The organism is Fontimonas sp. FW305-C-3 (assembly GCF_058783185.1).
This window is the reverse complement of sequence record NZ_JBYSYK010000004.1, coordinates 343361-401031: the sequence shown is the minus strand read 5'-3', so window position 1 is coordinate 401031 and position 57671 is coordinate 343361. Positions and strand designations below refer to the sequence as shown.

The following is a 57671-nucleotide window of genomic DNA, read 5'->3' as shown; positions in this document are numbered from 1 at the left end:
GCTCGACACACCCTCAGGAGATTTCTCGCGCAGCACATAGACCTTGCCGCGCAAGGTCGTCGTCTCCGGATTGTCGGCTCGGCTGGCGATGAGTTCGATGTCTTGGATGCGCATGTTCTGCGGCACGTTGGCGTCGAGGCACTCCAGCACCGTCTTGGCGTTTTCGACCGCTTGCGCGGTGCCTGCCGATGCCAGCGCCAGGCCAGCACCCACAACCGCCAGCCACTTCTTGCTGTTGTTCACGCTTGCTCCCCTTTTTGTGCGCCGGCGCCCGGCCGATCGTCCCACGGTCTGCGGACAGTTTCCCGGGATGTCCGATGTGCTGCGTGCTCCGAATACAGTAGGTCGGGGCGGGCGGACTGCCAACTGGTTCCTGCTGTTCAGGGTCTCAGTACGGTGCGGAAGCCCAGGTGCGATGTCGGCAGATCGGCCTCCTGCCCCTGGCGCGACGATGCGCGGGCACGCTCGCAGTAATTCGCGGCGCACAGGTAGGAACCGCCCTTGATGACCTGCCGCCGCACAGCCGCTGGCGCCTCGCCGGCCGCGGGGACATAGGCGTCGCGCGTCCATTCCCAGACATTGCCGACCATGTCGTAAAGCCCATTGGGGTTGGCGGCGAAACAGCCGACCGGCGCGCGGCCCTTGTAGCCGTCCTCGACTTCGTCCTGATACGGAAACAACCCCTGCCAGAAGTTCGCCTGCGGCTTACGTTGCGCGTCGCGCAGCGCCGCATCGGCCGTCGCGTTGTCGCGGCCGGCCTTGGCGGCAAACTCCCACTCGACTTCGCTCGGCAGATCGCGGCCCAGCCATTGCGCATAGGCCAGCGCATCCGCGTAGCTGATGTCGACAACCGGCTCCTGCGCATGCTCGCTGCTGCCCGCGCCTTCCGGCTGGCGCCAGTTCGCATCGGTCGACAACTGCCACCAATCGGCGGGGCCGCTGACCGGCGCATCCGCCGGCGGCTCGCGGAACACCGCCGCGCCACCACCCCGCTCGGCGCTCGTCACATAACCGCTGGCCTGCACAAAGCTGGCGAACTGCACGTTGGTGACTTCAGTGCGATCGATCCAGAAGCCCTGCACCGCCGTCGGACGCAATGGCCGCTCGTCCATGTAGCCGCGCTCGCTGCCGAACTCGACCTCGCCCGCGGCGATCCACTGCATGCCGGCCTTTGCATCCTCGCGCCAGGCCGGCGGCAGACCGCTGTAATCGGTGCAGGCTTCGCGCGACCCGAGCACAGCGGCATTCGGCTTGCTGGACTGCACCCGTTCGCAGATCACGAACCAGGCCAGCGCGGCGAGACCGAGCACTGCCGCTGCGCTGGCGAACCAGGGAAGTATCCGCAGCTTCATGCCCACACCGCGATCGCGCGCTGCAGGCACCAATAGGCGGCGAGCGTGCCCATGACGTACGCCGGCACCACGCGCACCAGCGCCGGATTGTTGAACGCAGGACTTGCCGCCATCCGCCATAGCGCGGCCAAGACAAGCGCCAGCGCGATCAGCATCAACTGCCCGGCTTCGATGCCGAGATTGAAGGCCAGCAGCGCCAGGGGAATATCGCTCTGCGGCAAGCCGATGCCCGCCAGTGCGCCGGCGAAACCGAGTCCATGCAGCAGCCCGAAGCCAGCGGCGATCAACGCCGGCCAGCGCGACAGCAGCGTCGGCGATGCCTGCGGCGGCCGAACGACATTCAGCGCCAGCACGAGGATGCTGATGGCAATCGCCAGCTCGGTCAGCGCTGGGTTGACGCGCACCAGCCCCAGCGCGGCGAGTGCCAGCGTGAAGCTGTGCCCGACCGTGAAGGCCGTGATCGTCAGCAGCAGTGTCGAGGTCCGGCGCACAAGCAACAACAGGCCGAGCACGAACAGCACGTGATCGAATCCGAACACGAGATGCTCGATCCCCAGCGTCAAGTAATGCGCGAACACCGGCGGCTGCAGCTGCGCCTGCGGCACGCTGAACTCGACATCGCCGGCGCCGAGCAACGCCTGCGCACTGCTGCCGTCGGCGCGACGCAGCTGGAAGATCACGTTGATGCCGCCTTGATCCAGACCCTTGAAGCGCAGCGTGCGGCCAACCAGATCGCGGTCGCAGCGCAGCGACCAGCGCTGTTCGACCGCCGCCTCATCATTGAAGTACTGCGGCTCGCCCTGCTGCTGCGCGGCACAGTCCTGCGGCCAGACGGGCAGCAGCTCGCCACCGCGTACGCGGAGCAGCGAGGTGCGCCAGTGCACGTCGTAACTGGCGGCGCCGGTTTCGCGCAGATCGAGCAGCGCCGGCGCGAGCGGATGCGCCTGCGCCGGCAGCAGCTGCAGCAACAGCACGACCGCACACAGCCAACGCGGAAGCTTCATGCGTCACCGCCGGCGGCCAGCTGCGCGTATTCCGCAGGCAGCTGCACGCTGTAACGCGCGCGCAGGATCTGCAGCTGCGCGCGCAGTACCTGCGGCTGCTGGGTCGCGATCCAGGCGCGCAGTGCCTGCTGGCGCAATGGCTCGTTCGCCACGGCCTGCGCCGCGATGCGCTCGCGAATCTCGACCAGGTGCCAGCCGTAGCTCGAGCGCAGCGGACCGATCCAGCCTTGTCCGGCCTGCGCCTGCAGTGCCGACGCGAACTCCGCGCCAAAGCGCTGGGTGATCTCATCCGCCGTCAGTGGCGGAAATTCCTGGCCGTGCAGGAAAACATCGCCGAGAGCGGCAGTGTCTTCAGCGCTGCCGTCGCTCAGTTGCTTGCGCACCCGCTCGATCGCGGCGGCAGTCTCGCCGTCCGGCCGCTCGGCCGGTGTCGCGCTGGCGAAATAGATCTGCCGGAATGCCGTGCGCTCCGGCTGGCCGTAGCGCTGCGCGTGCTGTCGCAGATACTCACTGAAAGCCTGCTCGTCGTATGCCACGTTCGCAGCCAGACGGCGCTCCATCACCTGGATGAGACGCCGCCGCACGATCAGATCGCGCCGGCTCATGCCGAGCTCGCGCGCCTCGTGCAGCAGACTGGCATCGCTGGCGCGGCGCTGCGGAAAAGCGAAACGCAGGTTCTGCAGCAGACGAGAACGCGCGACCGGATCGGTCTGATCAAGATCGAGACGCAGCGCTTCGGCCATCAGCAGTTCGTCGTCGATATGACGCTCGATGCTGGCCTTGAGCTGCAGCGGATTCGGCGCGACGCCGGTTTCGCTCTGCCAGTCCTTGCCGAGCTGCGCGATGTCGCCAGCACCGATACCGATTGTCGCAGGCGCCTCGTCCACGTCGCCCATGAACCGCTGCTCGACAAACAGTAGCAGTCCGCCCAGCAGCATGAAATGCAGCAAAGGCAATCGCAGCAGGCGATTCATGTGCGGCGAAGTAGCCCGGATGCAATCCGGGAATCACGTCGAGCAGCAGGCTGCAGCCCCCGGATTGCATCCAGGCTACTTGTGAAATTGGCCTTAGTCATTGGGCCGGTACCAGATCGGCGACGTCCAGGCGCGTTCCTGGATGGTCTTCGGCACGTTCGCATCGCAACACGCAGCGAGCGCTTCCGGCACGTTGTCCGGATTGCTGCAATCGACCGCGGCGGCGAGGCACTGGCGTGTCGACCAGCGGCAGCTCGGATTGTCGATGACGCGCGCGTAATAGAACGCGGACTCCGCCGGATCGAAGTCGGGGTCCTGCCAGACCGCGCAGAGGCTGGCAAAACCCTGGCCCGAGGTTTCGCAGGTGTCGAGGTTCACGCTCGCGCCGTTGTCCGGATTGCCCGCGACTTCGTAGACCTGTTCGTGCGTGCTGCCGTCAACGCCAACCCAGCCCTTGATGATCTGGATGCGCTGCAGCGGCTCGGCCGGATCGCTGGCGACGCCGGGATCGCGCAGCGCCGACACCGCGAAGCGCGGCGCCGCCGATGCCGGCGGCGGCAGATCGCCACCCATCGCCACGCCCTGCGCATAGCCGGTGGCGGCGAAGTTGCCCTGCGCGCACTGGTTGGCCGGCAGATTCCAGCCGCCGAAGAAGCGCACGACCGGACGCGTGCCGCTGGTTGCATAGGCCTCGCGCCGGCGCATCGCGGCGAACAGCGAATCGCGCGTGTTCTCTTCGGCCCACAGCACGGCGAGACCGCCGGGGCTGTTCTCGACCAGATCGGTCAGCGCAGCCGCGCCTTCTTCCTGCGCGCCGCCACCCGCACCGCCGTGACCCGGATACTCGATTTCCGAAGTGCGTCCCGGCGTGCCGAGATGCGTATCGGAACTGCCGACGAAACCGTACTTGAACGGATTGGCACCCAGCGTCTGCTCCAGGCGCAGGCCTTCCTTCAGCGCCGAGCGCAGGTAGTCCTGCTCCAGTGGCGCGCCGCTGACCGCCGGACTGATCTGGCTGCCGAGGAAGTTGCGGTACGGCAGCAGCTCAAAGCCGCAGAGCTCGTCGTTGGCGCCGGCTCCGATCGAAGCCAGGCACTCGGACTGACCCTTGTGCTGGTAAATCTCGGCCAGCGGCTCGTTATCCTGGCGCTGCTGCGCAAACTCGCGCGTGTAGTCGTTGTTGAAGCGGTCCTTGGCCTCGAACATCAGACCGCCCGACAGGTTCGAGTTGTGCGGGATCGTCAGGTAATCGCAGCCTTCGACCTGCGCGCATTGCTCGTCGAGCGCCTGCCACAGCAGCTCGGGGCGCGGGTATTCCTGGAACGCCGGCGGGATCGCCGGCACGACGTCGCTGCGGAACAGCACGTTGCGATGCAGGTTGTTCGCCATCGGCGCGCCGGTCCATTCGTAACCGACGAAGGTCGTGAAGCGGCAGTTCTCGCTGCTGTCGTTGTAGGCGGCGGCCGCGGCCTGGATGTCCTGCCAGGGCGTTGCCGCGGCCTCGAGGCAAAGCTGGCCGTCGACGCCGCAGTACGGCAGGCGCGGGATCTTGCCGTTGGCACCGACGATCGGCAGATCCGACACCAGCGGGATGCCCGGCGGCACCGGGAACTGCGGCAGCTCCGGCAGGCCGACGGCGGCCAGATTGAAGATCAGGAAGGACTGCTCAGGGAAGCTGCGGTAGAGAATGCATTCCGGCGCGTAGTAGCCAATGTAATCCGGATTGGTGCAGATCTCGGTTTCACCGAACAGCTCAGCGTGATCGGTGACCGCCGCGAAATCCAGCGGCCGGCCGATCTGCGTCGTACGCAGCGGCTCGCCGTTCTCGTTGTAGGGCTGGATGCCGAGACGTTCGCCCATCGCAAATCGGTACGCCTCGTGCGGACCATTGACCGTGCCCTGCGTATTCGCGTCCAGCGAATACTTGGTGTGGACATGAAGATCGCCGAAGTAGGGATTGCGCAACGCGCTGTTGTTGAGGCACTGCGCATTCGCGCCCGGCCCGCCACCGTCGTTGCCGACCGGATCGCTGCTGCCGCAGGCGGCGAGCGCCAACGCGGCCGCTATCAGCGCCGCTCCCTGTATTCGAACTGACCCCATGCCACCTTCCTCCCACCGATGCTGCGCCAGCTTGCCCGACGGCGTCGGAATCTTCAGCTTTTGCCGCTTGTTGCGTTGACCGTGGCTGCGTCGAGGAATGCCGGACGCTCGCCGCCGCCGTGCACGACGAGGTTGGTCCCCGCGACATAGGCAGCCGCCGGCGATGCCAGCCAGACGCAGGCGTCGCCGATGTCCTCCGGCGAGGCCATGCGCCCGAGCGGCACGGTCTTCGACACCGCGGCAATGCCGGCCTCGTCGCCGTAATGCAGTTCGGACTGCTCGGTGCGCACCATGCCCGGGCTGACCGCGACGACGCGGACCTTCGGCGCCCATTCCACGGCGAGCGATTGCGTCAGGCTCAGCGTTGCCGCCTTGGCCGCGCCGTAGGCCGCCGTGCCCGGCGAGGGGCGCAGCGCGCTAACGCTGGCGACGAATACGATGACGCCGCCGCCGGCCTGCTGCTGCATCACTGCGTTGGCCTTCTGCGCCAGATGCAGCGGCGCCAGCAGGTTCAGCGCGATGATGGATTCGTGGAAGCGCGGCGAGGCCTTGTCGGCCATCGCGTACGGCGCACCGCCGGCGTTGTTGACCAGCACGTCGAGGCGGCCATGGCGCTGCTGGATCGCGGCGAACAGCGCGTCGCGCGCTGCGGCATCGCGCACGTCGGCGGCGATGAACTCGGCACTGCGCCCGTCAACGGATGGCAGTTCGGCCGGGGTCTCGCGGCCGCAGACCACGACGGTCGCGTCCTCCGCGAGAAAACGGCGGGCAATGCCCGCACCGACACCTTTCGCACCACCGGTCACCAGAACCACGCGAGACGCCACGTCAGAACTCCCCAGGTTTTTACCAGGCGCATGCTAGGGCATTGACCCTCTGGACCCGTAGTCCAAAAGGATGAAGCATCCGCAGGGCCATTTGACGACCATCGTCACCACGCATTCAAGCCCGTCTGCGCGGCATTTCCGCGCCTGCCAATCCCGCCCCCATGACCGCACGCCCCGTTCCCGAAGGACAGTACGCGACGCTCGCCAACGGCTATCGCATCCACTACCGCGACGAGAGCCTCGGCGGCGACGGCAACCGTCCGGTCGTCGTGTTCCTACACGGCTCCGGTAACGGCGCCTGCGGCTATTCGAACTTCAAGGGCAACATCCCGGCGCTGGTGCAGGCCGGCTACCGCGTCATCACGCCGGATCTGATCGGCTTCGGTTATTCCGACAAGCCCGGCGACGTCGAATACCACCTCGACCTGTTCATCGCCTGCGTCAAGCAGATGCTTGACGCGCTGAAGATTGCGCGCTGCACGCTGGTCGGCAATTCCCTGGGCGGTGCCGTAGCGCTGGGTTTCGCGCTCGCGCACCCGCAGGCGACCGAGCGGCTGGTGCTGATGGCGCCGGGCGGCCTCAACGACCTGCCGGACTATCTGGCGATGCCCGGCATGGCGAAGATGTTCGCGCTGTACGGCGCCGGCACGCCGGTCACCGAAGCGCAGCTCAAGGACTTCTTCATCAGCGCCTTCGTCGTCGATGCCAAGGCGGTCACCGACGAGCTGGTCCGCGAGCGTTTTGAGCTGGCGAAGACGCAGAGCCCGCAGGCGATCAAGACGCTCAAAGTGCCGAACATGGTCGAACGTCTCGGCGAGATCAGTTGCCCGGCGCTGACGCTGTGGGGTCTCAACGAACAGATGATGCCGGACAGCGGCATCCTGCGCCTCGGCAAGGGCCTGAAGAACGGCCGCATGGTGCTGGTACCGAACTGCGGCCACTGGGTGATGATCGAACACCGCGAGCTGTTCAACCGCACCGTGCTCGATTTCCTGGAGCACGGCTGATGGCGCTCGCCCCCGCCCGCATCGAGGCGCTCGGCGACGAGCTGTTCCAGGCGCTGCGCACGCAGACCACGCTGGCGCCGCTGACCTCGCGCGAGAGCGCGATCGACATCGAGGACGCCTACAAGATTTCGCTGCGCTTTCTTGCGCGGCGCACGAAGGAAGGCGAGACCATCGTCGGCAAGAAGATCGGCGTGACGAGCAAGCCGGTGCAGGACATGCTCGGCGTGCACCAGCCGGACTTCGGTTTTCTGACCGACCGGATGCACGTCAAGAACGGCGCGGTCGTCAGCATCCGCAAGGGTGGTTTGATCCAGCCGCGCGCCGAGGGCGAGATTGCCTTCGTGCTGAAGAAGGATCTGAAGGGACCGGGCGTGACCGAGGACCAGGTGCTGGATGCGACCGACTACGTCGCGCCGTGCTTCGAGATCGTCGATTCGCGCATCACCGACTGGAAGATCAAGATCCAAGATACGGTGGCGGACAACGCCTCCTGCGGCGTGTTCGTCATCGGCAACGATCGTGCGCGCGCCTATGACCTCGATCTCGCCGCGGTGAAGATGGACATCACGAAGAACGGCGCGCATGTCGCCTCGGGCCTCGGCGCCGCGGTGCAGGGCCATCCGGCGACCGCCGTCGCCTGGCTCGCCAATACGCTGGGCCGTTACGGCATTCCGTTCCTGAAGGGCGAGATGATCCTGTCCGGCTCATTGGCGCCGCTGCTGCCGGCGCTGGCCGGCGACCGCTTTCACATGACGCTTGCCGGCATCGGCGAAGCATCCATTGGTTTCGAGGCTTGAGTGGCAATGAAGAAAATCAAATGCGCGATCATCGGTCCCGGCAACATCGGCACCGATCTGCTCTACAAGCTCAAGCGCTCGTCGGTGCTGGAGCCCGTCTGGATGATCGGTGTCGATCCGACCTCTGAAGGCCTGGCGCGCGCGCGTGAGCATGGCCTGAAGACGACCGACAAGGGCGTCGACGGCATGCTGGAATTTGTGAAGGCTGACGGCGTGCAGATCGCCTTCGACGCGACCAGCGCCTACGTGCACAAGGACAACTCCGACAAGCTCAATAAGCTTGGCGTGATGATGATCGACCTGACGCCGGCCGCGATCGGGCCGTACTGCGTGCCGCCGATCAACCTGAAGGAACACGCGGGCAAGCGCGAGATGAACGTCAACATGGTCACCTGCGGCGGCCAGGCAACGATCCCGATGGTCTACGCGGTGTCGCGCGTGCAGAAGGTCAAGTACGCCGAGATCATCGCGACGGTCGCGTCGAAGTCGGTCGGCCCCGGCACGCGCAAGAACATCGACGAATTCACCCGCACGACGGCTGGCGCGGTCGCCAAGATCGGCGGCGCCGACGAGGGCAAGGCGATCATCGTCATCAATCCGGCCGAACCGCCGATGATCATGCGCGACACGATCCACTGCCTGACGGTCGATGCGCCGAAGCAGAAGGAAATCGAGCAATCCGTCCGCGACATGGTCGCCGAAGTGCAGAAGTACGTGCCGGGCTACAAGCTGGTCAACGGCCCGGTGTTCGACGGCAACCGCGTCACAAGCTTCATGCAGGTCGAAGGCCTTGGCGACTTCCTGCCGAAGTACGCCGGCAACCTCGACATCATGACCGCGTCGGCAACGCGCACCGCCGAGATGTTCGCCGAGGAAATCCTCGCCGGCCGTCTCAAGCTGGAAGCGGCCTGAAGCGCCCATGGCCAGCCTCGCCGAACGCAAGCAGCGCGCCGAAAAGCTCTGGAAGCAGGGCGATCTGGCGCTGGCCGCCGCCAATCGCGAGCGCGCCTACAAGCTCTACACCGAGGCGCACGACGCGATCGTCGATGAGCCGAAGATGCACTGCGAGGCGCACCGCAAGTTGCGCCAGGTCACACGCCACCACGCCGACAAGCGGGAGTTCATCACCGATACCCTGTTAGTCTGGCTGGCCCCTGTGGGCATCTTCCGGCTTATCGCCGCCGTTATCGCGACTCCCGAATAGGAATTTCCATGTCTATCAGTAAATCGCTGCTGAGCTTTGCCCTGCCCGCCGCTCTCGCGCTGGCGTCCGCTGCTCTGCAGGCCAAGGAAAGCCAGTGGTATTTCAACGTGGCCAACAAGAGCTCGTCGAAGATCACCGCGCTGGAAGTCTCCGAGGACGGCAAGACCTGGGGCGGCTTCGACATCGGCAAGGGCATCGCGCCGGGTGCGACGGTCAAGCTGATCTGGGACGCCAGCACCGACAACGAAGGCTGCGAGCAGTCGATCCGCGCCAAGTTCGCCGACGGCTCGGTCAGCGAGGCCAGCGAGCAGAACTTCTGCGAGAACCTCGACGACGCGATCGAGTTCACCGACTGAAGCGTCGGCTGATATTGCAAAGCATTGAGCCCCTGCTCCGACAAGGAGCAGGGGTCGTAGAGACCAGGAGTCCGTGATGAGCCTCAAGGGAATCAAGATCAAGGTGCATGACATGTCGCTGCGCGACGGCATGCATCCCAAGCGCCACCAGATCACGATCGAACAGATGCAGTCGATCTCGCGCGGGCTCGACGCGGCCGGCTGCCCGCTGATCGAAGTCACCCACGGTGACGGACTCGGCGGTGCGTCGGTGAACTACGGTTTTCCGGCGGCAACCGATGAAGAGTATCTGCGCGCGGTGATTCCGGGCCTCAAGCAGGCCAAGGTCTCGGCACTGCTGCTGCCGGGCATCGGCACCGTCGATCACCTGCGCATGGCGGCCGACTGTGGCGTGACGACGATCCGCGTCGCGACGCACTGCACCGAGGCGGACGTCTCCGAGCAGCACATCAATCTTGGCCGCAAGATGGGGCTCGACACCGTCGGCTTCCTGATGATGGCGCACATGATCGAGCCCAAGCAGCTCATCGAGCAGGCGCTGCTGATGGAAAGCTACGGCGCCAACTGCCTGTACATCACCGACTCGGCCGGCTACATGCTGCCGGACGATGTCACCGCGCGCGTCGCGCTGCTGCGCGAAAAGTGCAAGCCCGAAACCGAGATCGGTTTCCATGGCCACCACAATCTGGCGATGGGCGTTGCCAATTCGATCGCCGCGGTTGCCGCCGGCGCACGTCGCATCGACTGCGCCTGTGGCGGCATGGGCGCCGGCGCCGGCAATACGCCGATGGAAGTCTTCGTTGCCGTGTGCAATCGCATGGGCATCGAAACCGGCGTCGACGTGTTCAAGATTTCCGACGTTGCCGAGGATCTGGTCACGCCGATCCTCGATTTCCCGGTGCGCATCGATCGCAACTCGTTGACGCTGGGCTACGCCGGTGTCTATTCCAGCTTCCTGCTGTTCGCGCGCCGCGCCGAGGCCAAGTACGGCATCTCGGCCCGCGAGATTCTGCTCGAGCTGGGCCGCCAGAAGATGGTCGGCGGCCAGGAAGACATGATCGAAGACACTGCGATCACGATGGCGCGCGCGCGCGGCCTGCTCAAGGAATCCGCTTAAGCGAACCGCTGAAGCCGCCGTGCATCCGCAGGCCCGCGGGCCGATCAAGCAGATCGCCTGGGTCGTCGACGATCTCGACGCCAGTATCAAGCGCTGGATCAAGCTGCATGGCGTCGGACCCTGGACGGTGTTCCGCAACACGACGATGAGCGGACGCTGCCGCGGCGTCGAAACGACCGTGAAGATGCACGTCGGCCTGTCGTACCAGGACGACGTGCAGATCGAACTGATCCAGGTCCTCAGCAGGACACCGTCTCCGTACCAGAACGGCGACGGCCGCAGCCTGAGCGGCATGCATCACATCGCCTGGCATACCGCGCAGATCGATCAGGACGTGGCCGCCGCGATGGCGCGCGGCATGCGGCCGGTCTTTGAAGCGAGCAACGGCGCCGTGCGCGTGGCCTACCTCGAGTCGGGCGATGATGCCGGCGTGCTCTATGAGCTGATCGAAGCCGTGCCGCTGATTCTCGACAGCTTTGCGGCAGGCCAGCTTGCGGCGCGACACTGGGACGGCGTGAGCAGTCCGGTCACCGTCATCGATTTCGAGGCCTGAGTTGAACGCGCTGCGCAAACTCTTCGTTCGCGCGCCACGGGCGACGCCGGTCGATCTGCAGGGCAAGCGTGCAATCGTCACCGGCGTAGCGCCGGGCTCCATCGGCTACGAAAGCGCGCGGGCGCTGGCGAGCTGGGGCGCGGATGTCGTCGTTACTACGCGCGGCAATACGCAAGCGATCGCACGCCAGCTGGCCGGCTCCGGCAAGGTTCAGGGTCACACGCTGGATCTCTGCGACGCCTCCTCTGTCGAAGCCTTCGTCGCCTGGTATCGGGCCACGCAGGGCGAGCGCCTCGATCTGCTCATCAACAACGCCGGCATCCATCTCGACCTGCTGTCGCAGTGGAAGACCCCGCGCCTGACCGCCGACGGTCATGAGCTGCATTGGCGCACCAACTATCTCGGCACGATGCATCTGACGCTGCGTCTGCTGCCGCTGCTGCAGACCGGCGGCGGCGCGCGCATCGTCAACGTCGTGTCGATGCTGCACAACAAGGGCAGCAACGCCGCGCTGATGGGCGCGACGCAGCCTTACAATTCCTGGAATGCCTACGGCAACTCCAAGCTGGCGCTGATCCATGCGACAACGGAGCTGCAGCGCCGGCACGCGGCCTCACAGCAGGTGCAGGCCTACTGCCTGCATCCGGGCGCGGTCTACACCAACATCGCCGACAAGGGTCTTTCCGGCAATCCGGCGCTCGAGGCGATCCGCCGTTTGTTCGCGCCGCTGGAGAAGTTCTTCCTGCTGACGCCGATCGAAGGCGCACAGACGACCCTGCATTGCGCGACCGCCGCGAATGCGCCCGGTGGACGCTATTACCGCAGTTGCGCGCCCAGCCCGACCAGCGCCGATGGCGCGGACACCGCGGTGGCGGCAAAGGTCTGGCAGCAGACGACCGCGTGGCTCGACGCTCTGGACACGACAGCCGCCTGAAACGCCGTCCATGAAAAAGGCCGCCAGATTGCTCTGGCGGCCTTTTTTGCTGCCTGTTGCCGGTTACGGCGCGCGGTTCACCGTCAGGGTGTTGCTGTTGACGCCGCCGCGCGCAGCGCGGATGTTCGACGACGACGGCGGCGTGCCGCCCAGCAGACCACCGCCCGATGCAGCCTGGACCGTCGCGCTGCCGCGCGAACCGTCCGTGTTGCTGATGACCACCACGCTCTCCTGCGAGCTGGTCCAGGTCGCGCCTTCGGTGATGTTCACACCGGTAGCGGTCGTTCCATCCGGCGAGCGGATGCTGGCAACCGATTCGAACTGGATGTTGATGCCGGCCGGCTGCTGCGCGGTCAGATCGCGGCTGGCGGTGATCGTGATCACGGTGATCGTGCCGTCGACCAGCGTGATGGCCTCGGTATCCTTCATCGTGATGCCGTTCTCGGTGTAGGTCGCCTCGATGACGCCGCGTTCCTTCTCGCGGCCCGTCGTCGTCACGCGGCCGCGCAGTGCGCCCGAGGTGCCGACGGTGATGACGCCCGGCGCCTGAGTGGCCCAGGAAGCCTGGCTGGTGACATCGCCGATGAAGCCGTCGCGGAAGCGTGCGCAAGCCATGAAGCGGCGTCCGGCGCCGACCGCAACCAGCTCGGCCGACTCGGCGACCGTGAACGTGGTCGCCGTGCAGCCTTCGAAGGTGCGCGGAACGACGCGCAGCTGGACCAGCGCAACGCCATCGACATTCAACGTCGCGAGGCCGCGCAGCTCGCTGCCCGGACGGCTGGCGACGACCTGAACCGTGCCGCCCTGAGCCGTGCCGGTGAACGCGCCGTTGGGGCTGGCGTTGGCCGTCGCGACGTTGGTGTCGCTCGACGTCCAGACGACCTGACCGTAGTTGGTGACGTCCAGGGTGCTGCCGTCGCTGAACGAGGCAACCGCCATGAACGGCACCGGCGTCGTGGTGCTCTGCGGAATCGTCAGCACCTGCGGCTGGATGTTGATCGCCTGCAGGGTCGCGCCGGTGATGTTGATGGCGGCGGTCGCGTTGATGCCCGTGCCCGGGTAGCTGGCGGTGACCACCGTGTTGCCCGGATTGCCGCCGGTCACGACGCCGCGCAGGCCGGTGGTATTACCGACGACCGCGATGTTGGAGTCCTGCGACGTCCAGGTGACGTCCGAGCTGATGTCTTCCTGCGAGCTGTCGCTGAAGGTACCGACGACACGCAGCGGTGCCTTGAAGCTGCGCGGCACGGTCAGCGAGGAAGGCTCGACCACCATGCTGACGAGCTCGGCATTCGAGACGTTCAAGGTGATCGAACGCGTCACTTCAGCGACCGGCGTCGTTACGCCGCGCTTGATCGAAGCACTGATCTGCGAAGTGCCGACGCCCTGGGTCACCGACTTGCCGGTCGAGGACTCGGCGTTGCTGATCGTCGCGACGGTGACATCCGAAGTGCTCCAGGTCACCAGCTTCGTGACATCCATCGCCGGCGTGGCGGTACCGGAGAAGCGGCCGGTGGCAACGAACTGCAAGGTGCGGCCCAGGCCGGCCGTCAGGGTGGTCGCCGGTGCGAAGCGCTTGTTCGTCGCGTCGATTTCAAGCGACTGCAGATTCGCGTTGGTGACCGTGACATTCGCCGAGGCGGTCTTGCCTCCGGCCGTCGCGGTGACCTGCGTCGTTCCCGGCGTCGTCGTTTCGCTGCCCGTCACAAACAGGCCTTTCTCGCCCGCTGCATTGCTGATCGTTCCACGAACCGCAGGGCCCGACATGCTCCAGACGACCTGATCGGTGACATCGCCGGTGGTGCCGTCGCTGAAGACCGCGGTGGCGGTGAACTGCTTTTCGTAGCCGCCCCAGGCGATGCTCAAAGTGCCCGGGCTGACCTGGAGCGAGCTGATCGATGCCGCGCTGACACGCAGCGGCAGGCTGCCGGTCACGCCGCCGCTCGAGGCGGTGATCGTCGTCGCGGTGGAGTTGGCGCCGACCGCGGTGACCAGACCCTTGTTGCCGCTGGTGTTGCCGACCGTTGCCACCGAGGTGTCGGTGGAAACCCACGACGCCGTCGCGGTGACGTCCTGCGTGCGGTTGTCGGTGAAGATCGCCGTCGCCGTGAGCTGGCGATTCAGACCGCGCGGCAGCGCGCCGTCGTCCGGCGTCACCTGGATCTGCTTGATCGTCGCAGCGGTGACCGTAATGGCCGCGGTTGCGCTGGCTTCATCGAGCGTCGCAGTGATCGTCACCGCGCCGGTGCTCGGGCTGAGGCCGGAGGCAAGGCCGGTCGGCGAGACCGAGACTTTGGCGTCATCGGCCGAATCCCAGATCACCTGGTCCGACACATTGAAGGTGTTGCCGTCCGAATAGAGCGCGGTGGCCGTCAGCTGGACCGTCGTGCCGGAGGCAATGCTCTGAGTGGCGGGCGCGATCTCGATCGAGCGCAAACGCACCTCGTTGTCGTTGTTGCCACCGCAGGCGCCAAGAATGGCGACAAGGCCGCTGATGGCAAGCAAACGCCACCCATTGGAAAAGAGTCGCATACGAAATCTACTCCCCAAAGTCCCGCTATTAAATGTATCAAGGCGCACTAGCCTCAAAATATAGCTGCTATGGCAGCTTATTGCACCTGTGCGCCGCGCTTTTATCGACGCCTTAGACCTTGATGTCGAAACTATTTTGAGCGTCGCGACCGCGCGCCAAGCACTCGCTGCGGATCCTTGCATCAGTGCAATGCTGGTCCTTTGTGGTGCACCGCTCGATGCCATCCCGACGCGCTCCCGATCAGATCGGGCCGGATCGATCGCTGCTGCAGGGGGGTTGACGGCGAATACTATGTGATGCACAGTATCAACACTGTACGTCACACAGTATCTGAAATGGACTCCACCCGCTTCGACAAATTACGCATGGAGCTGCGCCGCGGCGTACTGGTCCTCGCCGTGCTCGGCTGCTTGCACGAGCCGCAGTACGGCTACTCCTTGCGCAAGTACCTGCAGCAGTTCGGCGTCGATATCGACGAAGGCACCTTGTATCCGCTGATTCGCCGTCTTGAGGAACAAGGCCTGCTCGACAGCGAATGGCGCAGCGACGGCGGTCGCGACAAGCGTTACTACCGGCTCTCGAAGGACGGCAGCGCGATGTTGCGGGCGCTGCGCGAGGACTGGCAGGCCACCGTGCATTCCCTCAACCAGCTTCTGGAGCATCGCCCATGACCGATATCGATCGTTACGTGGCCGCCATCAAGGAACACCTGCCCCGCAAACAGGCGGGTGATCTCGCCGCAGAAATCCGCAGCGCGCTGATCGACGAACTCGAAGCCCGCGAGCAGGATGCCGGGCGCACGCTCAGCGCCGAAGAGCGGCTGGAATTCCTGCGCCGACGCGGCCATCCGCTACGCGTCGCCGCGGGCTACCACACTCGCCGCACGCTGATCGACGAACCGGCGTTCCCGCTCTACAAGCTCTCGCTCAAGTACATGCTGCTGGGTTTACTGATCGCGCAGCTGACGCAGGCGGCGGCGTCGATGTCGGCAACGCGCTGGAATCCTGTGCAGCAGCTCTTTCAGCTGTACTGGGGCTTCGCCAACTCGGCGCTGATCGGCTTTGCGGTCACGACGCTGCTGTTCTGGCTGTTCCAGGATCGCTTGCTGCAACTGGCGGGCCTGGATCACTGGAATCCGAAACATCTGGCGCCCGTGCGCGAAAAGGACGGCCGCATCGGTCGCGGCAGTACCGCGTTCGAATTCGTCTTCAACCTGATCGCGCTGCGCTGGCTCAATCTGGACTGGCTGGCGCCGGCCTCGCTGGCCGCACTGGGCATCGCGGCCTGGAGTGACGAAGCGACGCTGATGCTGCGCATCACGAGTGTCTGCACCGTGGTTGCGCTGCTGCTCAATGTCGTCGACCTGTTCCAGCCCTACCGCACACGCGCGAAGCACTGGATCGCTGCGGCTGTATCCGCCGTCTCGTCGCTCGCGCTCGGAACGATCTACGGCCTCGGCGACCAGATGTTCACCGCGGCACCGACCAGCACATTCTGGGTTCACGTCAGCGAATGGCTGGCCCAGGGCTTCGGCTGGATCAGCCTGGTGCTGCTGATCGACGCCGGGTATCAGGTCTGGTGCGCGCTGCGAATACGCAACGACCCGAGAACCTGACACTCAATTCTTGCGCTGCGCCTTGCGCCGGGTTTCGCGCAGCCAGGTCGCGTAGTCGTCGAGATCGCCGTCGAACACCGCACAGGTGCCGTCGGCGACGCGCCACAGGGTGTCGCAGACGTTCTGCACCAGATGGCGGTCGTGGCTGACCAGCACGACCGCGCCCGGATAGTCGTTGATCGCCATTTCCAGGGCCTGGCGCATTTCCAGATCGAGGTGGTTGGTCGGCTCGTCGAGCAGCAGCAGGTTGGGCCGCTGATAGGCGACCAAGGCCAGCGCCAGGCGCGCCTTCTCGCCGCCCGAAAACGGTGCAATCGGCTCCATCTGGCGCTCACCGGCAAACGCGAAGCGGCCGAGGTAATCGCGCAGCGGCTGCTCGCGCGCGGTCGGGTCGATGCGGCGCAGATGCAGGAACGCGCTGGCTTCAGGGTCGAGCTGTTCGAGCTGATGCTGGGCGTAGTAGCCGACCTTCAGATCCGGCGAGCGCACGATGTCGCCGCCGACGAAAGGCTGCGCGCCGGCGAGGCTCTTCATCAGCGTCGACTTGCCGACGCCGTTGGCGCCGAGCAGCGCGACGCGCTCGCCCGGCTGCAGCGACAGCCGCAGGCCGGTCAGCAGCGCCTTGTTGGCATAGCCGACCTGGCCGTGGGTGATATGCACCAGCGGGCTCGGCACCTTCTCCGGCTTGCGAAAGCTGAAGTCGAACTCGTTCTCGGCCAGCACCGGCGCCACCAGTTCCATGCGCTCCAGCGCCTTGACGCGGCTCTGCGCCTGGCGCGCCTTGCTGGCGTGGGTCTTGAAGCGGCTGATGAAGGACTGCAGGTGCGCCACCTTCTCCTGCTGCTTGGCGTGGATCTGCGCCTGCTGCGACAGGCGCTCGGCGCGCTGGCGCTCGAACTGTGAGTAGTTGCCGACGTACAGCGTTGCGGTCTCGCGCTCCAGATGCAGCGTATGGGTGCAGACGGCGTCGAGAAACTCGCGGTCGTGCGAGATCAGCAGCAGCGTGCCGGGAAACGTCGCCAGCTCCTCCTGCAGCCACAGCGCCGCATCCATGTCGAGATGGTTGGTTGGCTCGTCAAGCAGCAGCAGATCGCAGCGGCGCAGCAGCGCGCGCGCCAGGTTCAGACGCATGCGCCAGCCGCCGGAGAAGCTGGCGACCGGGTTTTCCTGCTGGCTGGGAATGAAGCCGAGACCGTGCAACAGCTGCGCGGCACGCGCCTTGGCCGCGTAACCGTCGATCGTCGTCAGACGGTCATGCGCCGCGACCAGTGCGTTGACGTCGGCATCGGTCGGATGCAGTTCGATGCGCTGTTCGAGTTCACGCAGGCGCGCCTCGATCTCGCGCAGCTCGATATCGCCGTCCAGCGCGTACTCGATCGCGGCCTGGTCCAGCGCCGGGGTCTCCTGCGCGACGTTGGCGACAACCACGTTCTTCGACAGATCGATCTTGCCGCCGTCCGGCACCAGCTCGCCGCGGATCGCGGCGAACAGCGTCGACTTGCCGACGCCGTTCTTGCCGATGATGCCGACACGCTGCCCAGCGTGGATCGTCGCCGAGACGTTGTTCAACAGCGTGCGGGCATGGCGCCGCAGCGTCAGGTTCTGGAGCGAAAGCATGGTTCACGGGGCCGGAATCCGGCCGGGGCAGCTTGAGGGGCGCGGAGTTTACGCGTTGTTCAGGCGCCGCGTGATGTCGGCCGCGTGCTCCACCAGACCAGCCACAGCAATCCGGCCTGGATGAACAGCCGCAGTGTCAGCGCCCATTCCGGGATTTCCGGAAACAGTTCGGGGTTCATCGACATGTGGATGTTCGCCGTCGAAACGACGCAGATCAGCGCGATCAGCGCCCAGCCGGTCAGCGGCCGCAGCGACGGCTTGAGCAGGCAGAACGCCAGAATCAGCTCGATCGCCCCGCTCAGCAGCACCGCCTCGCGCGGAAACGGGATGTAAGGCGGCATGATCCTGATGAAGAACTCGGGCACCGCAAAATGCGCGATGCCGCCGATGAAGAAGAACAGGAAGACGACTGCGAGGCCAACGGTTTTAGCGTTCATGCGGGTTGCGCCTCCGGCGCCTTCCACTGTTTGAGCAACTTGAAGACACGGTCGGCGTGGCGACCTTGCATCGCCGCCGCGGTCATCACGCCGCCGAGCAGCGCGCCGCCGACCCCTGCGGTGACGACGTCCTGGCCGGTCATGTAGAGGTTCTTCACCGGCGTCACCGGATGCAGCCATTTCTGTTCGAAGCGCTGCAGATCGTGATCGAGACCGTAGATCTCGCCGCTCGGATACATGTTGAACCACTCGGTCGACAGCGGCGTCGACAGCTCGCAGTAGTCGAGTTTGCCTTCGAGCTGCGGCATCTGCTTGTAAAGTGCGGCCAGCAGGCGATCGGTGAAGGTCTTCTTCAGCGCCTCGTACTCGTCGCCGCGCTGGTTCCAGGTCTCGCCGGCCCACTTCGCGAACCACTCGTAGCGGCCGAGGGTGATGATCTCGACGGTGCTCTTGCCCGGATAGTTCTGCTCCCATTCCGGATCCTTCGCCGACGGGAACGAGATGTAGACCATCGGCAGCGTGTTCAGCGGATCGTCGAGGAAGCGCTGCATGTTGCCTTCGTGATCGGAGTCCGGGTAGACCCACAGGTTGGTGCGCGGAATGTTCAGCTCCGCCGCCGTGCCCTTGAAGCCGGCGTAAATGCACAGGTGCCCATGCGAAGGCTTCACCTCGCGCAGCTTGGTCGGATAGCCGTGGCGCTCACGTGCCGTCTGCGGCAACAGCTTTTCGAACGTAACGCGCGCGCCGGCGTTGCTGATGACGGTCTTCGCGAGCACGCGGCTGCCGTCCTCCATCTCAACGCCGCTCGCGCGATTGTTGTCGACGAGAATCTGCTTGACCTTCGCATAGGTGAAGACTTCACCGCCGCCGGCACGGATCACCGGGATGATCGTATCGGCCATCTTCCAGGAGCCGCCGACCGGATAGCAGCCGCCATCGAAGTAATGCTTGGCGACCGAGGCATGCATGATGAACGCGGCGTCGCGTGGCGGCAGGCCGTAGTCGCCCCACTGGCCGGTCAGCACCGCAATCAGTTCCTGGTTCTGCGTCAGGCCTTCGAGCACCTCGCGCGTCGACTGGAAGCATTCGCGCGGCACGCGCAGCGGGCGGATCTTCTCGTACATCCGCGCCATCAGCGGCGGCATCGCCTGGCCGGCGAAGTAGGTCTTCATGCTGCGCGCGACGCGCATCACCGTATCCATGTAGGCGTCGATCGCTGCGCCTTCCTGCGGGAAGTGCTTCTTCAACTCGGCAGCGAAGTTCGCCCGGCCGGCGACGAAGTCGTAGGTCCGGCCGCCGATGATGATGCGGTCGTAGACCTTGTCCATCTCCGCCCACTTGAGCTGGCCGTCGGAGATCACGTCGAAGATGCGCCGCAGCGCGGCGTGCTCTTTGTGGACTTCGCCGACGTAGTGCACGCCGACGTCCCACTCATAGCCTTCGCGCTCGTAGGAATGCGTGAAACCGCCGGCGGTGTAGTGCTGCTCGAGCACGCAGACCTTGCTGCCGAGGCGGGTCAGCAGCGCCGCGGCGCACAGCCCGCCGATGCCGGAACCGATGACGATGACGTCGTAGTCCGCCGCGGCCCGTCCCGGCCGGTAGCGCTTGCCTGTGCGTTTCATGGAATCCCCCAGATCTTTGCCGGCACGATAGCGCGAGACCGGGGCCGCGCGCTTGGGAAATCCGCCCCGCCATTGGCGCATGAAATGACCCGTCATTCCCGCGAAAGCGGGAATCCAGGGCGGAGAGAGCAGCAGCCTGTTCCCTGGATTCCCGCTTTCGCGGGAATGACGATTTCCTAGCGCGAATGGAAAAGCCGGCTGAACAGCGCCTCGTACCAGGACCATGGCAGTACGGCGCGCAGCCAGAGGCCGATGCGCTCGATCGGCGCGATCGCCAGGTACAGAAACGGACCATCGTTGTGCTCGACGATGCGCCGCACCTGCGCCGCGAAGCGCGCCGGCGGCAGGCCGTTGGCTTCGTCCTTCTCCATCCAGGACACCGAGGCTTCGCAACGCGCGGCGTACGGCGACGCGGCGGTCCAGCCCGGGACACGGCGGCGCTGCGCGGTGAAGCCGGTCGCGAAGTTGCCGGGCTCGATGCAGGCAACCCGGATGCCGAACGGCGCAACCTCGAAGCGCAACGCTTCGCTGTACGACTCCAGCGCCGCCTTGCTCGCGCAGTAATAGGCCTGGAACGGCACCGGCAGCTGCGTCACCAGCGAACCGACATTGAGAATCAGGCCGCCGCCCTGCGCGCGCAGTTTCGGCAGCAGCGCGCGGGTGACACGCACGGCGCCGAAGAAGTTGGTCTCGAACTGCGCCTTGGCTTCGTCGGTCGTGGTGTCTTCGATCGCACCGGCGATGCCGAAGCCGGCGCAATTGATCACGACATCGACGCGCGTTTCGGAGACCAGCAACAGCGTGATCGCCGCTTCGACCGATGCATCGGAGTCGACGTCCAGCGTCAGCGGCTGGCAGCCCGGCAGATCCTGCGGCGGCCGCCGGCTGGCCGCATAGACGCGATGCCCGGCACGCGCGAGTGTTTCGGCACAGGCACGGCCCAGACCGGACGAAGCGCCGGTGATCAGGATGACTTTGCTCATGGTGACTCGATAGGTCGCGCCGGTGATGGCGTGCATTCTGCGGTGCCGCGGCCTTGCTGGCGAGCACGGCGCGCTGGACAGCTCCGCCGCAGGCGGCTTCAATGAAGCATGAAGATTCGATCGTGGTTCATCGGACTCGGCACCCTCGGCGCGCTGGTGCTTTGCTGGCAAACCCCCGCCGCTGCGGCACCCAAGCTGGGCGAGCTGATCAGCGTCTCGCAAGATCTGCAGATCCGTCAGATCGACGCGGACGTCTGGGTGCACACGACCTGGCATGTGATGGCGGACCAGCGGCGGCTGTCGTCGAACGGCCTGATCGTTCGCGACGGCGATCGGCTGACCTTGATCGATACCGGTTGGGGTGTCGCGCCGACTCAGGAACTGGTCGACTGGATTTCGCGCGATCTGAAACTGCCGATCGCCCGGCTGATCCCGACCCATCATCACGACGATCGCATCGGCGGCTGGCCGGTGCTCGCCAGGCTCGGCGTGCCCTTGGCGGCGACGCCGCGGACCTTGAGCCTCAGCGCATCCGACAAGTTCACGCAGCCGCTCGATCCGGCGCTGAAGACGCTGTCGGAGAATCAGGCCATTGCGCTCGGGCCGGTCGAAGTCTTCGCGCCGGGCCCGGCGCACAGCCCGGACAATCTGATGATCTGGCTGCCGAAGCAGGCCATTCTGTTCGGCGGCTGCGCCGTCAAGGCCGGCGACGCGACGGCCCTCGGCAATATCGCCGAGGCCGATTTCAAGGGTTGGCCGCTGGCGATGCAACGCGCCCAGCAGCGCTATGCGCAGGCGCGCATGGTCGTGCCCGGCCACGGCGAGCTGGGCGACCGCAGCCTGCTGGCGCACACGCTGGATCTGCTCAAGGCGGAGACGCCCGCCGCGCAGTAGGCCCTTACAGGGAATCCGGGCCGATGCGCACCAGCAGCTTGCCCTGGTTGCCGCCGGTATACAGCATCCGGCAGGCCTCGACGGCGTTCTCGAGGCCGTCGATGACATGCAGATTGAAGTGCAGTCTGCCTTCGAGAATCCACTGTGCGAGCTTGGCCTGGTACTCCGGATATTTCTTCGTGTAGTCGAGGCACAGGAAGCCCTCGACGCGCAGGCGGCGGAAGATGATGTTGCTGAACATGTACGGGCCCGGCACCGGACCGCTGGCGCTGTAGCTGGAGATCAGGCCGCACAGCACGACGGTGCCGCCGATCTTCATGTGTGTCAGCGCGGCGTCGAGTTGCTCGCCGCCGACATTCTCGAACTGGACATCGATGCCGTCGGGCGCGAGCTCGCGCAGACGCTCGAGCACGTTCTCCGATTTGTAGTCGATCGCGTGGTCGTAACCGTATTGCTCGGTCAATAGCTTGCACTTGTCGCGACCGCCGGCAACGCCGATGGTCCTGCAGCCGTGAATCTTCGCCAGCTGGCCGACGACCATGCCGACCGCACCGGCCGCCGCGGTCACGACGACCGTGTCGCCCGGCTTGGCCCGGCCGATCTCATGTAGGCCGATGTAGGCCGTCGGTCCGGCAATCGCGAGCACGCCGAAAGCCTCCGCGAGCTTCAGGCCGGGCAACGGCGCCATCGGCGTCAGGCCGCTGCCGTCGGTGACGACGTAGTCGGACCAGGTATCGAGTCCCGACGCGAGACAGCCCTTGGGGAAGTCCGGATGCCGCGACTCCATCACTTCGCCGACCACGACGCCGCGCATGCCCGCGCCGAGTTCGACCGGTGGCAGATAGGAATCCCGGTCGCTCATCCAGATGCGGTTGCTCGCGTCGAGCGACAGCAGAATCGTGCGCATCAGGAACTCGCCGTCCTTCAGCGCAGGCAGGCTGTGCTCGCGCAGGACCAGCGTGTCGTCCTCGATATCGGTGACCGGACGCTTCTGCAGAAACCAGCTGCGGGCCTGCGCCATGCGAATCTCCTCGTTCGTTGTTGTCGGCACAGCCTAGGGAGCGCAGGCCGGTGCGTCTCCCACCCGAACGAGTAGCCCGCTACCAGGTCGTCGGCTTCGGATTGCGCTCGTCGAAATCGCGCTGGTGCCAGTACGGATAGACCGGCGTGCGCTGACTCGCGGCGTCGAGCCGGGCAATCTGCTCCTTGCTCAGGGACCAGCCGAGCGCGTCGAGGTTCTGCCGCAGCTGGGTCTCGTTGCGCGCACCGATGACGATGTTGCTGACGCTCGGCCGCCGCAGCAGCCAGTTGAGCGCGATCTGCGGCACCGACTTGCCGGTTTCGGCAGCGACGGCATCGAGCGCATCGACGACCTGATACAGATATTCGTCGTCGACGATCGGCCCGCCCTCGGCGCCGCCCTGGGCGATACGTCCGTCCACAAGCTTCTGGCCGCGACGGATCTTGCCGGTCAGGCGGCCCCAGCCGAGCGGGCTCCAGACCATCGTGCCGACGCCCTGGTCGAGCATCAGCGGCATCAGCTCCCACTCGTACTCGCGGCTGATCAGCGAGTAATAACCCTGGTAGCTGACGTAGCGCGCGAGGCCATAGCGTTCGGACGTCGCCAATGCCTTCATCAGATGCCAGCCGGAAAAGTTCGACGCGCCGATGTAGCCGATCTTGCCCTGACGGACCAGCTGATCGAGCGCGCCGAGCACTTCCTCGGGCGGCGTCAGCGCGTCGTAGCCGTGCATGAAATAGACGTCGATGTAGTCGGTGCCGAGGCGCTTGAGGCTCGCCTCGCAGGCGCGCACCAGATGATGGCGCGACGAACCCTTGTCGTTCGGCCCGCTGCCGGTCGTGAACGTCGCCTTGGTCGAGATCAGCACATTGCTGCGCCGGCCTTTGATGGCCTGACCCAGCACTTCCTCGGAAACGCCGTCGGAATAGATGTCGGCGGTGTCGAAGAAATTCAGGCCGTGCTCAAGGCAGATGTCGATCAGCCGCGTCGCTTCGCTGACATCGGAATTGCCCCATTTCTGGAACATCTCGCCCTTGCCGCCGAAGGTGCCGGTGCCGAGACTGAGAACGGGGACTTTGAGGCCGGAGCGGCCGAGCTGACGGTGTTCCATGAGCGTTCGCCTTGCAGGCAGGGCACATAGCTCACCATACAAATCCCCTGCCGGCTATCCGGCAGGGGATCGCGAGGCTAAATGCGCGACAGCCAGCGTCGGCGCAGCACCGCCATCAGCAGCAGCGGCAGCAGCATGGCGCCGCCCATTGCGCTGGCGCCGAAGCGGCCGGCATCCGGCGTGCCGCCCGAACCGCCGCCACCCGACCCGCCTTCGAGCCGCGCGTTGGGCGCCGTCGAGAACACCTGGATCTCGGTCGCGCGCGCGCCATCGCCCGGCTTGACCGGCGTGATCAGCGCGCCGCCGAGCGCGACATTGAGCGCCGTGATCAGGAAGGTGTCCGTACTCATGCAGTCCGTGTTGTTGAGCGGATCGTTGTCGAGCTCGCCCTGGAAATCCGGGCCGCCGCTGCATTGCGTATTGAGCACGCGCAGCTGCAGGTGACTGGCCTTGACCGGATCGAAGCTGAAACTGCGGATGATCAGGTCCGGCTGCAGCGGCCGCGGGCGCACACCGGGGAAGGCGTCTTCCGCGCTGGTGTAGATCACCTGCTGGAAGTCGGCTTCCGGATCGCCGCACTCGCCGCTGCAGGCGCGCAGCTCGAACTGCCGCAGCGCCGTCCAGCGCCCCGCGTTGGTCGGTCCGGCCGCGGCGCTGATGTTGACGGCCGAAACCGTCTGTTCGCCGCCGGCCAGGGCGATCGTCGCCCAGGCACCGACCGCAAGGCCTTCGTCGCCGAGAATCGCGCCGGTGTCTTCGGAATCGTCGATCAGCAGATCCTTGTTGGCGACGTTCGCCTCCAGAGACGCGCTGGTGACGATCGCGGCGCCCTTGGCGACCGATGCGTGATTGGTCGGCAGCGTGAACGTCAAGGTCGACTCGCCGGCCGGCAGCGCCTGCTCGAAATGATGAATGCCGTAGCCCGGCGCGACGACCATGAACTCGTAGGTCGCCGGCACCAGGCGCGCGTGATCGACATTGTTCTGCGTGGTCGCCTGGGTCGTTTCGTCGGTCTCGTCGACGACCGTTGCCGGATCGGTATCGGCGATATGCCGGCTGCGCGTCGTGAAGCGGCCGACGAGGATGCGCGCGGCGACCGGCGCATTGCTCTCGTCGCCGGCGACGACCTTGAACGTGACGTCCGCCTGCTCGTCTTCTAGCGGCGAGTCGAAGTTCGGCACCGGCATGACGTCATCGCCGCCCGCGGTGTAGGCGTCCTTGCCCATACCGCGCTTGGCGAACACGCGCCACATCAGCTGCTGGTTGGCCCCACCGAAGCGCGCCATGTCGGAGGCGAGCATCGCGTCGCGTGCGTCGAGCATGCTGACGTCGCTCTGCATCAGCAGCCAGGCGTCGAAGATCAACTGCACCCAGCGACGGTTGCCCGGGCAGTGCGCGGCATCGACGAGTCCGTTGGCGCAATCGCGCTGCAGATCGGCGTCCTCGTAGGGATAGTCGTCCTGGTAGGCATCGATGAAGGCCTGGCGCAACTCCCACTGCGTGGCATTCCAGATCTCGCCGTCGGCATGCACTTCCGGCCCCGGCGTGTCCGCCCCGTAATTGCTGTAGTTGGTCGGGTTGTCTTCAAGCGGATAGTTGCGGATGCCGCGCACCGGATTGCCGGTCGTGTACGCACCGAGCGCGGTCGGGCTGAAGCCGCCGGGCTGCTCGTAGCCGAAGGCCATCTGGAACTCCGTCGCGACCAGATCGCTCCAGCTCTCGCCCATCGCGCCGCCCTGCTCGCTGACGAGGTTGCCGTCCGGACCGGCGACCATGCGATTGGAGATCGCGTGCGTGTACTCATGTCCGGCGATGCCCATGTCGAGCGCGCCATCGGTGCAGGGCCCGTAGATGATGCCGCCGACCGGCTGGAACAGGTATTGGTTGGTGATGCCGGGCACGCCGTCCATCAGCGCGATCTGGTTCGCGTTGTTGCGGCCGCCCGCGGTGCCGTAGGTCGGAATCCACGGCGCGCCGCCCAGAGAACCGGCCTGCGAGGTGCCGATTTCCGGATCGTTCTGCTGGGTCACCGGTGTCAGGCCGTAGTTGAACAGCTGCAGGTTGTAGTTGCGCTCGGTGAAGCCGAGGAAGTACGCGAAGTCATGCATGCGGTTGTGCATGGTGAACAGGTTCACCGTGACCGCGCTCAGATCGTTGCCATTCGAGTTCGGGATCTGGCTGGCGATGATCTCCAGCGGACTGCAGCCCGATTCGTACCAGGCATTGTTGAACGGAAAGTCGTACTTGCGATCGAGCGCGATCGGCGGATTCAGCAGCGACGGCGTCAGCGGGCTGATCGCACCGCCGGCGGTGATCGCGTTGTTGCCGATCGTCGTGAAGGTCGGCACCGTGCCGAGCAGCAGGTCCCATGGCCCGCGCGAGGCGGTCGTCGTCACGTCGATGTCGCAGCCGGACAGGCCGCCTTCGGGCAAGGGCGCGAAGCACGCAACCTTGCGCACATCCTCGCCGTCATAGAGCTGGTCCGGATTGGTCGGGAACCACTTCCACTGCGGCGCGTTGGCGTCGGCGCCGAGCAGCGCCGAGGTCACCGACGTATCGATCGGGCTGACGATCAGCGCACCGAGAAAATCCGGCAACGGCGGGAACGAGCCGAGCGAGAGGAAAGAGTCGTCAGGGCAGACTTCGACCTGGTAAGTGGCGGCCGGCACGCCGCCCGACGGCGCGTACGTGAGAATCTGCGCCGGACCGGTCATGGCGCCGCGCTCGGCAACCAGCGTCGAAGCGCCGCTTTCCTCGACCCGATACAGGCTGGCGCTGACCGAGTTGGCGGGCACTGCGGCGGTCGCGATCACGGCAATCGCCGCATTGCCGGCGGATACCGTGTGTTCGGTCCGCGCCGCGCAGGTCTGCGCATCCGGGAACGTGCCGCGGAACGGCGACGGAATCAGCGGGATCGTGCTGGCGTTGTAGACGCGGTTCTCGCGCTTCCAGACCTTGCCGGTCTCGGCATCGATGTAATGGACATACGCCATCGGCATGCCGTTGCGCACGTCGAGCACAACGGTTTCGAAGACCTGGCGCACGCCGCCTTCGGGCATCGGCAGCATCATCAGGCGGGCGCGCTGCGGCTGCGAGAATCCGCGCACGTTGAGCAGCGTCCAGCCGGTGTTGAGCGTTTCGTCGACGATGGAGAGCACATCGTCCAGCGGCGTCGCGCGCAGCACGTCGGCGGCGGCGCGCAACCAGGCCTGCAGCGGCGACAGCAGCACCGAACCGACCGGCGGTTGCTCGCCGGCGGAAGACGAAGACGCGTAATAGACCTTGCCGTCGACGACGCCGACGGTGATCAGGCCGGCGACCGCCGAAGGCATGCCGGCGAACCGCTGGCGGAACAGCACCGCGCGCGCCGGGTTGTGCGGCGTCTCGGCGGCGTTGACGAGTTCCAGCTCCTCGACGCCGAGCGGCGATAGCTTGAACAGGGCGCGATTCTGGTTGATCCACTGGCGCGCCGCGGCGACCGCATCGTCGCCCAGGCCGGTGGCCAGATAGCCGCCGGGTTTGATCAGCGTCGCGACGGTGCCGTAGCGGTTCCAGCTGGCGCGTGCGCCGAGCCGCGATACCGCTTCCAGCTGTGCCGCCTGCGGCAGGATGCGGCCCAGGCGCAGATCGAGATTCTTGGCGCGCTCATTGGCGGCCAGTTCGTCATGCAGCTCCAGTACGGCGAACGCAGGCGCTGTCACCAACAGGCCGGAAACACACAGCGCGGCCGCCAGCACCGGCCGGCAAGCCCTCGTCATAAAACCCATGAATCACCCCGATTGCCCGATGCCAAAAGCCATCGCAATGCATGTGCCAGCGTGGGCAACGCCCCACCAGCCACCGATGGCTTCCCCGTCTCGAACTTAGCACCGCCGGGCCAGCGGCGACACTGGGAAAGCAGACCCGAGGGGAATCCCCCAAGCGGCGGGCGGCTTCAGCCAGGCGGCTGCGCCTTGACCGCCCGGGTGTCCGGATCGCGTTCCACGCGATTGCGCCCCGAGGCCTTGCCGGCATACAGCGCGGCATCGGCCCGCGATATGGCTTTCTCCAGCGTGTCGGCGGCACGGAACAACGAGACGCCCATCGTCGCCGTCACCGACGGCGCACTCCCCGCGCTGCTGCCGAACTGCACCGCGATGCGGTTGCGCAGGCGTTCCGCGACCACATAGGCGCCTTCAAGATCGGTCTGCGGCAGCAACAGCAGGAACTCCTCACCGCCCCAACGACCGACGCAGTCGACGGCGCGCACGCCCTGACCGAGAACGCCGCCGACGCGGAGCAAGACCTCATCGCCCGCCTCATGGCCGTAGCGATCGTTGATCGACTTGAAGTGATCGAGATCGCACAGGACGATCGACAGCGGTTGCTTGTGCCGCTGGCACTCGGCGATGAGCTGGCGAGCCCGTTCGCCGATCTGGCGACGGTTGTAGAGCCCCGTGAGCGGATCGAGTGCCGCCAGCTTCAGCAGTGCCGCATGCTGCCGCGACGCGCGATGAAAGTAGTGCAGCACGAGCCTGGTCGTGCACAGGGCCGGAATCGCCAGGTTGACCGCGCGCATCATGCCCAGGGCGAGCGGCGACAGCGAGGCCAGCGCGGGAGAATCCGCCGCCACCGAATCGAGAACGACCAGATAGATCGTGAACAGCGTGACTGTCAGCCATTTGGCCGTGACGCTGATGCGGCCGCTGACCACGACGACTGGCAGCACTGCGATCAGTATCAGGTGGAAGCTTGCGCTGGGACCGATCGTCAGCGTTGCGTAACTGCACAATCCGACCAGCAGCGCGACCATCAGCGGCAACGCGAGGATGAAGACACCGAACGGCTGCCGGGTCGATAACATCCAGTTCAGCGGAACGCAGAGGGCGATCGGGATCAGCGCGTAAGGCCACTGCGGATTGCCCAGCATGAACTGCGCGATGGCATGGAGCAGCGCGACCGCGGCTGCCAGCACCGCGCCGCGTTGACACAGGCGCCGGAACGCCCTGCGCACAGAGTCGCTGTCTTCGTTGATCATCAAGCTTCCCTCCGGCGTCGTCGCGATCGTTGCGCGAGTGGCCAGTTCCCTCGGTTATGTGGGCCCGCTGCACGGGCGCCGGCCCTTTTCGGGCTGTATTTGTACCGCTTGTCGTCCGATTGTAGCGTCGACTGGCGCCGCGGGGGCAGGCCGATCGGGCAATCGTTTACGATGCCGGCGTGCAGGCGGGAGTGACGGGTGGCGACCGCGCCAGCTGCATATCGTTTACTAGGTAGTGGGGCATCCGCGGGTATCTGCCATCGGCACTCTATGACGACCTCTCCAAACGCAGCTTCCTCGCCGGGAATCACCCGCCGTCCGGTGGACGAGGACAGCGATGTCATTCGCTACACCTTTCGCCGCCTGTGCCAGCGCAGCGCCATCCTGCTGAGCGTGACGTCGCTGATCTACGGCGCGGTGATGTTCGCGCTGGGGGTCCATAACTGGTACCTGCAGGTGGGCCTGGCGATCGCCTGCATTCCGCTGTACTGGCTGCAATCGGTGCGCCGCAGCTATCCGGTGTTTCTCGCCGCGGTGATGGCGATGGTCGCAATGCTGTTCGGCATCTGCACGCACTCGACGCTGCAGTTCGGCCGCGATGCCGACTTCCAGCTGATCCTGGTCGCCGCCTTGCCGGTCGTCGTCGTCAGTGGCCGCATCAGTCTGCGCGTCAAATGGGGCCTAGTGACGCTGTTCACCGTCTTTCTGATCTGGCTCGATACCCACGCCCGCGTCGGAACCTACACCGAGGAACTGCCCGCCATCGCCCTGCCTTTGCTGCGGACGATGAACTACACGGTGCTGATCTTCGCGACCACCGGACTCGTCTATCAGTACTTCCGTCTCGCCGCGCGGCAGTACACGGCGCTGATGGAAATGGCGATGCTCGATCCGCTCACCGGCCTGTACAACCGCCGGCGCATGAACACGCAGGCGCAGCAGGCCATCGTCGACTGCCGCGAACTGGGCCAGCCGCTGACGGTGATTCTCTGCGACCTCGACCATTTCAAATCGATCAACGACACGCTCGGCCATGACGTCGGCGATGCGGTCCTGCGCAGCGTCAGCCGGCTGCTCAGCCGCGGCGTGCGCACCGTCGATAGCGTCGGCCGCTGGGGCGGCGAAGAGTTCCTGATGCTGTTGCCGCAAACCGATCTGGAAGGCGCGATGGTGCTCGCCAACCGCCTGCGGATCGCGATTGCCGATCCCGACCGTCCGCGCGATCCGTCCGAGCCGCCGGTGACGGCGACGATGGGCGTCGCCATGCTGCGCGCCGGCGACACGCTGGAGCAGGCCATCTCGCGCGCCGACGCCGCGCTGTATGCCGGCAAGGCCGGCGGCCGCAATCGCGTCGTCATCGAATCCGCCTGAGCCGATTCGGGGCCGCGCCGAGCCTCACCTTATTGGACGAAGCGCTGCGGCCGGCCCCGGCCTATCTTTGGTAAGTCCGACTCACCAAGGTGTACCGCCATGTCCGAACGTCCCTCCGTCATGCAGGCTTTCACCGGCCTGTCGAACGACGAAATGGAAATCCTCTCGCAGGCCGACCGCTTCGCGCAGGCCGAGATGTATCCGCTCGCGCAGCGCATGGACGACGAGGAATGGTGGCCGGCCGATATCTTCAAGAAGATTGGCGAAACCGGTTACTTCGGCGTCACCGCGCCGGAGCAGTACGGCGGCTCCGGCATGGACGTGTTCACCTCGGGCCTGATCCTGCAGGCCTTCGGCCGCTGGAACCATGCACTGGCGCTGGCCTGGGTCGCGCACGAGAACCTGTGCATGAACAACATCCTCGCCAACGCCAACGAGGCGCAGAAGCAGAAGTACCTGCCCGGCCTCAACAGCGGCAAGCTGATCGGCGCGCTCGGCCTGACCGAGCCGGGCGCCGGTTCGGATGCGATCGGCTCGATGCGTACGACGGCGCGCCGTGAAGGCGATTTCTATTACCTCAATGGCTCGAAGATCTTCATCACCAACGGCCCGGTCGCCGACGTGCTGCTGGTCTACGCCAAGACCGACAAGGAAAAGGGCAATCAGGGCGTCTCGGCGTTCATCGTCGAAAAGGACTTCCCGGGCTTCAAGGTCGCGCAGAAGCTGATCAAGATGGGCTTCCGCGGCTCGCAGACCGCCGAACTCGTCTTCGAGGAATGCAAGGTGCCGGCCGCCAATCTGGTCGGCGAGGAGAACAAGGGCGTGCGCGTCGTGATGTCCGGCCTCGATCTGGAACGCGCGATGATTTCTCCGATCAATCTGGGCATCGCCGAGCGCGCGCTGGCGCTGTCGCTCGACTACGCCAAGCAGCGCAAGCAGTTCGGCAAAGCCATCTCCGAGTTCCAGATGGTGCAGTCGATGCTCGCCGAGATGTACGTGTGGGTCGAATCGATGCGCCTCTACACCTACCAGGTGCTGCGCGCGGCGAACACGATCAACGAAGGCGAAGGCGGCCGCGGCGACATCCACAAGCTGACCGCCGCCGGCGTGATGTACACGGCCGAGACGCTGAACAAGGTGCTGAACCACGCCGTGCAGATCCACGGCGGCACCGGCTATATCTGGGAATCCGAGATCAATCGCCTGTACCGCAGCATCAAGCTGCTCGAGATCGGTGCCGGCACGACCGAAGTACGCAAGATGATCATCGCCAAGGAACTGTTGAGCGGATGAGCATCGCGGATGACGTTGCCCGCCTGAATGCGCCGGAGTTTCTCTGGAGCACCGAGACGGTGTATCGCGCCGACCTGTTCAAGGGCAAGGTCGTGCTCGTCTCCGGCGCCGGCAGCGGCATCGGCCGCGCCTGCGCGCTGCTGTTCGCGCGGCTCGGCGCGAAGCTCGTCATCTGCGGTCGCACGGTCGAGAAGCTGGAAGTCGTCGCAGACTTCATCCGCGGCAAAGGCGGCGAAGTGCTCGTCGTGCCGACCAATGTCCGCGAACCGGAACAGGTCGACGCGCTGTTCCTGAAAGCACACGCGCACTACGGCCGCGTCGACTGCACCGTCAACAACGCCGGCGGCCAGTTCCCGCAGTCCGCGATCGACTACGCGCCAAAGGGCTGGAACGCGGTCATCAACAACAATCTCAACGGCACCTGGCTGATGATGCAGCGCGCCGCGCAGTACTGGCGCGACCAGGGTGACGCTGCGCAATCGATGTTGCGCTCAATCTGCAACATCGTCGTCGTCATCGAGCGCGGCATGCCGGGCGTTGCGCACACCGTCGCCGCGCGCGCCGGCATCATCGGCGCGACGCGCACCGTGGCCGTCGAATGGGCGCCGCTGGGCATCCGCATCAACTGCGTCGCGCCGGGCCTGACCGCGACCGAAGGCCTGGAGGTCTATCCGCCGGAGGCGCAGAAAGAATTCCCGCTCGCCAATCCCCTGAAAAGACCTGGCACACCGATGGAGATTGCCGAGTCCTGCATCTACCTGTCGGCGTCGAGCGGCAGCTTCATCACCGGCGAAGTGCTGACCGTCGACGGCGGCGGCAAGCTGTGGGGCGAGCTGTGGACCGCCGGGCGGCCGGACTGGTATCGCAGCAGCTGAACTTCGGATGGGCGACACTGGTCGGACCCGTACTGCCCCGACCGAGATTCCACCATGCGCCCGAACACCCCTCGCCTGCTGATCGCCGCCGCGTTGCTGGCGCTCAGCGGCACCGCCGCCGCGGCCCTCGACAAGACCACCGCCACCGCGCTGGATGCCGCCATCGCTGGCGATCATCGCAGTGCCGAGAACCGCGCGCGCGACGTTTACCGCAAACCCCGCGAAGTCCTCGATTTTCTCGGCCTGCGCAGCGACATGACCGTCGTCGAACTGTCTCCCGGCACCGGCTGGTACACGCAGATCCTCGCGCCGACGCTCAAGGACAACGGCAAGTTCTACGCCGCGCAATACAGCCTCGCCGCCACCAGCGGCTATGCGCGCGGCAACTTCGGCAAGTTTCTCAGCATGCTCGGCGAGCGCAGCGATCTCTACGGCAAGGTCAACGTCACGCAGTTCCAGCTGCCTTACGAAACCAATGTCGCCCCGCGCGGTTCGGCCGACATGGTGCTGACCTTCCGCAATCTGCATAACTGGATCAGCGCCGACTACGCCAAGCTCGCATTCCGCGTGATGTTCGACACGCTCAAGCCGGGCGGCGTGCTCGGCGTCGTCGATCATCGCTGGCCGGACGCCAAGACCGAAGACCCGCTCGCCGACAACGGCTACATCTCCGAAGAACGCACGATCGCGCTCGCCGAAGCCGCCGGCTTCAAGCTCGCCGCGCGCTCCGACGTGCTGCGCAATCCGAAGGACACTCACGACCACCCGGAAGGTGTCTGGACACTGCCGCCGGTATTGCGCCTCGGCGACAAGGACCGCGAGAAGTATCTGGCGATCGGCGAGTCGGATCGCTTCCTGCTCAAGTTCGTCAAACCCTGATACCTCGGCTACGCTGCGCGCCGGAACGCCACCACAACAACACAGGAGCGCTACATGATCGGCTACGTCACCCTCGGCACCAATAACCTCGAACGCGCTGCGGCTTTCTACGACGCGCTGCTCGGCACCATCGGCGCGAAGCGCTCGTTCGCGACCGACAAGCTGATCATGTGGGGCACCGGCCCGACCGCGCCCGGCGTGTGCGTCACACTGCCCTTCGACGGCAAGACCGCGACGATCGGCAATGGCGTGATGGTGGCGCTGGCAATGAAGGACCGTGCGACCGTCGATGCGGTCTACAAGAAGGCGATCGAGCTGGGCGCCGTCGACGAAGGCGCGCTCGGCGAGCGCTTCCCGGGCTTCTATGCCGGCTACTTCCGCGATCTGGACGGCAACAAGCTCAACGCGTTCTTCATGGGTTGAGCGGACGCACCGGAGAACAACCGCATTGACACGACGTAGCCCGGGTGCACCCCGGGTTTCACCCGGGCTACGACTGTTTCACCGCGTCAGCCGCAGCACCCGTGCCAACGCGGGCCCCAGCAACACCGCGCCGAGCATGTTGGCGATGAACATGACGACCAGCAGCAGGCCCATGTCGCGCTGGAACTGCAGGCCGGAGAACAGCCAGGCGAACACGCCGCCGGCCAGACACAGTCCAGTGAAGATCACCGCCTTGCCGGTGCGGCGCAGCGTGGCGACGTACGCATCGCGCAGCGCCATCTTCCCTTCATCGAGGTTGTGGCGCAGGACGTCGTAGACGTAGATGCCGTAGTCGACACCGATGCCCACCGCGAGCGTGACGACCGGCAGCGTCGCGACCTTGAGGCCGATGCCGGACAGCGCCATCAGCGCGTTGGCAAAGATCGTGACCAGGAACAGCGGCACGCCGATGATCACGACGCCCTTCAGCGAGCGATAGCTGAGCACGACCAGCAGGCCGATCACCGCGTAGACCCACAGCACCGTGCGCAGTTCGTTGGATTCGATGACGTCGTTGGTCGCCGCCATCACGCCGACATTGCCGGACGCCAGCGCGAAGTGCACCGGGCAGGCCTCGCCTTCCTTGACGACCTCGCCCTGGCGCCGCAGGCGCAGGCGCTCGGTGCAGTCGGCGATGTTGCTGGCCGGATGCGTGCGATAGAACTCTTCGGCATTGCGACGGTTGAATTCCTCCACCGCGGCGGTGATGCCGTGGATCGTCGTCGCCCGATGATCGCTGGTGTAGACGTACACCGGCATCGCGCTGCAGTCGATGTTGAGCAGGCCGGACTTGGTGTCGATGGTCTTGGTCGACAGCACCAGCGAGTCGTGATTGCGCGGAATCACGCGCAGCTTGATGTTGCCTTCCCAGAAGCCAGAGTAGATCTGCTTGGCGAGCTGCGACAGCTCGCGGGTCGACGCGACGCCGTCGGTGTTCTCCATCGCCCACGAGAAGCGGTCGACCTGATCCAGTACGTCGTAGCGGATGCAGGCCCAGGGATCGGACTCGGCGATCACGGTCAGAATGTCGGTCGCGACGCTGAAGTTCTCGGCGATGCGTTGCGAGTCGCGGTTGTAGACGGAGTCCGGACGCAGCTCCGGCACACCGGCCTGCGCGTCGCCGATGATGCGCTGCTTCTGCAGATGCAGGCTCGCCGCCAGAACGATGGCGGCGATGACCAGCAGGCTCACCGCGACGGGCAGCCGGGTGACGACGGCCATGCGCTGCCACAGCGCCTCTCCGGCCTGCGCCAGCCGCGAGCGGCGCGCGCGGAACGCCGCCATGTCCTGCACGCGCAGGCTCGCCAGCCAGATCGGCATCATCAGCTTGTTGGTGACGATGACCGCCGCCATGCCGAAGCAGGCATTGATCGACATCTCGCGGATCACGCCGATCGGCACCAGCGCGATCGTCAGGAAGCCGGCCACGTTGGTGATCAGCGCGATGCTGCCGGGGATGAACAGGCGCCGGAAGGTCTGCCGCGAGGCCTCGAAGGGATCGTGGCCCTGGACGATCTCGTCGGCCCAGGTGTTGACGTACTGCACGCCGTGCGAGGTCGAGATCGCCAGCACCAGGAACGGCACCATGATCGCGAACGGATCGAGCCCGAAGCCGAACGTGCGCAGCAAGCCGAGTTCCCAGATCACCGCGACGACGGAACAGACCATCGGCAGCCAGGCCAGCCGCAGGTCGCGCAGATACAGCAGCAGCGCGAAGAACGTGCCGACCAGCGTCAGCAGGAAGAACAGCACGACCTCGGAAGTGGCCGCCGACACATCGCCGACGACCTTGGCGAAGCCGATGATGTGAACGCTGATGCCGGGATCGTAGGCCGGGTTGTCCACACGCTCGACCTCGAGCAGGCGGCCGGGGACCTTGATCACCTGCTTGCCGCCCAGATCGTCGCGATAGTGCAGCGCGACCTTCTCCAGCCACAGCCAGCGGTCCGGTGCGCTGTAGCGCTCCTCGACAACGCTGCCGGCCTTCAGGTGTACATAGTCTTCCTTGAGGCGCAGCACGAACTTGTCCGGGCTGCCGAGCTGGCCGCGAATCTTGTCCTCGAGATTGCGCGCGACGGCGACGTAGTCGGTCGGTTTAAACGTCTCGGGATCCTGCGACATGACCTCGGCATAGACCATCGCGCCGCGCTGGTCGTTGGCGACCAGGCGGCCGATGACGCCGGACTTGCCGACGTGCTCGCGTACCAGCGCGAACATCTCCGGCGACGGCGCATAAGTGGCCGGGATCACGTCTTCGGAACGGAAGCCGCCATCGACGACTTCGAGGAAGCGGACGTTGCGGGTGAAGATCGACGACAGCCGCGTGCGGTCGATGCCCTTGGTGAACTCGACCTCGGTCGTCGCCAGCTTCAGGCTGTCGAGGAACTGCTCGTTGTAGATATCCAGCTGCGGGTTGTCGGCTTTCTGCATCAGCGCGATCAGCACCGCGTTGGCGCCGCCAAGATCTGCCTTGTACTGCTCGAAGACCTGCATGTACGGATGATCCGTCGGCACGGTCTTGTCGAAGCTCGCGTCGGGCTGCAGGCGCAGCGCCTGCAGCAGCATCATCAGCGTCGTCGCGGCAAGCAGCGCGACGCTGATGCGCCGGCCGCGCGGCGAATACAGCGCCGGCTCGACCAGGCGCAGGATGGTATTGGCGTCCATTTTCATTGTTCGTCCCCTTCCTGCCGCAGTGTGCCTTGCCGACGCCGGAAACGCATCGGGCCCGCGAACGGGCCCGATGTTGAACTGCCGTGAGGCTTAGTGTGCCGCGCTCTCCGCCGTCTTCGCGGTGAGCGCGAAGTCGCGGCCGAGGTACATGTACATCGCCGGCACGATGTACAGCGTGAACAGCGTGCCGATCGTCATGCCCGCGGCAATCACCAGACCGATCGAGAAGCGCGACGCCGCGCCTGGGCCGGCGGCGAACAGCAGCGGCACCATCGCGATGACCAGCGCCGCCGTCGTCATCAGCACCGGACGCAGGCGGATCGATGAAGCCTCCTCGATCGCCTCGCGCTTGGCGAGACCGCGTTCCTGCAGCTGGTTCGCGAACTCGACGATCAGGATGCCGTGCTTGGAAATCACGCCGACCAGCGTGACCAGGCCGACCTGGGTGTAGATGTTCATCGTCATGCCGGGGAAGTTGGCGATCTGCATGCCATTCAGGACGGCGAGAATGTTCAGCACCAGCAGCGCACCGCTGATCGACATCGGCACCGTCACCAGCATGATGATCGGATCGCGGAACGACTCGAACTGCGCAGCCAGCACCAGGTAGATGATGATCAGCGAGAACAGCAGCGTCGTCGCGAGCGCCTGGCCTTCCTGCTTGAACTGCCGCGACGCACCCGAGTAGTCGGCCTGGAAGCCGGTCGGCGCCAGTTCGGCGTACAGGTCCTCGAAGATCTTCAGCGCCTCGCCCTGCGGAATGTCCGGGCGCGGTACGGCGATAATCGAGTTGGAGTTGAGCTGCTGGAAGTGCTCGATCGTGCGCGGCACGGTGCGATCTTCGAGCTTGACCAGCGTCGACAGCGGGATCAGCTCGCCACTCTCGGCGCGCGTGTAGTAGCCCTCGAGCTGCTGCGGATTGATGCGCTCGCTGCGCGCGATCTGCTGAATGACCTTGTACGAGCGGCTGTCGAGCGAGAAGCGGTTGACTTCGCCGCCGGCGAGCAGCGCCGCGATGTCCATCGACAGGCGGCGCATGTCGACGCCGAGCGCTGCCGCCTTGTCTCTGTCGATCAGGATCTGCGTTTCCGGCTTGTCGACGTGCATGCGCGGCGCCACGAAGAAGAACTTCTTGGTCGCCAGCGCGCGCTCGACGATCTTGTCGCCGACCTCGGCCAGCGTCTCAGGGCTCGCGGTCGACTTGATGACGAACTCGAGCGGATAGCCCTGGCCCGGCGTCGGCAGCGCCGGCGGCTGGATACCCGACCAGCGCAGGCCGGGAATCGACGCGAGCTTTTCCTGCAACTCGTTGAGGATCGTCTGCGTCGGTCGCTCGCGCTCGGTCCAGCCGCGCATCACCATGCCCATGAAGCCGGTGTTGGTCGCGGTGCCGTTGGACATGCTGAAGCCGAAGGTATGATCGACGTCGGGATCGGCCAGCACGATCTTGCCGGCGGCCTGGAACTGCTGTTCGAGATACTCGATCGACGCGTAACCATCGACCTCGTTGATCGAGAACGCGAAGCCGAAATCCTCCTGCGGCGCCAGTTCGCTCGGCGTCGAGGCATACAGGAAGTAGCAGGACACCAGCACCGCGGCGCCGAACATCGCAATGATGTGTTTGCCATCCAGCGCATCGTGCAGGCGCGTCTTGTAACCCTGCCGCCACTGCTCGAACTTGCGATCGAGGAAATCGGCCAGCTTGTTGGGCTCGGCGCCCTCGCCATGCGTCGGCTTGAGGATGCGCGCGCACATCATCGGCGTCAGCGTCAGCGCGACGATGCCGGAGATGAACACCGCGCCGGCGAGCGTGAATGCAAACTCGCTGAACAGCTTGCCGGTGATGCCGGTCTGGAAGCCGATCGGCGCATAGACCGCCATCAGCGTGATCGTCATCGCGATCACCGGCCCGACCAGCTCGCGCGCGCCTTCGATCGCCGCCTCAGAAGGCTTCTTGCCTTCCTCGATGTGGCGGTGAACGTTCTCCATGACGATGATCGCGTCGTCGACGACCATGCCGATCGCCAGCACCATCGCGAGCAGGGTCAGCAGATTGATCGTGTAGCCGAGCGCGTACATGATGAACAGCGCACCGACCAGCGACAGCGGCACGGTCACCGCAGGGATCAGCGCGTTGCGCATCGAGCCGAGGAACAGGAAGATCACAACCAGCACGACAAGCACCGCTTCGATCAATGTCGTCCGCACTTCGGCGATCGCATCGCGGATGTATTCGGTGCTGTCGTAGCCGATCGCGGCTTCCAGGCCTTCCGGCAGTGCGCCAACCAGCTTCGGCCACAGCTCATGGACTTCGCCGATCACGTCGAGCACGTTGGCTTCCGGCCGCACTTCGACCGCGATGAACAGTGCCGGATCGCCGTCCCAGGCGGCGCCGCCGTCGTAGCTTTCGGCACCGAGCACGACATCGGCGACGTCGCCGAGGCGCACCACCGTGTTGCCATCGCGCTTGATCACCAGACTGCGGAATTCTTCGGCGGTGCGCAGATCGGTCTGCGCCGACAGGCCGATGCGGACATAGTTGCCCTTCATCTCGCCGACCGCCGACAGGACGTTCTGCTCCTGGATGCGCGTGTAGACCTCGCTCGCCGTCATGTTCTGCGCCGACAGGCGATCCGGCTTGAGCCAGACGCGCATCGCGTAGGTGCGCGCGCCCATGATCAGCGCCTTCTCGATACCGGGAATCGATGCCAGCTGCGGCTCGACGATGCGGATCAGGTAGTCGGTGATCTGGCTGCTGTCGAGCACCTTGGAATAGAACGACATATACATCGCCGCGGTGCCGCCACCTTCGGCGATCTCGATGATCGGATCTTCCGAGCCCTGCGGTAGCTGGCTGCGCAGCTTGTTGACCTTCGTCGAGATCTCGGTCAATGCCTCGTTCGGATCCTTGTTCAGACGCAGGTTCGCGGTGATCGTCGCCAGACCCTGCGAGGTGCTCGAGGTCATGAAGTCGATGCCGTCAGCGGATGCGACTTCGCGTTCGATCGGCGTCGTGATGAAGCCGTCCATCAGGTCGGCTTCGGCACCCGGATAGGCGACGGTGATGTTGAGCTGGGCGTTCTGCAGCTCGGGGTACTCGCGCACGGTCAGGTCGGCACCTGCGCGCAGGCCGAGCAGCAGGATGACCAGGCTGATGACGGTCGCAAGAACCGGCCGCTTGATGAAGATGTCAGTGAAATGCATGGGGGCGCCTATGGGCTAGCGTCAGTACCTAAGGGGGGACGATGGCCGATCAGGTCTGCGGCGTCTTCGGCTCGAGCTGGGTATTCGGCGCGAGATCGTTGTTGATGATGATCGGCTGGTTGTTCTGCAGCTTGACCAGACCCGAGGTCGCGACGCGGTCGCCGGCGACGAGACCGTCGATGACCGACACGAAGTCGCCGCGGCCATCGCCGATCTTGACGAACTTCTGCACGACTTCGAGCTTCGGTTCGTTCTCGCCGAACGTCTGGCCCTCGGCCGGCTTGCGGTCACGGACGATGAACACCGAGCTGCCATACGAGGCGTAGTTGATCGACGTGCGCGGCACGACGAGCATCTGCTGCTCGCCCGGCAGGTCCAGCACGACGCGGCCGAACTGGCCGGGACGCAGCAGGCCTTCCGGATTCGGCAGGCGCGCGCGCACGCCGAAGTTGCGCGTCGATTCGGTGACGCGCGGCTCGACGGCCAGCACTTCGCCGGTGAACGCGCGCTCCGCATGGGCTTCAACGCGGACGTTGACGACGTAGCCCGGCTTGACCGCACCGGTGTACTGCTCGGGCAGCGAGAAGTCGACGTCGACCGGATCCAGCGACTGCAGGCTGACCATCGGCGTTCCCGGCGACACGAACTGGCCGACGTTGACGCGGCGGATGCCGAGCTGACCGGCGAACGGCGCGCGGATTTCCTTCTGGCCGAGCTTGCCGATCTGGGCCTCGACCGCGGCCTTCGCCGCATTGGCTTCGGCCTTGACGGCGTCGTAGTCGGACTTCGAGATCGCTTCGAGCTTGTAGAGCTGTTCGCGGCGCTTGCGGTTCAGCTCCGCGAGTTCGGCCTGCGCCTGCAGGCGCTTGAGATCGCCGAGCTCGTTGCCGGAGTCCAGCGTCACCAGCAGCGCACCCTTTTCCACCTGCGCGCCGGATTCGAAGTGGATCGCGGTGACGATGCCGCCGCTCTCGGTCGTCAGCTCGGCACCGTTGACCGGCACCAGGGTGCCGATCGCCTCGAGATTGTTGTCCCAGCGGATCGCCTGGACCTCGCCGACGCTGATCGTCGCCGGCGGCGTCGGCATGTTCTCGAGGTAGTTGGCCATCATCTTGTTGCCGAACCACTTCATGAAGAAGACGATCGCAAAGACCGCCAGCACGATGGCGAACAGGATGATCATCGCCTTGTTGGACTTGCGCTGGGTCGTCGCGGCGGAGGAGTTCATGTTGATGTTCTGGTTAGCCATTTGGGGGAACTGCTTGGTGATGTTGTTGGCGGTGGCGTCGATCAGTGCGGCGTCGGGTAGCTGAGCAGCTGGTCGATCTCGGCGAAGTCCTTTTCGGACAGCTCGCCGGTGAGCTGCTTGAGCTGAATCAGGCTCTGCAGCATCTGGTAGCGCGTGCGGTTGAGATCGCGGCGCGCCTGGACGACGCGCGACTTCGCATCGAGCACGTCGGTGATCGTGCGCGTGCCGGCGTCGTAGCCGGCGCTGACCGCGCGCTCGGCGAGCTGCGCGGATTCGAGCGACTTCTTGTAGGCCTCGGACTCGTAGTACGCCGTCTCCACCTGGCGGTAGAGCTGGCGCGTCTCGCGCTCGGTCTCCAGCGTCACGCGCTTGAGGTTGGCCTCCGCGGCGATCGCATTGGCCTCGGCCTTGCGCAGGTTGGCGGCGTTGACGCCGCCGGCGTAGATCGGAATGTTCAGTTCGACGCCGACGCGGGCGTCATCGGTTTCCTGGCCGAAGTCGTATTCGCTGGTGTCGTCGCGACCGGCGGACGCAACGAGATCGAGCTGCGGCATGCCGACCGACTGCGCCGACTTGCGGTCCGTTGCTGCGACGATCGCGGCCTTGGCGGCCAGCGCGATACGCGGGCTCTGTGCGCGGGCAGCCTGCACCCAGGCATCCGGCGACGCCGGGCTCAGTGCGGGGAAGGCAACGTCCTCCGGCAGCTGCGGCAGTTCGACATTGCCGTTGCCGGTGATCTCGTCGAGCGCGTCGCGCGAAGTCTGCAGTGAAGTGCGCGCCGACAGCAGCCGCGCGCGCGAAAGATCGTCGCGCGCCTGGGCCTCCTTGAGGTCCATGCCAGGCACCAGCTCGACGTCGTAGCGCTTCTGCGTGTCGTCCAGCGATTCACGCACGGCCTTGGTCTCGGCTTCGGCCTGCGCCAGCTCGTCCTGCGCGAGCAGCACGCCGAAGTAGCGTTCGGCCACGCGGCGCAGCACTTCGAGCTGGGTGTTCTTGTAGGTGACGTCGGCCTGCTCGTCGAGCGCGCGGGCACGGTCGCCGAGGGCGAACCAGTCGAGCCGGAACAGCGGCTGGCGCGCGGTCACCTGCGCCGACCAGCTCGGATACTCGTCTTCCGACTGACCGAACACGCCGTTCGATTCGGTCTTGGCGTACTGGTACTTGCCGCCGACCGACAGCGACGGCAGGCGCTCGCCACGCACGGCGCTGCTCAGCTCGCGATCGGCCGCGTACTGGGCGTCGGCCACCGCGATCGACGGATCGCGTTCCTTGGCGCGCTCGAACGCCTCGCTGAGCGTCATCGCCGCTGCCGGCAGGGACGCCGCCATCACCGCGACGGCAATCGCCGTGCGTGCGAACAACTGGTTGAACTGGCCGGCGCCCTTGCCGTGGTTCTTATGGGGCTTGGCTGCACAGATCATGAAACACCTCGGTTTTGATGCGTTCGATCAAGGCACTCACCGCCTTGTCGTCATTGGGGTCGACCAGCGGATTCCAGCCATAGCCGTTCAACATGACCTGCATGTGGCGGCACATCAGCTGATAGGAATCACCGCCGGTGAAATCTTCGAGCACGCCCTCGGCATGCACGAGGTTGTGCGTGCCGTTGGACAGCGCCCACATGCCGGTGCAGACCTCGCGCGCGGTCTGGCCGTGCAGCACCAGGTCGCCATCGCGCACGCCGTCGTCGACGATGCCGACGACGATCTCGCTGATCGGCTTGCAGGCTTCAAGAAAATCCTCGCGCCGGTCCGGCGACGCGGCACGCCAGACGACCTCGCACAGCGTGTACTGGGCGATGCGGAAATGGTCCGGGTGTTTGCGCACGAAGATCGAATCGGCGACGCCGATCGCGAACATGCGCTCGCGCGAGCCGGCGTCCCATTTGGCGACGCGCTGGAACAGCTCGACATGCTCGACGGTCTGCGCGGTCGTCAGCGCCAGCAGCAGGTCTTCCTTGCTGGCGAAGTGCTGATACAGCGTGCCCACGGCGTATTCGGCCTTCTCGGCTAGACGCGACATCTGCAGGTTCAACAGCCCGTTGTCGCGGATCAGCACGCGGGCATGCTCAAGCAGCAGCAGCTCGCGCTCGGCGAATTGGCGTTGGCGGCGTTCTTTAGTGCCCACGGCGCGAGTGAAGGGTCTGGGGGTCAGCTTGGTGAGGACGCGAATTTTGAACAAGATTCAAAAATAAGTCAAAGTTCATACTGCGATTGAAAGTTTTGCGCGATGCAACAAAGGCTTGCGCCAAGCCGCTGAAGACATCGCGCGACATCCCCTGGTTCTTGTCGCTGGCGGCCGGCCGAAATCGACAGCGGCTTCGTCGCTGGGCTGTATCCCGGATTGCCGCTCCGGCCGGCCCGCGCACAATGGCGGCCACCGGCGGTTCGCCCGCCTTCGCTCCGAGACCGTCATGCTCCATCGCCTGTTGCTCTGTCTGAGCCTTCTGCTGAGCGCGCCCTTCGCCGCCGCCGGCGACGCGGATTTCACCAAGGCCTTCGGCGACGACTGGCTGGCCCAGTACTGGCAGTTCAATCCGGATTACGCGATCTCGGTCGGCTACTACGCGGTGGCCGCCGAGCTGCCCGCACCGACCGCCGACAACCGCAAGCGTTATCGGGAATGGCTAGCCGTGCAGCTCAAGGCCCTGAACGCCGTCGCACCGGGCACGCTGAGCCCCGCGGTCCGCAGCGACTGGGCAATGCTGAAGACCCAGCTCGAATCGGAAGCCTGGACGCTCGACACGCTGAAGAGCTGGCAGTGGAATCCGTCGATCTACAACGTCGCCGAACCGATCGCGCTATTGCTGTCGACGCCGTACGCCGCGGAACCGGAGCGCCTGCGCACCGTGCAGAAGCGCCTGGTGCAGGTCCCGGCCTATTACGCGGCCGCGAAGGCCGCGATCGACCGGCCGACGCGCGAGCACACGCAGCTGGCGATCCAGCAGAACAACGGCGCGCTGGACGTGCTCGGTGACTCGCTGGAGAAGCAGCTGCGCGCATCGGCGCTGAGCGCGAAGGAGCGCGAGGTCTTTCTCGATGCGCTGAAGACCGCGCGCGCCGCCGTGACCGACTACGTCGCCTGGCTGCAGCAGCTGGATGCCGCGCAGGAAAAGAGCAGCAAGGCGCGCAGCTTCCGCCTCGGCGCAGCCTTGTACGAACAGAAGTTTGCCTACGACATCCAGTCCGGCTCGACCGCCAAGGCGCTGTACGAGCGGGCGTTGAAAGAGAAGGACGCGTTGCATGCGCGCATGGGCACGCTCGCCGACCAGTTGTGGCCGAAGTACTTCCCCGGCAGCAAGCCGCCCGCGGATCGCGTCGAGAAGATCGCCCGCATGATCGCGAAGCTGTCGGAGCGGCATGTCGCCCGCGAAGGTTTCGTCGACGAGGTCAAGCGCCAGATCCCGCTGCTCGAAGCCTTCGTGCGCGAGCACGATCTGGTCAGCCAGGATGCCAGCCGGCCGCTCGAGGTGCGCCTGACGCCGGCCTACCAACGCGGTTTCTCGATCGCCAGCATCAACGCGCCCGGCCCTTACGATCCGACCGCGAAGACCTATTACAACGTCTCGCCGCTCGACGACTACACACCCGAGCAGGCCGAGAGCTTCCTGCGTGAATACAACCACTGGCAGCTGCAGATCCTCAACATCCACGAAGCGGTGCCCGGTCACTACGTGCAGCTGCTGCACGCCAACAAATCGTCGAGCCGCATCAAGACCCTGTTCGGCAACGGCGCGATGGTCGAAGGCTGGGCGGTCTACGCCGAAAAGATGATGCTCGAATCCGGCTGGGGCGACTCAGCACCGGAGCTGGAACTGATCCACGGCAAGTGGCTGCTGCGCGTGACCTCGAACACGCTGCTCGACTACGGCATCCACGTGCTGAACTGGAACGAACAGCAGGTGCTCGACCTGATCCGCAACGAAGCCTTCCAGAGCGAGACCGAAGCGCGCGGTAAGTGGCGGCGCGCAACGCTGAGCCAGGTGCAGCTGACCAGCTACTTCGCCGGCTACTCGGCAATCTACGACTACCGCGCCAGCCTCAAGCAGAAACTCGGCAAGCGCTTCGACTTGAAACAGTTCCACGAAGCCTTCCTGTCGTACGGCAACGCGCCGGTCGCGGTGATCGAGTCGCTGATGAAGGCGGAGGATGCGGCTCGGTAGTCAGGCCGCGCGGCCCCTCACCCCGGCCCTCTCCCCGCACGCCGGGAGAGGGGGCACAGAGCACGTGAGCCTCACTCGCGGAGAGGGGCGCGCAGAACTATGAAATTCCCTCTCCCCGCTGGCGGGGAGAGGGGCAGGGTGAGGGGCAGGCGGAGAGCACTAGTGCTCTCAACCCCACGGCGCCTTGTCCGTCGTCTTCGGCGCCTCGATCGGCTTCATCAGCTGCAGCGGCAGCAGGCCGCCACCGCTGCCGCAGGTATTCGCCTCCGGATCCGCAAACCCGCCGACGTAGTTGTCGACCCAGTCGGACAACAGCTGCACCGCCTCGGTCTGCATCACGCTGCGCGCCAGCGGCGGCATCTTGATGCCGGCCTCGGTCGAGGCGACGCGGTTGACCAGGATCGACACGCCAGCGTTGCCAGGCTGGATATCGTAGGTTCCCGAATCCGCCCCGCGTCCCGCGGCAATCGGCGGCTTGCAGATGCCGTGTGCCTGCCCCATCGGCTCGGTGAAAGCATCGAGCCTTAGTCCGGAGTTCTGCGCGCCGCCGCCCGGATTGTGGCAATGCATGCAGTTCACCTCGAGATAGGCGCGTGCGCGGCGATGGACATCGGTGGCCGAGCCCGCCACGTCGCCGCCACTGCCCGGGACATTCCACTGCAGCATCTTCTCAAGCTGATCCGGCGATTGGCCGGCCGGCAGATCGAGCATGCCACGCGACTGCAGGTAGGCGAGCTGGTTCATCGTGCCCATGTCGGCATAGTCGCGATCCCGGTTGAGGTTGCGCACCTTCAAGCCGATCGGCGCAGTGCCGGCCTCGCGGTCGTCGCCGCCGTGGCACAGCAAACACGCGGCCGCACTCGGCACCGCGTATTGGTCGGTCGTGCCCTGGTAGCGCGGCCGTTCACCCTGCGCATTGCGCGCGTCGGGATTCTCGTCCTCGTAGTTCCAGCTGACGCTGTGCGTGCTGCCTTCGAGGCGCAGTTCGGCGTAGCGCTTGCCGTCCTCGCCGGTCTTCCACTCGTAGGCGAAGCCGACCCACACCGGGGTGCCGTCGGCGCGCTCGCGCTTGATCAGCAGGCGCGTCTCGACGACGTTCTCGGCGTCGCCATCCTTGAACGAGAAGGTCTTGGCGAGCACGGTGCCAACCGGGAAAGCCAGCGTTGCGGTGTTGCAGTTGTAGACGTTGAGCGTCTCGCAATCGAGGTGATCCTGGTAACGCGCCTTCTGCGGCTTGCCGCTGGCGTCGTCCGGCAGGAACAGGAAACGGGACTTGCTGGCGTAGTCGGAGAACAGGATCGTGTTGAGATCGAAGGGCACGCCGTTGCCATTCGGGTTCTTGGTCGGATCCTCGGCATCGGCGAACAGGCCGTACTGATCGAGGCGCGGGCAGTTGAAGCGAGCGAGCGCCGCGTGGTTTACCTGGCCCGCCGCACCACCACCGCAGACCGCCGCGAGTTCGGCGTCGCTCGGCCGCGGATCGTTAGCCGGATTCGGCGTATAGGGTGTCAGCACCGGCACGAACAGCGGCAGCAGCGCCGGTTCGACGATCGGACACTCCGTCGGAATCTCGCGCGTCGCCAGACCCAGGTTCGCCGGATCGGTCGGGTCCGGCGTGTAGAACTTGATGTTGACGTAATCGTCGACCAGAAAGGCCAGCGGATTGGTCTTGATGAACTGGTTGTTCTCGATGCACATGCCGTTCTGCGGCCGCTTCAGCGAGCCGTCGGCGTTGAACTTCCAGGCGTTGTACTTGCACTCCGGCTCCGGATCGAACTGGTACAGATTCGGCCGGCCGCGCTCGTCCATGCGGGCTTCGTAGCGCTGCTCGCGCGTCTCGTTCGGGTTCGGCTGGTTGAGCGGAATGCCGTCGCTGTCGACCGGCACGCTCGTACAGTCGTTCGGCGTGTCGACGGCGCCATCCCAGACGATCTGCGCCGACTTGCCGAGATTCTTCAGCTGGATGATCGTGACGAGCAGGCCCGGATTGTCGGTCAGGCACAGCGGATCATCGCCAAGGCCCGGCAGGCCGCCAGGACCGGTGCAGGTGCTGCGATCAGGATCCGGCAGCTGCGGCGCATAGCCGTTGTTGGTCAGGATGTTGTCGTAGATGTGCATGCCTTCTGGATAGAAGTCGAAGCGCTTCTGCGACTGGTTCGGATCGGCAAGCCCGTAGTTGGCGATGACGATGCCGACGGTCTTGTTGTCCTTGATGTCGTTGGCGTAGAACTCAAGCTGATCGGACGACAGCACAAGCGCGCCGGTGCCGGACGGCACCGAGGCGACGATCGCGCCGCGCGGCGCGAACTGCGGGATGTTGTTGTTGTACGAACGATTGCGGTGGACGCGATTCTTCTCACCAAACTGCACCCGCCCCGGCAGATCGAAGACCAGAAAGCCGCCGACGTTGTCGTGCGCGTAGTTGTCGACGAACTCGGCGCGGTAGGTGTTCTCGAACTCAAAGCCGGCAACGTTGTGATAAGCCTCCGTGCGGCGCACGAGGATGTCCGACGACTGCCCCACATAGACGCCGGCGTCCGCAGAGCCGACCGAGATCGAGTCTTCGATCAGCACGTCGTGGCAGATCACCGGATAAAACGCGTAGGCACCGTTGCCGGCCCAGCTTGCCGGATCGGCGTTGTAGGTGCCGGCGCCGTAGACCGAATCCGCATGCGGGTCGGAGATCGACCAGCCGACCCGCACGTCGCGGATCACGACATCTTCCGAGCGGAACACGCGCAGGCCGTTGCCCGGCGCGTCGTAGATCGTCAGGCCTTCGACCGTGATGCCGCGCATGCGGTTGAGGTTGAAGCCGTCCTGGTCCGAGCTCTGCTTGAAGCGCAGATAGGTCTTGTCCTTGCCGGCGCCTTTGATCCTGATGCCGTTCTTGCCGAACATGATCAGGCCGACGTTGAAATCGAACTTTCCTTCGCAGAACTCGATCGTGTCGCCTTCGTGCGCATCGAAGAACGCGATGATCGCTTCCTTCTGCGCATCCGGCCCCGGGCAGATGCGGTAGGTCCTGACGGCACTGTCGCCGCCGGCGGTTGGCGTCGGCAGCGCGCCGCTGACCGGCTCGCTGCTGCCACAGCCGCTGGCAAGGGCCGCGGCGAACAGCAGGCCCGCGACGCCCAGACCGCGCAGGAATGCACTCCGTGCTTTGTTCATTCTGGCTCCTCCCAGCGCTGCTTTGGCGCTTTTTCTGGCTAGTTGATCTCTCGACGATATGCCGATTGGCCGGGGGGCGCCAATAGTCTGGATTGACTAGGCATCGTGGCGGCCAGCGCGCAATGGCACGTTCAGCTTTTCACCCGATAATCGCCGGATGAGCCCGACCATCGCCAGCGAAGCCCCCACCGACGCGCCGACCGGACGCGGCATCCGCGCGCTCAGCTTCAACATCCAGGTCGGCATGCATACCGCGCATTACGGACACTACGTGACCGGCTTCTGGCGTCATGTGCTGCCGTCGCGCAGCCTGCGGGGCAACCTCGACCGCATCGCCGAGCTGCTCAGCGACTACGACTGCGTCGCCCTGCAGGAAGTCGATGCCGGCAGCCTGCGCACCGCGCAGATCAACCAGGTCGAGTACCTCGCCGCGCGTGCCGGCTTCGACCACTACGAGGTCGCGGTCAACCGCAATCTCGCGCCGGTCGCGCGTCACGCGCTCGCCGTGCTGTCACGCATTCCGCTGCACGACGTACGCCGTCATCCGCTGCCCGGCCGCGTACCCGGCCGTGGTGCGCTCGAAGTCCACCTGCGCCTCGCCGGCCGGCCGCCACTGCAGTGGATCAACACCCACCTTGCGCTCGGCCAGGGCGACCGCCGCCGCCAGCTCGATGCGATTGCCGCGCTGATCCGCCCCGGCAGCGACTGTCTGCTGATGGGCGACTTCAACTGCACGCCGGCGGAGCTCGCCGCGCACGCCGCACTGCAGCGCTGTGGCCTGCAGATCACCCACCACGCGCCGACCTACCCAAGCTGGCGCCCGCGCCGCTGCCTCGATCACATCCTGGTCAGCACCGGCCTACAGGAAGAGGACGCCACGGTACTCGGCGCGCATCTGTCCGATCACTGCCCGGTCGCGATCACGCTGAAGGTGCGCACCGCGTGAACTTCGACACCGGCAACATCCATCTGCTGACGATTCTGCTGGCCCTGTGGCCGATCGTCGCGATCGGCGCCGCCGGGCATGCCTTGCTGAGCCGGCGCGACCCGCGCACCGCCTGGGGCTGGATCGCGGTGTGCTGGCTGTTTCCGCTCGCCGGGCCGGCGCTTTACGCGATCTTCGGCATCAATCGCATCCAGTCGCGGGCCGAGCGCATCGGCATGACGCCGCGCAGCATCAGTGCCTCCAACGCCGAATCGCTGCACGAGCTGGACTGCCGGCACCACAGCCGGCAGAAACCGATCCTGCTGCCGGCCACCCTGCATCAGGTCGCCCGCACCGCGGACACGCTGACCGGCCTGCCGCTGCTCGGCGGCCAGCAGATCGAGGTGCTGCATAACGGCACGGCGGCCTATCCGCGCATGCTCGCGGCCATCGACGGTGCGCGGCACAGCATCGAGCTGTCGACATACATCTTCAATGTCGACAGCGCCGGCCGGCGATTCATTGATGCGCTGGCCCGCGCCCACGCGCGTGGCGTCGCCATCCGTGTTCTCGTCGACGGCGCCGGCGAGCGCTATTCGTGGAGACGCGTCACCGCCGCGCTGCGCCGCCTGAAGATTCCCTGCGCCGTCTTCAATCCTCTGCGGCTCATCCCGCCTTCACTGCACCTGAACCTGAGAAATCACCGCAAGCTGCTGATCGTCGACGGCCTCGTCGGCTTCACCGGCGGCATGAACATCAGCCGCTACCACGAGGCGGAGCGCAGCGACCCCCACGCCGTGGTCGATGTTCACTTCGAGCTGCGCGGCCCGGTCATCAGGCAGCTGAGCCAGCTCTTCGACGAGGACTGGGCCCTTTACGGCGAGAAGAAAAGCGACGATGTCGCTGCCGAGCCGATGGTCATGGCGCAAGCCTCGGAACAGATCCAGGGCGCGAACTGCCGCGTCGTCAGCGACGGCCCCAACGAAGATCACGACCACATCTCGCTGATCCTGCAGGCGGCCATTTCCGCGGCGCAGCGCGAGGTGCTGATCATGACGCCGTACTTCCTGCCACCGGCGGAACTCGCCGCGGAACTGCAGACCGCGGCGCTGCGCGGCGTCACGGTCCGCGTCGTGCTGCCGCAGAAGAACAACCTGCCGTTCGTGCACTGGGCCACGCGCAATTCGCTGGAGGAGCTGTTGCGCCTCGGCGTCGAGATCTACGAGCAGCCGGGCCCGTTCTGCCACAGCAAGCTGTTCGTCGTCGACGGGATCTACAGCCAGATCGGCAGCGCCAATCTCGATGCGCGCAGCCTCAAGCTGAACTTCGAACTGGCAGTGGAAATCTACGACGCGCCGTTTGCCGAGAAGCTCTGCGACCACATCAGAGGCGTCATCCGCGACTCCAGGCGCATCACGCTGGAGAGCATCCTCGGGCGCAGCGTGCCGGCGCGCCTGCGCGATGCCTTGTGCTGGCTGTTCTCGCCGTATCTCTGAACCCCCACCGCCGGCAGTCCGCACCGCTGGCCGCCCCTTTAAACGGCTCTGTCTGCCTCGGCTTGCGCATGCTTCGACATTGCGCCGGTCCGGCGCGACAATGGGCCATCGCTGTCCCGCAGAAGGCCGCAATCCGCCATGTCGCAGCAATACCTGAAGAATCCGCCCCTGCTGGAAGCCGATCTCGCAGCCGATCCGCTGGCCCAGCTCGACCGCTGGATCGGCGATGCGCAAGGCGCGGGCCTGCATGAACCGACGGCCATGACGCTCGCGACCGTCGACGGCGAAGGCAGACCTTCCGCGCGCATCGTGCTGTTCAAGGGCTTCGATGGCGGCGGCCTGACCTTTTTCACCAACTACGACGGCCGCAAGGGCCGCGAGCTGGCGCACAACAATCAGGTGGCTCTGGTGTTCTGGTGGGACATCATGGAACGCCAGGTCCGTATCGAAGGGACCACCGAGCGACTGCCGGTCGAGAAGTCGCGTCAGTACTTCTACCGCCGGCCGCGCGAGTCGCAGATCGGTGCGATCACCTCGCGGCAGAGCGCCGTCGTCGAAAGCCGTGAAGCGCTCGACCAGCGTTACGACGACAACATCGCCCGCCTTGCCGGCGACGACGTGCCCTACCCGGACTTCTGGGGCGGCTATCGCGTGACGCCACGCGCGGTCGAGTTCTGGCAGGGCCGCAATGGTCGCCTGCACGATCGCCTGCAGTACGTGCGCGACGGCCAGGCATGGCATGTCCAGCGCCTGGAGCCCTGATTGAAGCCGCCGCGCGCATGGCTCGCCGGTCTGCTGCTCGCTACGGCAAGCGGCAGCGTTGCCGCCGGCTACGTGCCGCGCGCCGAAGTCGAAGCCGCTTCGCGCAGCGCGGCGGTCCAGGCCAAGCAGCTTGCTGACGAGTACGCGCTGAGCGGGGCCCTGCAGCAGGCGCAATGGCGCAGCGTCGCCGACCCGCTGCGCAGCGAAGCGCAGATGATGGCCAGCCTGCAGTTGCTGCGTACGGTCACTGCGCCGACCGCAGCCACACGCGCGGCGGTCGCGGCCCTGCTCGATTACTCGTCGCAGACACTCACCGATCCGGTCGATGTCGAACAACGTCACCGTCGGACGCCGGCCTTCGAGATTGCAGGAGCGGCACGTGCGGCTCTGACGCACTGGCAATTGCGCACCGATGTCGCCGGGCTGCGCAAGGCGTTGGCGATCGCAGACATCGCGGCACTCGCCGGCGCGACCAACACTCAGGCCCTGGCCGAAGTGATCGGCACGGCAACGTCCGTCGAGCTTGAGCAGCTGCGCAACAACATTGCCGCGACGCCGGACAACCTGCGCGCGCTGTTCCTGCGGCTTGCCGAACCGCAGCTCGCGCTGGATGCATTGCGGCAACCGGCGGAGGCCGTCGGCCTGACCCTGATTGCCGACATCCCACGGGTGCTGTCGCCCGCCGCGGCGCTGGAAACGCTGAGCGCCGCCGGCATCGATGCCGACTATGTCTCCGCGGCGCGGCTGGAGCTTGCACCGCTGGTAAGCCAGCTGCCGGCGGCCCGCGACTATCTGCTGTCGTCGCTGGGCGACGGCGCCGGAGATTCCAGCGCGGTCGCGCTCGGGCGCAGCGAGGATGCGACCGCCATTGCGGCCTTGGCCACCATCGTCGAGCGCGATGCCGATGCACCGGCGCTGCGCCATGCGCTGCTCGGCCTGCGCGCCAGCAACAGCGCCGCAGCGGATGCCGCGCTCGAGCGTTTTGCCGCCGATGCCCGCCACGACGCCGCACTGCGCCAGGAGATCAGCCGATGGTTGCGCTGAAATACTGGTCCTTCGCGATGCTGTGCGCGGTCGTGGGCAGCGCATCGGCGCAGGTCCTGACGCTGACCAATACCTCGAAGCAGGCCAACGAAGTGCCGCTCGGCTATCCGGTGCCGCTGCCGGTCGATTCGCTGACTGCGGTCGCCGGTTTCCGCAGCTATGCGGCACTGGAGGATCGCCTCGCGGCGCTGTCGCTGAGCGAAGACATCGCCGCGGTGACGGTCGGCGAGACCGTGCGCGAGCGGCCGATCACCGCCTATCGCATCGGCGACGACGACGCGCTGACGGTCGAAGGTTTTGCTGAACCCGCCGCGCTGATCAATGGCACGATCCACGCGCGCGAATGGGCGAGCCCCGAAGTCGTGACCGGACTGGTCGAGCGCTTCGCCGCCCAACGCAACGACGGCGGCTTTTATCGCTACCTGCTCGACAATCTGAATCTGATCGTCGTCCCGGTGCTGAATGTCGACGGCTTCCTGCAGACGCAGCGCTATCCGACGCAGACCCTGCAGACCGAGTACGCCGGCGATCCGCAGCCGCAGAATCAGACCAGCGAACCGGTCGAGTACAGGAATTACCCGCGCGACGGACGCCTGCGTCGCAAGAACATGCGCGATGTCGACGAGGTTCTCTGTCCCGCGAGCCAAGGCGGCTGCGTGGCCGACGGCATGCTGGGCGTCGACCTCAACCGCAACAACGATTCGAAGTTCTTCGATTCCGGCAACGGCAACAGCGACAACCCCGCCGATCTGCTTTATCACGGCAGCTCGCGCGGCTCCGAACCGGAGATCCAGGCGCTGTACGCCGCCGCCGAGCTCGGCCCGCGCGAGCGTCTGCGTTTCTTTTCCGATACGCATTCCTTCGGTCGCGTGCTGTTCGGCGCCGACAGCGGCAATGCCCGGCGCGACGCGATCACGCGCACGCTGGCCGAACGGATGAGCGCAGCGACCGCAGGCGCGGTCGGTCGCTATCCCTACGACCCGACGCCACCGGATGTCGGCATCGGCAGCACCGACGAGTACTTCGGCAATGCCGACCAGATTCCGGCCTACACGCTGGAGATCGAACCGGTCAGCAGCAGCGCCGAGTACGGCGGCTTCGGCTACGGCCATAGCGGCTTCATCCTGCCGGCCAGCCAGATCGATCGCGTGCGGCGCGAACTGGCCGATGCCTACAGCCTCGGGCTGTACCGCATGTCCGGCCCGCCGGTATTGCTTGCCGCGCAGATTCGCCGGGTCGACAACGGCGAGATCGTCTATGCCGCGCAGTGGCAGCGCAACGGCGCCGCGCGCAGGCTGCAGGTCGACGCGCAACAGCCGCTGCAGGCCGGAACCGACTACCGGCTTTGGCTGGGCTTCAGCAAACCAATGCGCGCGCGCAACGACGCCGGCAACGTCGTCGCGTTCCGCGGACAGACGGCACCGCTGGCGCCGCAGATCGCCGTCGAAGGCGAGTCCGCGAGCGGCGCGTCGTTCAGCAGCGCGCTGGCCACCAGCGAGCAGGGCTGGCTGTCCGGCGCGGGTGGTGCGCCGGATGGGCGCCTGCGTTACAAGGATGATGCTTACGCGATCGACTTCCGCCTGCCGGCCAGCGTTGCTCTGGACGGCGCGAGGCTCGTCAACCTCAAGGTCACCGCGCAGGATCTGTCCGGCCAGGCCTTGGACAGCGATCCGGCTACGGTGCTCGACTGGTCGGCCGGCTGGCGGCGCTACGAGGATGATCGCGGCAACGACAACAGCGACACCGGTGGCAGCGATCGACAGCAGCGCATTGTCGACAGCGGTGGCGGAGGAGAGGGCGGCGGTGGCGGCGGCAGTGTCGATCCGACCCTGCTGTTGCTGGCACTGATGCTCGCATTCCGCCGGCAGCGCATGACGACCGGGTAGTCGCTACGCCTCATCACCCCGGAGCACTCATGGATTCGATGTTCGATTTCAGCGGCAAGCATGTCTTCGTCGCCGGCGGCACCAGCGGCATCAATCTGGGCATCGCCCATGCCTTCGCGCGTCAGGGCGCGAAACTCAGCGTGGCGTCGCGCTCGCAGGACAAGGTCGATGCGGCCGTCGCCGCGCTCAAGGCCCACGGCGGTGCAGCGTTCGGCGTCGCCGTCGATGTCCGCGACTACGCGCTGACCGAAGCCGCGCTGAAAGCCGCGCACGCGCAGCACGGCCCCATCGACGTGCTGGTTTCCGGCGCCGCCGGCAACTTCCCGGCGCCGGCCCTGGGCATTTCGTCGAATGGCTTTCGTGCCGTTGTCGAGATCGATCTGCTCGGCACTTTCCATGTGCTGCGCGCCGGCTTCGACCTGCTGCGCAAACCGGGCGCGAGCATCATCAACATCTCGGCGCCGCAAGCCTACAACCCGATGGAATTCCAGATGCATGTCTGCGCGGCGAAAGCCGGCGTCGACATGATCACCCGCGTCGGCGCGATCGAATGGGGTCCGCAGGGCGTGCGCATCAACTCGGTGGTGCCGGGCCCGATCAGCGATACCGAAGGCATGAAGCGCCTCGCGCCGAATGCGGAAACCACACAGATCGTCGCCGACTCGGTGCCGATGAAACGCTTCGGCACCAAGGACGACATTGCGAACTGCTGCCTGTGGCTCGCCAGCCCGATGGCCAGCTATGTCACCGGAACCGTGATTCCGGTCGACGGCGGCTGGTCGCTCGGCGGCACCAGTGTATCGAGCGCCGGCATGAAGAAGCTGATGGGCGGTTGATGCCGGGCCGTCAAATGAAAAAGGCCGGGATGATCCCGGCCTTTTTCATTTCCCGAAGCGTTCAAACGACAACGGCCACCTGCTCGGCCTGCAGCCCTTTCTGGCCCTGCACGATACTGAACTGGACCTGCTGTCCTTCCTGCAGGGTCTTGTAGCCCTCACCGACGATCTGACGAAAGTGGACGAATACATCATCCTGGCCTGCAGCACGCTGGATGAAGCCAAAGCCCTTGGCATTGTCGAACCACTTCACCGTTCCTGTTTCGCGATTTGCCATACCGTAAAACCTTCCGAATCTGACGTAGCAGCCGTCCTCAAGTCCTAGCAGCGCGCGGTCTCCCAACCGATCGCTGCATCCCCTGGGCTTTCACCCGTGCTGAACTTTACCGAGAAAATGCCGGGCGAGAAAATAGCGCGCTCGTGCATTACCGGACCAATACATCGCCGGGGTCCGCGATCGACGGAGAGGCCCGGCAGTTCACAGGGTATTCAGGCGCACTTCCACTATGATTCGCGCATCGCAATCCGCCGGCAGCAGCCCCCGATCAGGAGCTTTTCGATGAAACCATTTGCGCGTCGCGGCATGACCGCATTCTCGTTGGCCGCCCTGGTCGGCGTAGCCGCCTGCGCGACCTCACCAACCGGGCGCACCCAGCTGAACCTCGTTTCCAGCTCGCAGATGGCGGAGATGGGCGCGGCCGCGTTTCAGGAACTCAAGCAGAAGACGCCGGTCACCCAGAGCGCACAGACCAATGCCTATGTGCAGTGCGTGGCGCGCAGCATCACCAACGAGATCGGCGGCACCTGGGAAGTCCAGGTTTTCGAATCGAAGGACGTCAACGCCTTTGCACTGCCGGGCGGCAAGATCGGCGTCTACACCGGCCTGCTGAAAGTCACCGCGAACCAGGATCAGCTCGCCGCCGTCATCGGCCATGAAGTCGCACACGTCATCGCCGGCCATTCGGCAGCACGCGCGTCGAATCAGATGGCGACGCAGTACGGTGGCGCGCTGGCACAGATCCTCGGCGCACCGGCCCAGGCCGTCGACATGGGCGCCAAGGCGGTGATGGTTGGCATCCTGCTGCCTTACTCGCGCGGCGACGAAAGCGAAGCCGACATCCTCGGCCAGCAGTACATGGCGCGCGCCGGCTTCGATCCCGCGCAGGCGGCTCAGCTGTGGGTTTCGATGCAGGCGCGCGGCTCCGAGAAGCCACCGGAATTCCTGTCGACCCATCCGTCCGACAGCACCCGCATCGGCGCGCTGCAGCGCAATGAGGCGAAGGTGAAGCCGCTGTACGACCAGGCGCGTGCGGCTGGCAAGAAGCCGGCTTGCCGGGCCTAGGGCAACTCCGGATAGAACTTTCCGTCTTCCCTAGGCCGCCTGAGGGTGTGAGGCTGGGCGCTGCGGCGGCACCCAGGCTTCGGCGATGTAGTGACAGGCGACCGCGCCGCCGTCGCGCAGGCTGTGCACATGCGGCACGCGACGGTTGCACTCGTGATCGGCCATCGGACAGCGCGTAGTGAACAGGCAGCCGGTGGCGGGGATGCTGACATCGGGTGCCGGGCCGTCGCGCAACAGCTGCGCACGCAAGGCTGGATCCGCACCGGGCACCGAGGCGAGCAGCGCCTTCGTGTAGGGGTGGCGCGGATCGCTGAACAAGCGCACGGCATCGGCCTGTTCCATGATGCGGCCGAAGTACATGACAACGACGCGGTCGCAGATCTGGCGGATGACGCTCAGATCGTGCGAGATGAACAGCATCGCCATGCCGGTCTCGGCCTGCAGTGATTTCAGCAGGTTCAGGATCTGCTGCTGCACCGACACGTCGAGTGCGGATACCGCTTCGTCGCAGATCAGCACCCGCGGGCGGACGACCAATGCGCGCGCAATGCCGACACGCTGACACTGACCGCCCGACAGTTCGCGCGGACGATGCCGCCACAGGCTCTGATCGATCCCGACGCGCGTCAACATCGCGGTGACGCGTGCGCGGCGGGCGATTACATCCAGCTCCGGACACAGGAACTCCAGCGGCTCGGCAACGATGTCCTCGACGCGCATGCGCGGGTCGAGGCTGCCGAGCGGATCCTGGAACACCATCTGGATTTCGCGGCGCAGCGGCTGCCAGGCCTTGCGATCCAGACCGGCCAACTCGCGGCCATCGAAACGGATGGAGCCGGCGGCGATCTCGTGCACGCCGAGCAGCGCCCGCGCCAAGGTCGACTTGCCGGAACCCGACTCGCCGACCAGACCGAGGGTTTCGCCGGCGCGCAGGTTCAGATGGACTTCGTC

Annotated in this window: 47 protein-coding genes (2 of these 47 running past the window's edge); 24 read left to right on the top strand and 23 right to left on the bottom strand. The window is 65.8% G+C overall.

The annotated features are described in order from the left end of the window. The 6 genes from AC3WUF_RS17190 to AC3WUF_RS17165 form a co-directional block, all read right to left on the bottom strand. Positions 1-243 carry the 5' end (the start) of an outer membrane lipoprotein-sorting protein gene (locus AC3WUF_RS17190; protein ID WP_492427847.1) on the bottom strand. It extends 570 nt beyond the left edge of the window, so only the first 243 of its 813 coding nucleotides appear in the window; the start codon lies at positions 241-243; its stop codon lies off the left edge, out of view. Positions 244-380: 137 nt separating this feature from the next. Continuing rightward, positions 381-1352, bottom strand: coding sequence for a formylglycine-generating enzyme family protein (locus AC3WUF_RS17185; RefSeq protein WP_492427845.1), 972 nt, complete (start codon positions 1350-1352; stop codon positions 381-383). Beyond that, the gene (locus AC3WUF_RS17180; RefSeq protein WP_492427843.1) at positions 1349-2356 is read right to left on the bottom strand and encodes a HupE/UreJ family protein; all 1008 of its coding nucleotides are present in this window, start codon (positions 2354-2356) and stop codon (positions 1349-1351) included. The genes AC3WUF_RS17185 and AC3WUF_RS17180 overlap by 4 nt, the downstream gene beginning before the upstream one ends. Further along, positions 2353-3330: a peptidyl-prolyl cis-trans isomerase gene (locus AC3WUF_RS17175; protein WP_492427841.1), complete on the bottom strand. Its 978-nt coding sequence runs from the start codon at positions 3328-3330 to the stop codon at positions 2353-2355. The genes AC3WUF_RS17180 and AC3WUF_RS17175 overlap by 4 nt, the downstream gene beginning before the upstream one ends. Before the next feature lie 93 nt (positions 3331-3423). Beyond that, positions 3424-5430 (bottom strand): DUF3604 domain-containing protein, encoded by a 2007-nt coding sequence (locus AC3WUF_RS17170; RefSeq protein ID WP_492427839.1) that lies wholly within the window; start codon positions 5428-5430, stop codon positions 3424-3426. Between the two features lie 53 nt (positions 5431-5483). Continuing rightward, entirely contained in the window at positions 5484-6257 is a 774-nt protein-coding gene (locus tag AC3WUF_RS17165; protein WP_492427837.1) for an SDR family oxidoreductase, read from the bottom strand. 161 nt (positions 6258-6418) lie between these two features. Here AC3WUF_RS17165 and AC3WUF_RS17160 point away from each other — a divergent pair, with 161 nt between their 5' ends. The 8 genes from AC3WUF_RS17160 to AC3WUF_RS17125 all read left to right on the top strand — a co-directional run bounded on the left by AC3WUF_RS17160 (position 6419) and on the right by AC3WUF_RS17125 (position 12225). Further along, the gene (locus tag AC3WUF_RS17160) at positions 6419-7264 is read left to right on the top strand and encodes an alpha/beta fold hydrolase (protein ID WP_492427835.1); all 846 of its coding nucleotides are present in this window, start codon (positions 6419-6421) and stop codon (positions 7262-7264) included. Further along, positions 7264-8061 (top strand): fumarylacetoacetate hydrolase family protein, encoded by a 798-nt coding sequence (locus AC3WUF_RS17155; protein ID WP_492427833.1) that lies wholly within the window; start codon positions 7264-7266, stop codon positions 8059-8061. The genes AC3WUF_RS17160 and AC3WUF_RS17155 overlap by 1 nt, the downstream gene beginning before the upstream one ends. A gap of 6 nt (positions 8062-8067) precedes the next feature. Beyond that, positions 8068-8973: an acetaldehyde dehydrogenase (acetylating) gene (locus tag AC3WUF_RS17150; RefSeq protein ID WP_492427831.1), complete on the top strand. Its 906-nt coding sequence runs from the start codon at positions 8068-8070 to the stop codon at positions 8971-8973. Positions 8974-8980: 7 nt separating this feature from the next. After that, positions 8981-9265, top strand: a complete 285-nt coding sequence (locus tag AC3WUF_RS17145) for a hypothetical protein (protein ID WP_492427829.1) — start codon at positions 8981-8983, stop codon at positions 9263-9265. 8 nt (positions 9266-9273) lie between these two features. Continuing rightward, entirely contained in the window at positions 9274-9621 is a 348-nt protein-coding gene (locus AC3WUF_RS17140) for a hypothetical protein (RefSeq protein ID WP_492427827.1), read from the top strand. A gap of 76 nt (positions 9622-9697) precedes the next feature. Next, a complete protein-coding gene (gene dmpG / locus AC3WUF_RS17135) occupies positions 9698-10738 on the top strand; it encodes a 4-hydroxy-2-oxovalerate aldolase (protein WP_492427825.1) in 1041 nt (346 codons plus the stop codon). A 19-nt stretch (positions 10739-10757) separates the two neighbouring features. After that, positions 10758-11291 carry a VOC family protein gene (locus AC3WUF_RS17130; protein ID WP_492427823.1) on the top strand — a complete coding sequence of 178 codons (534 nt, stop codon included), beginning with the start codon at positions 10758-10760 and terminating at the stop codon, positions 11289-11291. A gap of 1 nt (position 11292) precedes the next feature. After that, on the top strand, positions 11293-12225 hold the full coding sequence (locus AC3WUF_RS17125; protein WP_492427821.1) for an SDR family NAD(P)-dependent oxidoreductase: 933 nt from the start codon (positions 11293-11295) through the stop codon (positions 12223-12225). A 63-nt stretch (positions 12226-12288) separates the two neighbouring features. On the opposite strand, the gene AC3WUF_RS17120 is transcribed toward AC3WUF_RS17125, so the two are convergent. Continuing rightward, the gene (locus AC3WUF_RS17120) at positions 12289-14730 is read right to left on the bottom strand and encodes an Ig-like domain-containing protein (protein WP_492427819.1); all 2442 of its coding nucleotides are present in this window, start codon (positions 14728-14730) and stop codon (positions 12289-12291) included. 363 nt (positions 14731-15093) lie between these two features. On the opposite strand from AC3WUF_RS17120, the gene AC3WUF_RS17115 reads away from it, so the two are divergent. Then, entirely contained in the window at positions 15094-15429 is a 336-nt protein-coding gene (locus AC3WUF_RS17115; RefSeq protein ID WP_492427817.1) for a PadR family transcriptional regulator, read from the top strand. After that, positions 15426-16373 carry a hypothetical protein gene (locus tag AC3WUF_RS17110; RefSeq protein WP_492427815.1) on the top strand — a complete coding sequence of 316 codons (948 nt, stop codon included), beginning with the start codon at positions 15426-15428 and terminating at the stop codon, positions 16371-16373. The genes AC3WUF_RS17115 and AC3WUF_RS17110 overlap by 4 nt, the downstream gene beginning before the upstream one ends. A gap of 3 nt (positions 16374-16376) precedes the next feature. On the opposite strand, the gene AC3WUF_RS17105 is transcribed toward AC3WUF_RS17110, so the two are convergent. The 4 genes from AC3WUF_RS17105 to AC3WUF_RS17090 form a co-directional block, all read right to left on the bottom strand. After that, positions 16377-17990 (bottom strand): ABC-F family ATP-binding cassette domain-containing protein, encoded by a 1614-nt coding sequence (locus AC3WUF_RS17105; RefSeq protein ID WP_492427813.1) that lies wholly within the window; start codon positions 17988-17990, stop codon positions 16377-16379. Between the two features lie 59 nt (positions 17991-18049). Next, the gene (locus AC3WUF_RS17100) at positions 18050-18427 is read right to left on the bottom strand and encodes a DoxX family protein (RefSeq protein WP_492427811.1); all 378 of its coding nucleotides are present in this window, start codon (positions 18425-18427) and stop codon (positions 18050-18052) included. Continuing rightward, positions 18424-20049, bottom strand: coding sequence for a phytoene desaturase family protein (locus AC3WUF_RS17095; RefSeq protein WP_492427809.1), 1626 nt, complete (start codon positions 20047-20049; stop codon positions 18424-18426). Before AC3WUF_RS17095 ends, AC3WUF_RS17100 begins: the two co-directional genes overlap by 4 nt. A 176-nt stretch (positions 20050-20225) precedes the next feature. Continuing rightward, complete coding sequence (locus AC3WUF_RS17090) at positions 20226-21032, bottom strand: SDR family oxidoreductase (protein WP_492427807.1); 807 nt, start codon at positions 21030-21032, stop codon at positions 20226-20228. 108 nt (positions 21033-21140) lie between these two features. Between AC3WUF_RS17090 and bla the strand changes: the two genes are divergently transcribed. Further along, positions 21141-21926: a subclass B1 metallo-beta-lactamase gene (bla, locus tag AC3WUF_RS17085; protein ID WP_492427805.1), complete on the top strand. Its 786-nt coding sequence runs from the start codon at positions 21141-21143 to the stop codon at positions 21924-21926. Positions 21927-21930: 4 nt separating this feature from the next. Here the strand turns inward: bla and AC3WUF_RS17080 are convergent, their stop codons facing one another. The 4 genes from AC3WUF_RS17080 to AC3WUF_RS17065 all read right to left on the bottom strand — a co-directional run bounded on the left by AC3WUF_RS17080 (position 21931) and on the right by AC3WUF_RS17065 (position 29075). Beyond that, on the bottom strand, positions 21931-22947 hold the full coding sequence (locus AC3WUF_RS17080) for an NADP-dependent oxidoreductase (protein WP_492427803.1): 1017 nt from the start codon (positions 22945-22947) through the stop codon (positions 21931-21933). 79 nt (positions 22948-23026) lie between these two features. Next, positions 23027-24058 carry an aldo/keto reductase gene (locus AC3WUF_RS17075; protein ID WP_492427801.1) on the bottom strand — a complete coding sequence of 344 codons (1032 nt, stop codon included), beginning with the start codon at positions 24056-24058 and terminating at the stop codon, positions 23027-23029. Between the two features lie 77 nt (positions 24059-24135). Further along, complete coding sequence (locus AC3WUF_RS17070) at positions 24136-27825, bottom strand: M36 family metallopeptidase (RefSeq protein WP_492427799.1); 3690 nt, start codon at positions 27823-27825, stop codon at positions 24136-24138. 167 nt (positions 27826-27992) lie between these two features. Next, positions 27993-29075 carry a GGDEF domain-containing protein gene (locus AC3WUF_RS17065; protein WP_492427797.1) on the bottom strand — a complete coding sequence of 361 codons (1083 nt, stop codon included), beginning with the start codon at positions 29073-29075 and terminating at the stop codon, positions 27993-27995. Between the two features lie 270 nt (positions 29076-29345). On the opposite strand from AC3WUF_RS17065, the gene AC3WUF_RS17060 reads away from it, so the two are divergent. The 5 genes from AC3WUF_RS17060 (at position 29346) to AC3WUF_RS17040 (ending at position 33916) form a co-directional block, all read left to right on the top strand. Continuing rightward, positions 29346-30446, top strand: a complete 1101-nt coding sequence (locus AC3WUF_RS17060; protein ID WP_492427795.1) for a GGDEF domain-containing protein — start codon at positions 29346-29348, stop codon at positions 30444-30446. A 99-nt stretch (positions 30447-30545) separates the two neighbouring features. Beyond that, positions 30546-31739, top strand: coding sequence for an acyl-CoA dehydrogenase family protein (locus tag AC3WUF_RS17055; RefSeq protein WP_492427793.1), 1194 nt, complete (start codon positions 30546-30548; stop codon positions 31737-31739). Continuing rightward, positions 31736-32614, top strand: a complete 879-nt coding sequence (locus AC3WUF_RS17050; protein WP_492427791.1) for an SDR family NAD(P)-dependent oxidoreductase — start codon at positions 31736-31738, stop codon at positions 32612-32614. Before AC3WUF_RS17055 ends, AC3WUF_RS17050 begins: the two co-directional genes overlap by 4 nt. Before the next feature lie 54 nt (positions 32615-32668). Then, a complete protein-coding gene (locus AC3WUF_RS17045) occupies positions 32669-33493 on the top strand; it encodes a class I SAM-dependent methyltransferase (protein ID WP_492427789.1) in 825 nt (274 codons plus the stop codon). Between the two features lie 54 nt (positions 33494-33547). Next, the gene (locus AC3WUF_RS17040; protein ID WP_492427787.1) at positions 33548-33916 is read left to right on the top strand and encodes a VOC family protein; all 369 of its coding nucleotides are present in this window, start codon (positions 33548-33550) and stop codon (positions 33914-33916) included. Positions 33917-33994: 78 nt separating this feature from the next. Here the strand turns inward: AC3WUF_RS17040 and AC3WUF_RS17035 are convergent, their stop codons facing one another. The 5 genes from AC3WUF_RS17035 to AC3WUF_RS17015 all read right to left on the bottom strand — a co-directional run bounded on the left by AC3WUF_RS17035 (position 33995) and on the right by AC3WUF_RS17015 (position 43226). Then, a complete protein-coding gene (locus tag AC3WUF_RS17035) occupies positions 33995-36640 on the bottom strand; it encodes an efflux RND transporter permease subunit (protein WP_492427785.1) in 2646 nt (881 codons plus the stop codon). A 96-nt stretch (positions 36641-36736) separates the two neighbouring features. Beyond that, complete coding sequence (locus tag AC3WUF_RS17030; protein WP_492427783.1) at positions 36737-39850, bottom strand: efflux RND transporter permease subunit; 3114 nt, start codon at positions 39848-39850, stop codon at positions 36737-36739. Between the two features lie 49 nt (positions 39851-39899). Beyond that, on the bottom strand, positions 39900-41078 hold the full coding sequence (locus tag AC3WUF_RS17025; protein ID WP_492427781.1) for an efflux RND transporter periplasmic adaptor subunit: 1179 nt from the start codon (positions 41076-41078) through the stop codon (positions 39900-39902). A 62-nt stretch (positions 41079-41140) separates the two neighbouring features. Then, positions 41141-42520: a TolC family outer membrane protein gene (locus tag AC3WUF_RS17020; RefSeq protein ID WP_492427779.1), complete on the bottom strand. Its 1380-nt coding sequence runs from the start codon at positions 42518-42520 to the stop codon at positions 41141-41143. Further along, positions 42495-43226, bottom strand: a complete 732-nt coding sequence (locus AC3WUF_RS17015) for a TetR/AcrR family transcriptional regulator (protein WP_492427777.1) — start codon at positions 43224-43226, stop codon at positions 42495-42497. The genes AC3WUF_RS17020 and AC3WUF_RS17015 overlap by 26 nt, the downstream gene beginning before the upstream one ends. A gap of 286 nt (positions 43227-43512) precedes the next feature. On the opposite strand from AC3WUF_RS17015, the gene AC3WUF_RS17010 reads away from it, so the two are divergent. Further along, a complete protein-coding gene (locus AC3WUF_RS17010; RefSeq protein ID WP_492427775.1) occupies positions 43513-45261 on the top strand; it encodes a DUF885 domain-containing protein in 1749 nt (582 codons plus the stop codon). Between the two features lie 168 nt (positions 45262-45429). Here AC3WUF_RS17010 and AC3WUF_RS17005 read toward each other — a convergent pair whose 3' ends face one another. Next, positions 45430-48429: a parallel beta-helix domain-containing protein gene (locus tag AC3WUF_RS17005; protein WP_492427773.1), complete on the bottom strand. Its 3000-nt coding sequence runs from the start codon at positions 48427-48429 to the stop codon at positions 45430-45432. Positions 48430-48586: 157 nt separating this feature from the next. Here AC3WUF_RS17005 and AC3WUF_RS17000 point away from each other — a divergent pair, with 157 nt between their 5' ends. The 6 genes from AC3WUF_RS17000 to AC3WUF_RS16975 all read left to right on the top strand — a co-directional run bounded on the left by AC3WUF_RS17000 (position 48587) and on the right by AC3WUF_RS16975 (position 55378). Next, on the top strand, positions 48587-49375 hold the full coding sequence (locus AC3WUF_RS17000; protein WP_492427771.1) for an endonuclease/exonuclease/phosphatase family protein: 789 nt from the start codon (positions 48587-48589) through the stop codon (positions 49373-49375). Then, complete coding sequence (gene cls, locus AC3WUF_RS16995) at positions 49372-50850, top strand: cardiolipin synthase (protein WP_492427769.1); 1479 nt, start codon at positions 49372-49374, stop codon at positions 50848-50850. The genes AC3WUF_RS17000 and cls overlap by 4 nt, the downstream gene beginning before the upstream one ends. Positions 50851-50988: 138 nt before the next feature. After that, positions 50989-51612, top strand: a complete 624-nt coding sequence (gene pdxH / locus AC3WUF_RS16990) for a pyridoxamine 5'-phosphate oxidase (protein WP_492427767.1) — start codon at positions 50989-50991, stop codon at positions 51610-51612. After that, positions 51613-52656, top strand: coding sequence for a hypothetical protein (locus tag AC3WUF_RS16985; RefSeq protein WP_492427765.1), 1044 nt, complete (start codon positions 51613-51615; stop codon positions 52654-52656). Further along, positions 52644-54542 carry a M14 family zinc carboxypeptidase gene (locus tag AC3WUF_RS16980; RefSeq protein WP_492427763.1) on the top strand — a complete coding sequence of 633 codons (1899 nt, stop codon included), beginning with the start codon at positions 52644-52646 and terminating at the stop codon, positions 54540-54542. Before AC3WUF_RS16985 ends, AC3WUF_RS16980 begins: the two co-directional genes overlap by 13 nt. Positions 54543-54571: 29 nt before the next feature. Beyond that, positions 54572-55378 (top strand): SDR family oxidoreductase, encoded by an 807-nt coding sequence (locus AC3WUF_RS16975; protein WP_492427761.1) that lies wholly within the window; start codon positions 54572-54574, stop codon positions 55376-55378. Between the two features lie 61 nt (positions 55379-55439). On the opposite strand, the gene AC3WUF_RS16970 is transcribed toward AC3WUF_RS16975, so the two are convergent. After that, positions 55440-55655, bottom strand: coding sequence for a cold-shock protein (locus AC3WUF_RS16970; protein ID WP_492427759.1), 216 nt, complete (start codon positions 55653-55655; stop codon positions 55440-55442). Positions 55656-55937: 282 nt separating this feature from the next. Here AC3WUF_RS16970 and AC3WUF_RS16965 point away from each other — a divergent pair, with 282 nt between their 5' ends. Beyond that, positions 55938-56720: a M48 family metallopeptidase gene (locus AC3WUF_RS16965; RefSeq protein WP_492427757.1), complete on the top strand. Its 783-nt coding sequence runs from the start codon at positions 55938-55940 to the stop codon at positions 56718-56720. A 30-nt stretch (positions 56721-56750) separates the two neighbouring features. On the opposite strand, the gene AC3WUF_RS16960 is transcribed toward AC3WUF_RS16965, so the two are convergent. After that, on the bottom strand, positions 56751-57671 hold the 3' portion of the coding sequence (locus tag AC3WUF_RS16960) for an oligopeptide/dipeptide ABC transporter ATP-binding protein (protein ID WP_492428425.1). The gene runs 111 nt beyond the window's last position; the window shows 921 of its 1032 coding nt (coding positions 112-1032); the start codon falls outside the window, past its right edge — the gene reads right to left on this strand; it ends in the stop codon at positions 56751-56753.

Bases quoted from the DNA above. Each gene is read 5' to 3' on its own strand.
- AC3WUF_RS17185 (WP_492427845.1), bottom strand. From the start codon at position 1,352: ATGAAGCTGCGGATACTTCCCTGGTTCGCCAGCGCAGCGGCAGTGCTC.
- AC3WUF_RS17180 (WP_492427843.1), bottom strand. From the start codon at position 2,356: ATGAAGCTTCCGCGTTGGCTGTGTGCGGTCGTGCTGTTGCTGCAGCTG.
- AC3WUF_RS17175 (WP_492427841.1), bottom strand. From the start codon at position 3,330: ATGAATCGCCTGCTGCGATTGCCTTTGCTGCATTTCATGCTGCTGGGC.
- AC3WUF_RS17170 (WP_492427839.1), bottom strand. From the start codon at position 5,430: ATGGGGTCAGTTCGAATACAGGGAGCGGCGCTGATAGCGGCCGCGTTG.
- AC3WUF_RS17160 (WP_492427835.1), top strand. From the start codon at position 6,419: ATGACCGCACGCCCCGTTCCCGAAGGACAGTACGCGACGCTCGCCAAC.
- AC3WUF_RS17155 (WP_492427833.1), top strand. From the start codon at position 7,264: ATGGCGCTCGCCCCCGCCCGCATCGAGGCGCTCGGCGACGAGCTGTTC.
- AC3WUF_RS17150 (WP_492427831.1), top strand. From the start codon at position 8,068: ATGAAGAAAATCAAATGCGCGATCATCGGTCCCGGCAACATCGGCACC.
- AC3WUF_RS17145 (WP_492427829.1), top strand. From the start codon at position 8,981: ATGGCCAGCCTCGCCGAACGCAAGCAGCGCGCCGAAAAGCTCTGGAAG.
- AC3WUF_RS17140 (WP_492427827.1), top strand. From the start codon at position 9,274: ATGTCTATCAGTAAATCGCTGCTGAGCTTTGCCCTGCCCGCCGCTCTC.
- dmpG (WP_492427825.1), top strand. From the start codon at position 9,698: ATGAGCCTCAAGGGAATCAAGATCAAGGTGCATGACATGTCGCTGCGC.
- AC3WUF_RS17115 (WP_492427817.1), top strand. From the start codon at position 15,094: ATGGACTCCACCCGCTTCGACAAATTACGCATGGAGCTGCGCCGCGGC.
- AC3WUF_RS17110 (WP_492427815.1), top strand. From the start codon at position 15,426: ATGACCGATATCGATCGTTACGTGGCCGCCATCAAGGAACACCTGCCC.
- AC3WUF_RS17105 (WP_492427813.1), bottom strand. From the start codon at position 17,990: ATGCTTTCGCTCCAGAACCTGACGCTGCGGCGCCATGCCCGCACGCTG.
- AC3WUF_RS17100 (WP_492427811.1), bottom strand. From the start codon at position 18,427: ATGAACGCTAAAACCGTTGGCCTCGCAGTCGTCTTCCTGTTCTTCTTC.
- AC3WUF_RS17095 (WP_492427809.1), bottom strand. From the start codon at position 20,049: ATGAAACGCACAGGCAAGCGCTACCGGCCGGGACGGGCCGCGGCGGAC.
- AC3WUF_RS17090 (WP_492427807.1), bottom strand. From the start codon at position 21,032: ATGAGCAAAGTCATCCTGATCACCGGCGCTTCGTCCGGTCTGGGCCGT.
- bla (WP_492427805.1), top strand. From the start codon at position 21,141: ATGAAGATTCGATCGTGGTTCATCGGACTCGGCACCCTCGGCGCGCTG.
- AC3WUF_RS17080 (WP_492427803.1), bottom strand. From the start codon at position 22,947: ATGGCGCAGGCCCGCAGCTGGTTTCTGCAGAAGCGTCCGGTCACCGAT.
- AC3WUF_RS17075 (WP_492427801.1), bottom strand. From the start codon at position 24,058: ATGGAACACCGTCAGCTCGGCCGCTCCGGCCTCAAAGTCCCCGTTCTC.
- AC3WUF_RS17070 (WP_492427799.1), bottom strand. From the start codon at position 27,825: ATGGGTTTTATGACGAGGGCTTGCCGGCCGGTGCTGGCGGCCGCGCTG.
- AC3WUF_RS17065 (WP_492427797.1), bottom strand. From the start codon at position 29,075: ATGATCAACGAAGACAGCGACTCTGTGCGCAGGGCGTTCCGGCGCCTG.
- AC3WUF_RS17060 (WP_492427795.1), top strand. From the start codon at position 29,346: ATGACGACCTCTCCAAACGCAGCTTCCTCGCCGGGAATCACCCGCCGT.
- AC3WUF_RS17055 (WP_492427793.1), top strand. From the start codon at position 30,546: ATGTCCGAACGTCCCTCCGTCATGCAGGCTTTCACCGGCCTGTCGAAC.
- AC3WUF_RS17050 (WP_492427791.1), top strand. From the start codon at position 31,736: ATGAGCATCGCGGATGACGTTGCCCGCCTGAATGCGCCGGAGTTTCTC.
- AC3WUF_RS17045 (WP_492427789.1), top strand. From the start codon at position 32,669: ATGCGCCCGAACACCCCTCGCCTGCTGATCGCCGCCGCGTTGCTGGCG.
- AC3WUF_RS17040 (WP_492427787.1), top strand. From the start codon at position 33,548: ATGATCGGCTACGTCACCCTCGGCACCAATAACCTCGAACGCGCTGCG.
- AC3WUF_RS17035 (WP_492427785.1), bottom strand. From the start codon at position 36,640: ATGGACGCCAATACCATCCTGCGCCTGGTCGAGCCGGCGCTGTATTCG.
- AC3WUF_RS17030 (WP_492427783.1), bottom strand. From the start codon at position 39,850: ATGCATTTCACTGACATCTTCATCAAGCGGCCGGTTCTTGCGACCGTC.
- AC3WUF_RS17025 (WP_492427781.1), bottom strand. From the start codon at position 41,078: ATGAACTCCTCCGCCGCGACGACCCAGCGCAAGTCCAACAAGGCGATG.
- AC3WUF_RS17020 (WP_492427779.1), bottom strand. From the start codon at position 42,520: ATGATCTGTGCAGCCAAGCCCCATAAGAACCACGGCAAGGGCGCCGGC.
- AC3WUF_RS17010 (WP_492427775.1), top strand. From the start codon at position 43,513: ATGCTCCATCGCCTGTTGCTCTGTCTGAGCCTTCTGCTGAGCGCGCCC.
- AC3WUF_RS17005 (WP_492427773.1), bottom strand. From the start codon at position 48,429: ATGAACAAAGCACGGAGTGCATTCCTGCGCGGTCTGGGCGTCGCGGGC.
- AC3WUF_RS17000 (WP_492427771.1), top strand. From the start codon at position 48,587: ATGAGCCCGACCATCGCCAGCGAAGCCCCCACCGACGCGCCGACCGGA.
- pdxH (WP_492427767.1), top strand. From the start codon at position 50,989: ATGTCGCAGCAATACCTGAAGAATCCGCCCCTGCTGGAAGCCGATCTC.
- AC3WUF_RS16980 (WP_492427763.1), top strand. From the start codon at position 52,644: ATGGTTGCGCTGAAATACTGGTCCTTCGCGATGCTGTGCGCGGTCGTG.
- AC3WUF_RS16975 (WP_492427761.1), top strand. From the start codon at position 54,572: ATGGATTCGATGTTCGATTTCAGCGGCAAGCATGTCTTCGTCGCCGGC.
- AC3WUF_RS16970 (WP_492427759.1), bottom strand. From the start codon at position 55,655: ATGGCAAATCGCGAAACAGGAACGGTGAAGTGGTTCGACAATGCCAAG.
- AC3WUF_RS16965 (WP_492427757.1), top strand. From the start codon at position 55,938: ATGAAACCATTTGCGCGTCGCGGCATGACCGCATTCTCGTTGGCCGCC.